Below are 57,671 nucleotides of genomic sequence, written 5' to 3'. Positions count from 1 at the left end.
GTTCTTTCGTAATGATGGTCATGACCATTGAGATATAGCTGAACTCCATAACGAGAAAATAAGGGCGTAAGCTGTTTGACTAAACTGAGATGAGTTCCATGTTCTCCTGATGAGTAAACAGGATGATGACCAAACACAATTTTCCAGGGTTTAGTAGATTTTGCTAAATTATTTTCTAACCAGGTCAACTGTTTTTGCCAAGATGCTTCTGGATTAGTATCAAGGGCAAAAAACTGGACGTTTTTTCTAGTGAAGGTGTAGTAACGTCCTTGCATATTGAAGTCTTGATAGTTAATCTCATCAACTCCATTGTTGGTCAAAATATCATGATTGCCGATCGCTGCATAAAATTTGACCTGTTGCTGGAGTAAATCCCGATAAGGTATTTCAAAAGTGTCATGGATTTTGGCGGTTTCACCATATTCGTAGATGTTGTCTCCTGTCAAAAGAACTAAAGGAAAAGGATTAAGATTGGAATAGCAACTGATGGTTTTGGCAACTGAATATTGATGATTGTCCCCCGTTCCCACATCGCCAACTGCCACAAAACGTAACTGGGGGGAGGACTTTGGGGCAGGAAAGGAAGAACAGGCTTGAAATTTTAACGGGTATTGATAAGCTCGGTAGCGATGACTGCCTAAAGCTAAACCCAAACTACCTAAAGCTGTAAGTCCTAAAAAATTACGTCGTTTCACTGATTTTGCTAAGATCTTCGGCGATTATGCTTGAGTAATCTAGCTTACAGGTCAAATGGGGTAAAAATTGGGGTAGGAGCAATTTTAATGAATATTAATTAATCGGTAATTTAACCTGAAAACAACTGCCTATATCAATTTGGCTAGTTACCGAGATTTCACCCTGATAACGTTTGGCGATCGCCCTAGCAATAGACAATCCCATACCCATTCCACCAGCTCTTCGAGTTCTGGCTTTATCTGCTCGCCAAAAGCGATCAAAGATTGAGGATAAATGTTCTGGTGCAATACCAAATCCTGTATCTGCGATTTTGACTAAGATATTCTGTCGCTCTTCCTTCATGGAGATGATAACTTTGCCGCCCCCAGGAGTATATTGCAGAGCATTTTCAATTATATTTCTAAATAGACGAGCTAATTCTGCACCATCTCCTTGAACCATGATATTTGGTAGCAAATGAGATTCTAAAGTGATCTCCTTGGCTTGAGCCGATGATTGAAATAGTTCGAGTAAATCCTCTAAAATTTCAGTTAAAGAAAGTTCGACCCAAGATACTGTTTCCTGAAGACTACCTGAATCGATTCTAGTTAATAATAGTAAATCTTCTACTAATTTAATCGTATGGTCGGTAGCTGAGGCGATCGCACCAATTTTTTTTAGGTCTTGAGGATGAAGTCGCTCTGGATAATATTCCATTACCTGAACTGAGGTTTTGATGGCTGCTAAAGGACTACGCAGCTCATGGGCAGCATCAGCAGTAAACTGTTTGAGTTGCTCAAAGCTTTGCTCGATTGGTTTGAGAGACTGTTTTGTCAACCAAATCCCCCCTAAGCCAGTCAAGCCAATCACACCAATCCCACCAATACCCAAACCCCAACGCAGACGGGTCAAAATTACTTCAATTTCGTCAGTAACCTGGTTGGCACGAATGTATCCCTCTAGCTGTTTTTGACTATCACTACCGCTATAAGCTGGTAAGGTTACAGTTCTGATTTTTTTCTGTCGTCCAAACTGCCATCCTGGTTGGGGCGGTAGATCGTTTAATAAGATACCTGCATTTCCAACCAGACGCTTTTGAGCGTCAAACCATTCCACTCCTTGATCTGGCTGACGTAAATGCTCCCAAGGAATATCTAAATCGCCATCGCCATCGAGGTAACGTCTTACTCTTGCAGGTGGAGGATTTCCTGCTAATCCTATTTCCTGGTGTCGGTCGTAGTTAGCTTTAATAGTTGAGAGATTATGAGAAGCAGCTTGGGCTAAAACTTCTAAACGCCGATCCATTTGTTCGTAAAGATTATGACGGGTATATTTGTAGATTGCTAAAGCGGAAAGACCCAAAATTGTCATCATTACACCCATGTAGGATAGCAACAGTCGCCATCGTAATGCTTGGGAACTAAGATTTTTAGACTTGTTTGAGACGATATCCAAAACCATAAACTGTCTCCACTAAATTGGCAGGCGCGCCCACCGCTTTTAATTTTCTGCGTAATGTCTTCAAATGCACTTTAACCGTTTCTTCCGAAGGAGGATCGTCAAATGTCCACAGGCGATCGATTATAGTACTGCGACTTACCAGCTTACCCTGTTGGCGTAACAGCAAATCCAGCAAGCCATATTCTTTGGGAGTTAAGTGTATTGGTTGTTCTTGATAGGTAACTTGGCAACTACTACAATCGAGTAATAAATCTCCCCATTCGAGTACTGGCAATAAATTAATGTTGCCCCGTCTTAGTAAGGCGCGAATTCTGGCTAATAACTCAGGTAAATCGAAAGGCTTAACTACATAATCATCTGCCCCTACGTCTAAACCCATGACGCGATCGCTGCTCATATCTCTAGCTGTTAGCATCAATACAGGAGTCATACTGCCTGTTTGCCGTAATCTTTGACATAAACTAATGCCATCTAGCTTAGGCAACATAATATCAAGGATAATTAGATCGTAGACAGCAACTTCCATAAATGCCCAACCCATCTCTCCGTCGGTTGCAGCATCTACGGCATAGTGTTGCTTGTCTACTAAAACTTCTACCAATGCTGCTGCTAATTGTTCGTCATCTTCGACCAATAGAATTTTCATGGCAGTTTTAATCGTAATCCCAATCGATAATTGGCTAAGTCGAGTTTACAACTAAGATTAATCTTGAAACGTAAAGAAATTAAGGTAGTAAAGTTTTATTTAAACAATTCAAATACCTGACGGCAAAATAACTTTAACTGTTTTTCTGCATCTTTTGTTGGTTGACATTGACCGACACACTGCCAATTATCTATGGTGGAAAACTTCCAAGCTTGACCAACGTGACTAAAGCCACAAGTTTCTACACCAATAAATTTCTCTTCTTCTTTTGCTGTCGGGTCTTTATAAAAGCGAATTTGGACTAAAATACTATTGCTTTGATAACGTCTACTCCACCCAGGAAAGTGAAATCCAATATCAATCGAATCTGGATCGACCAACTCTCGGGTATCGGGATCGTTTTGCCAGGGTTTTAGATCGGCTTTAGCATCGGGAAATTGTGCCTTGAATAAAGTGACAGTAGAAGCAATCTTAGTTGTGATGTTTAAACCTCTAGCTCTTTCCGACGCATTCATATTCGATCTCCTATAGTTAACACATATTTAAACATTTATTTATATAAGGATAAATTAGGTTTACCGTTACTATAGTCAAGTTTGTTTAATTCGCTACGATATTTTTTAAATTTTAAGAGAGTAAATAATTTCTAGAGTTATGAATAACCCAATTTTGATCGAGGAGAACAACATAAATGAAAGAGGTTTGAAGACCCCAGATTGCTCAAAAGAGGTCACCATTATACGAAGCATTACGACAGCATCAATTAGTGAAGATTGGTCAAATAAGTGATAATCCCTTGTAAACCCAAGCGATAGCTCTCTCCACCAAAACCGCTTATTTGACCGATAACTACGGGGGCAATATAGGAGTGATGCCGAAATTCTTCTCTCGTGTATATATTGCTCAGATGTACTTCTACTGTGGGAATGCGCACTGCTGCGAGCGCATCTCTGATAGCAACGCTCGTATGGGTATAAGCACCAGCATTTATAACAATTCCTTGGTGCTTTTCTCTGGCATCATGTATCGCATCTACCAGTACCCCTTCATGATTAGACTGCAAGCAGGTAATATTAGCTTGCAGTCTTTGAGCATCTATTTCTAAAGCTTTATTAATCTGCACTAAGGTGAGTGAACCATATATTTCAGGTTCTCTTAAACCTAACAAATTTAAGTTAGGACCATGCAAAACTAGTATGCTGACCTTAGACAAAATTCAACTAAAATAAATAAGCTTTAAACAAATGACTAACGATAGCGACGTTGGCGATCGTCAACTGGTACGGGAATAGCTTCCCTTTCAGCTTCGGCTTCGGGTCCCATCAAAACCTCGATTAGTTTTTGAGCTAAATCTCTTAGTTTATCTAGTAGTTGTTCTATATAGTCCATCGGATTAACGACTCCTTCAGGATAATTTTAATGTTAGTCTTCTTATTATGTCGGCTTTACACCCACCGAGCTTATAACTTTTTATATAAATTTGACAATTCTATATAAAAATATTACTTTTTAGCTCTATACTCCCATTCTACAAAATTTTCTACCTGGTTAGGTACATCAAAGTTCATAATTCTGGAGCTATTACTAAGGTTAGCACAAGCTGAGATGATGGGTATATATTACCAATAAATCCTGGTTATCTTAAGATTTTCCTCAAGATTGCCACTTAATACGGAGTTGAATTATGGTTTCTGTTACTCGATCCGCAATGAAGATACAAGGGTTTAATTTTTAATTATTGATGTTACCTGTTTCTTACCATCGCTAGTAACGACAATAATGTTATTTCCCAGAGTACCGCTCGCTTTTTCTCCTGTTAATCTAGCTTGAGGATCTGCTTGTTCGTAGATTACATCACCGATCGCTTCAACTTTTTCGCTTTCCATCGTCCAGGTTAATTGACGAGCATATAATTCGGATGCTTCTCGTCGGTTAATGCCTCGCACCCCATCTTTTAATACAGCTATTTGTTGCTGGAGATTAATTTCACCTTGATTACCCGTAAGACTAATTTGGCGATCGCGGTCTAAGATCTGAATTGGTTTATCTGTCTGACCAACACGCTGTTGATAGTTCCAAATGAAAGATTGACTCGCTGCTTGAATATTTGGCTCAAGAGAGACTAATTCAATATTGTCATTTAGAGTAGCGACATTGGCAGTCAAATCTACTTCACCTCTGTCGCTAACCAGCTTGTCTGTAACGTTTTCCTTTTCATCGTAGCGGACAATATCCACCGCACCAGGACTAGTAACTTTATTTTGAGGAATATTCCAAAGCAAGCGATCGCTTTTTAACTGCAAACCTGGCTCTTCGGTAGTAGCAACAACATCACCTTCTACTTCCAATTGTTCTGTATCGGTAAAGTATTTTCCTTTCTGAGCCGTAACCTTCAAATTATCCTGAATTCCGTTTAAATCTTCTTTAATCAATAATAAGTTTTCCTGGGGTCGCCATTCTACAAAATTGCTCTCGATCGCACTATCATTACGCGGATCGCTAGCCATTATATTTTCGTTAAAAATAATGACATTGCCATTATCTTTAACTTCTCCTTTATTGGCACTAATTTTGAGAATAATTTTGCCATCTTGTAAAAGATTGCCCACAACTCGATCTAAATTAGCAGTTTGTTTATCTTCGCTATAAACAATGCTATCTGCTTTAATTTTCCAAACAGTATTATCTTGTCTGTTCGATTGTTCTAAAACGGCATTATTGAGCAGTAATTGAGTATCTAGACGGCTTTCTCTCAAATTTTGAGGTGAAGGATCGGGAGGAGACATCTGACAGCCAGAAAAAGAGATCGCTAGGAGGAATAACAAGTTGTATTTGAAGAAATTTCTGATTTTAAAATTGGTAGTCTGCAAATTTTCTAGAAAAAAGAGAATTGTCTAAACTCTACTTTAACTTGGGAACAACAGTTAATAGAGTTAAAGCGATCGCTTTGAATGCCAAATTAAATCAATAATTCGCTCCTAATTGCGATCGCTATTATATTTCACGGAGTAATTGCCAAACTTAATTACTTATTACTTATTACTCATTACTCATTACTAGTGTTCGTCTAAAATACCAAATCCAGAAAAACTGCGATAAGGATCGCTATGCTTGGTAGTTTTTTGAATATCTTCTTTAATCTGATCGAGATCGATATAGCGATCTGCTACATTAATCAAACTATCGCTAGTCATAGAACGCAAGCTGACTACTTCGACTCTCGCACCACGATAACTTACCGCATCTACTGCATAAGCAAGATCTCCATCACCACTAACCAATACCGCCGTATCGTAAGCAGAAACTAACGCCATCATATCTACAGCAATTTCTACATCCAAATTCGCTTTTTTTGAGCCATCTGGTAGCTGTACCAAATCTTTAGCGATCACTCGATAACCATTACGGCGCATCCAGAGTAAGAATCCTTGTTGCTTTTCGTTAGTGCGATCTACTCCTGTATAAAAGAAAGATCTCAGCAGTCTAGAACCACCAGTAAGGCGATATAAAAGTTTGCTGTAGTCTATTTCTATCCCTAATTGCAGCGCAGCGTAAAACAAATTTGAGCCATCAATAAAAATAGCTACTCGCCCTCTATTTTCTAAAATTTGTTCTGGTGTAAATATAGGGTCACTTCCAAAATTATCCAACATTGTCTTAAGCCTCATTTTTATGAAAAAAGTATTCTATTTGGGTGGATTAGCCCCATGATTACTGACTACCAGGGCAGTCAAACCGAATATTCTAGTTTTATAAGGAATCTGGAATTTTTTATGATTTTTACCAACTATCAAAGTCTTTTTTAAAAAAAGTTTTGCTATTAGTAACCTTATATCAGTTAAAAAATATACTGAGTTAAATTACCAGTCATAATTTAAGCTTCTGAGGATAATTCCAATCTAGAAAAGACTGGACTTGCCTTGTCCAAGGTTTGTTTGATAGCTAATTTGCCCCATTGTGAATGAATTAAAAAATCATCGACTGTTTGAGGATAACGATCGGTATTAAAATTCCAATCAAACCCCAACTGTTGATAAATTTTGGTACTGATGTCGGGAATTATCGGAGATAATAAATAAGCAGATAAACGTACAGATTCGAGAACGGCATATAAAATTTGTTCTATTTCAGCTTGCTTCCCTTCTTTAAATAAAGTCCAAGGCGCACTGTCATCAATATATTTGTTGCAAGAACGTACTAAATTGAGAATTTCTTCGCAACCTTGACTGAATTGAAGATTGTTATTCATTTGAACAATGCGATCGCCCAAATCCATACCAATACTTTTTAAAGGATGATCCCCGCCATAGTCAGCACTGGTCAACTGCGGTGCATTACTTTGACAATATTTTTTCAACATTCCCAAAGTACGATTGAGGGAGTTTCCCAGAACGTTAGCCAGATCGTTATTAAGCACTTCAATAAAACGAGTTTCATTAAAATCGCCGTCTTTACCTAGTTCAATTTCTTTTATAAAGTAATAACGTACTGCATCAGCACCATAGCGATCGACTAAATCAAAAGGGTCAATGGTATTACCCAATGTTTTTCCCATTTTGAGTCCATCTTTGGTCAAAAAACCATGACCGAACACTTTGGTTGGTAAAGGCAAACCAGCAGAGGCTAACATAGCAGGCCAGTAAACCGCATGAAACCGTAAAATATCTTTACCAATTAAATGTAGATTAATGGGCCACCATTTAGATAAAGCATTATCTAAAGTTGGTTCGTCTTCAGGATCTAGTAAAGCTGTTACATAGCCCAAAAGAGCATCAAACCAGACATAGATGGTGTGTTTATCATCTACGGGAATAGGAAAACCCCACTCTAGATTGACGCGAGAAATGGAAAAGTCTTTTAATCCCTGTTTGACAAAGTTGAGTACTTCATTACGTCTACTAGCTGGCTGAATAAAGTCTGGGTTCGACTGATAAAGTTCTTCTAGCTCTTGTTGGTATTGAGAAAGACGAAAGAAATAATTTTCTTCGTCGCGCCATTCTGCTGGTTTATTGGTATGAATAGCGCAATGATGGTCTTCAATTAATTCTCTTTCTTCCTTGAACTCTTCACAAGATACGCAATACCATCCCTGTTGGCGATCTAGATAGATATCTCCTTTTTGCCAAACGCGATCAAAAAACTCATTAACGATCGCTTGATGTTTAGGCGCAGTTGTGCGACTAAAGCGGTCGTATTTGATGTTTAATTTGTCCCACAGAGATTTAAAACTATCAACAATGCGATCGCAATGAATCTGGGGTTCGACGTTTTCCTCGGTAGCAGTGCGCTGAATTTTTTGTCCGTGTTCGTCTGTCCCCGTAATAAACAGTACGGATTTACCCTGTAAACGCTGAAATCTGGCTACCGCATCGGCGGTAATGGTAGTATAGGCACTGCCAACATGAGGCACACCATTAACGTAATAAAGAGGGGTAGTTAAAGAAAATTTATGGTTATTAGCAGAATTGTTCATTTAAGTTAACGGGAACTTGCTCGACTTAAAAGGGTATAGATTGTATAGCCTCCTAGATTCGATAGCAATAGATAAACTGACAATTATAGATGTCATTACTTTTGGTTATATTTCTCTAAGACATTTGTTTTAATGAATTAGAGAATGATGTTTTTATTTGAGAGTTATTTATTCAACTCATAAACAAGTATCAATTATTACAGGGATTTAAGTTAACGTTAAGGAAAATACTTAATAAATTTTCGATTTCGTTAACAAAGTTAGTTTCGATTAGATATATTGGGGTGAAATTATTGATTTAAGCTTAAATATAGCTCTCTCAAGCTGAAAAAATATAAAGGTTTTGTTAATTATTCGATCTTGATATTCGTTAATAATCTACTTAATTTACCTATCCAATAAAGATTTAGGTCTCAATTATCTAAATAAGCTGATAATCTAATTTAATGCTATCTTTTACCCCCCGTTTAATTGCTCAATCTCTCACATCAGCGGTTAACCTTCAGTTAACTCATTCTTATATCGATCGCATTCCTCAAGATATTCCTACTATTGTTGTTAGCAATCATCGTAGTTTTCTGGACGCACCAATTTTAATTAAAACTATTCCCAATACTTTACGCATTGCATGTCATCATTACATGGGACAAACTCCCTTAGTACGAGAAATGGTTGATTCTTTGGGTTGTTTTCCTCTAGCATCCGCCGATCGACGACAACGCCAGTTTTTTCAACAAGCCAGTCAGCTTTTGACTTCTAGACAATGGGTTGGCTTATTTCCTGAAGGGACTAGACCAATGATTGAACCTACTGCACCCGATCGCATTGGCGAGTTTCATCGCGGTTTTGCTCATTTAGCCTGGAAAGTACCCATCGATCGTTTGGCAGTTTTACCAATCGCGATCATGTCTTTGTCTGAGACTAACTATCCTAGTATTCCCATTCGTTGGCTCAAGCAGTTCGACCGCGATGAACCTTTTTTTGAACGTCAAGGCCTACATCCAATGCTAGTCTACCATCGTGTCAATGTGGCGATCGGTCGTCCCTACTTGATTAGCAAATCCAAAAAACAAGAATATAAGGGCAGACAAGCGAAAATACTCGCCACAGAGTTAACTAACTATTGCCAGGATCGAATCACAGAGTTATTAAAGGAAGGGACGTATAAAGGATGAAGGCTGAATCTAAAGAAAAGGGTGTATAAATCCCGATCAAAGATTAAATGCTACAGAATGATTATTAAGTAAATTTAAGTTTTAATATATTTCTTTCATATATTATGAATTTTGATAAGAGCGTAGAATTTATTGAACCCAACAAAATCAATCGAGATGCTCCTTTGTTTGTGTATCTTCCTGGGATGGATGGTACTGGAGAGCTACTACAAACTCAAGCAGACAAGTTAGCATCTTGCTTTGATTTGCGCTGTCTATCAATTCGCACAGATAGCTACAGCACTTGGCAAACTTTAGCCAAAGATACAATCGAATTAATCCAGATAGAATTAACTCGCAAGACAAATAAAGAAGTGCATTTATGTGGCGAGTCTTTTGGTGGCTGTTTGGCTTTAAAAACTGCATTAGCTGCGCCATCTTTGTTCGATAGACTAATTTTGGTTAATCCGGCTTCTTCTTTTAATCAATTTCCCATTTTGGGATTGGGGGTAGGGATTACTCCCTGGCTACCAACTTGGTTACACCGCTATTCTGCTGCGGGTTTGTTACCCTTTTTAGCCAAGTTAAACAGAATCAACGATTGCGATCGCGTTAAACTAGTAGAGAGCATGAAATCTCTACCTCCCCAGGTAGTCAGTTGGCGTTTGTCCCTACTCAGAGATTTCAAAGTTGCAGACGAACAGCTACGTAGTTTAAATATTCCTACTCTAATTATTGCTGGTGCAGAAGATAGCCTTTTGCCTTCAGTAGAAGAAGCAGATAAATTGATCTCTCTTTTACCCACCGCTTGCAAGACAGTGCTACCTCAAAGCGGTCATGCATGCTTGCTAGAAACTGAGATCGACCTCTACGATATTTTAGTACAAGAAAATTTTATCCAACCCAATAGGATTGCAGTTAGTTAATTGCTTTGGGGTGTTTTTGCCTTAAAGCGTAACCTTGGCTTCCAAAGACTTGAGATATTCAGTATTAACTTTAGACTCTCTCACCAGAGCAATTTTACCCGTACGAGCAATTTCTCTAATACCAAACTTGTTCAACATTTGAATAATTGCGACAATCTTGCCAGGATCGCCAACAACTTCAATCGTGACGGCTTCTTCTGAAAGATCGACAATTCGAGCGCGAAAAATTTGAGTAATTTCAATCACTTCAGCGCGATTGGAAGCATTCGCGTTAACCTTAATCAGCATCAATTCCCTTTCTACACTAGGCTGTTGGGTAATATCTTGTACTTTCAATACGCTAATCAATTTATAAAGTTGCTTAATTAGCTGTTCGATTACTTGTTCGTCTCCAGGCACAACCATAGTAATGCGAGACACCCCAAGTTGTTCGGCAGATCCTACTGCCAAACTCTCGATATTAAAACCGCGACGGGCAAATAATCCTGCAATGCGCGTTAAAACTCCTGCTTCGTCTTCTACCAAGACAGAAATAGTGTGTTTCATCATAGCCGAAAGATAGTGAATTGTTATAAGGTTAGTCTCTCATCATAAAATGAATCTGCCAGATCGATAAGTAATTAATTCTATCCGTCCAAATCATGACTAATCTCAGCGTTAATTTGAACAAAGTAGCTCTTATTAGGAACACTCGCAATATTGGTATACCCAGCATTACCAAAATGGCACAAATCTGTATTGATGCTGGGGCAAAAGGGATTACAGTCCATCCTCGTCCCGACCAAAGGCATATTAGACCAGGAGATGTTTATGACCTAGTAGAAGTAGTTAAAGATGTGGAATTTAATATTGAAGGAAATCCTTTGGAAGTGTCTTTTATGGAAATTGTTCGTAGAGTTAAACCAACTCAATGTACTTTAGTCCCCGATACACCCGATACTTTTACTTCCGATAGCGGTTGGGATTTAACTAAAGATAAAGAGCGTTTGATCCCAATTATTCAAGAGTTACAAAGTCTTGGCAGTCGAGTCAGCTTGTTCATGGATGCTGATGTCGAGCAGGTTAGTCTTGTCCCTAACACTGGTGCAGAAAGAATTGAACTATATACCGAACCCTACGCTACTGCATTCCGCGAGAAACAAGATTTAGACTCTACTTGGCAAAAATTTGCCGACGCAGCTAAAAAAGCTCAAGAGTTAGGTTTGGGAGTTAATGCAGGACACGATCTTAATCTAGATAATTTAGCCAAATTTTGCACCATTCCCCATATTTTGGAAGTATCAATTGGTCATGCTCTAACAGCAGAAGCTTTGGAAATGGGTTTTTATGATACGGTTCGAGCCTATCTCAAAATTTTAGGCTAAAAATCAATCCTAAATTCTACATCTCGCTCTTGAAAGCCCGATCTTTTAGATAGTCGATCTACTTTCGAGCGAGACAAGCATCTTCCATCTTCCATAAATTTTTTTTTATTCTTTTTGCTGAAATAGTTTCAGTATTAATTATTATTTAAACTATTTTGAAACCTCTTGAAAAGGATTGATAAATAAAGGTTAATTCCTCTCTTAACGTCTATTCAAATTAAATGTAACATTTATTACTAGCAATAGTTAGAATTAATTTTGTAGCAAAATTAACTTTAAGTTTCTTTTTTTCTATGTTAAAACCTAGAAAGAAAGTTGGCAATTATTAATTATATCCCTTGATAGGTAGGTATTTTCAAAATACTAATTAATATAAAAGCCAAGTATTTTGTGAGGATAAAATTACTTATGGATAGACAAATGTGTTGGTTGTTGGATAGCCAAAATAGACAAATTATCGTACTGCATTTACGAGAACATGCTTACCAACCTTGGAAACCTTATAATACTTCTAAATATTCTGTACCAGACTATCGCATTCCAGGTGGTTCTAAAGGATGGGCTACTTATCAGCATTTACGCAAAGCTGGATGGAATTTAATTCCTACTGCCCAAGCAAATAGCTACGCTCCATCAGCAGAAATCATGGCAAAAAGAGCAGCATAAAGTATATTTTGAAACACCAGAATCTAAGTAGTTAGATATAATTACAAATTCACTAGTTGCTGAAAATATTTTAATGTATTTATATCTACCTACTTACAATTTAGTGGGGTTTCTATTGTAGATTAATTACTCTCCTACCCCCGCATAATCAACTAATAAAGATAGCTTTTGACGCAATGTTTCTAAGCCCAGGCGATCGCTGGCAGAAATGAACAAAGCTAAAGGAAATTCATCTTTTGCTTTAGCTAAAGTATCACTATCTACTCGATCTAGTTTATTGAATACTAGTAATATAGGACCAGGAGCGATCGCCATTTGTCCCAAAATTTCCATCACAGAACGAATTTGATTTTCCCAAGTAGGATGGGATAGATCTACCACATGAAGTAAGGCATCCGCTTCGGTAACTTCTTCTAATGTGGCGCGAAAAGCATTAACTAGGGGTGGTGGTAGCTGTTGAATAAATCCCACTGTATCGGTTAGGAGTATATTTTGAGGTGCTGCGGTATCTGCATCTGCTATGGACAAGCGACGAGTTGTGGGGTCGAGAGTGGCAAAAAGTTGATTCGCCACATATACTTCTGAGTTAGTCAAAGCATTGATTAAAGTTGATTTACCCGCATTGGTATAGCCGACGATCGCCACACTGGGAACATCTTGTTTTTGTCGTTGCTTGCGCATCCGCGAGCGGTGAGCTTGTAATTCATTTACCTGTCGTTGTAAATTGGCAATCCTCTTTTGAATACTCCGTCTTTCGGTTTCTAACTTGGTTTCTCCTGGGCCTCTAGTTCCAATCCCACCCCCCAAACGAGACATTGCCTGTCCTCTACCTACCAGGCGGGGCAGCATATATTCTAGTTGAGCAAGTTCTACCTGTAGCTTCCCCGCACGGGATTGGGCGCGTTGGGCAAAGATATCGAGGATGATTTCAGTGCGATCGACAACGCGCACTCCAAACTGGCTTTCTAGGTTACGAATTTGTGCGGGAGATAGAGAGCGATCGAATGCAACTAAATTTGCTCCCAAACTTTGCACTTTCAAGGCAATATCTTGTACTTTTCCTTCCCCCACTAGGGTTCGAGGATGGGGACGAGATCGCTTTTGATGAATAGTCTCTAAAACTTCTCCCCCCGCAGTATCGATCAACCCCTCAAGTTCGTTTAAACGATCTTCAAATTCTTGGTCGGAGATTTTGTCTGCTTGCAAACCTACCATGACAACGCGATCGTGGTCTGCATCCACCTGTTGGGCAACATATTCCCGTTCAAATTCCGCTTCTAAGCTTTCAACTAAATCTAAAAAGTCTTGCTCGCTCAAAGCCTTCAAACTCATAGACTCGGATACCGACCAGTACTCTTGTTCTCCTGCAATCGCTTCGGATCGGGGCAATAAATGAGCTAGATAAACATCCTGTATATAACCCGTCGCCCCACCACCACGCTTTAATTTACCCGTACCTGTAAGAGTCAAAATGGCTAGAGCATCGAGTCTTTGACAAACCATTGCTGTCAGGCTAGATTCCTTGGGAGGTTCGGCTTTTAATTTTGTAGCAATACAGCGAATCCCCGAAAGGCGTTTTTCACCATAGCGAGGCAACTCTAAAGGAGGAATTTGGGTCTGGCGAGCATTCCCCACCCCAACCCTAATTACTTGTCCTCTACGGTTCAAGTAAGTGCAAACTGGTTGATTAATATCAGTACTAATAGCAGCCAATCTTTGAGCAAATTCTGGAGTAACCAGCACATCTCCAGGTAGCTTCTGATGGTAAAGTTTTTTTAGTTGCTTAACCTGACTAGATTTTAATCCTTTATATTTACCGTATATAGTGTCGATTGGTGTTGCCCCAAACTCAATAAAAATATTCCAATATACTCTAATTTTAGCGATTTTAAGTTTTTTTTGTCCCTCTAGCTAGACAGTAATTTATAACTTGTAACTTATTATTCTTCATTCATAAATTTGCGATCGTGGTAAAAATTGTCCGCCGTCAATCTTTGGGAAAACAAAATGTATACGATATTGGTGTCGAGTACCATCATAATTTTTTGTTAGGGAATGGAATGGTGGCATCAAATTGTTTTAACAAGTCTCATTCCACCGCTTATGCCTATGTAAGCTATCAGACTGCTTATCTTAAGGCAAACTATCCTGTCGAGTATATGTCGGCTTTATTGACTGCTAGCAGTGGCAATCAAGAAAAAGTAGACAAGTATCGCGAAAATGCTCAAAAAATGGGAATTAGCATTCTTCCCCCCAATATAAATCGCTCCGAAGAAGATTTTGTTCCCCTCGATGATAATCATATTTTGTTTGGCTTTTCTGCCGTCAAAAATTTAGGACAAGGTGCAATTGAAAATATTCTCAATGCCAGAAATAGCGATGGCGAATTTAAGTCTTTAGCAGATTTTTGCGAGCGAGTAGAATTACGCACAGTTAATCGTAGAGCTTTAGAAACTTTAATTTATTGTGGTGCTTTTGATCCCGTACAATCTAATCGCAAACAATTAATTAATGATATTGATGTTCTCATTTCTTGGGCGCAACAGCGCAATAAGGAAAAGGCTAGCGGTCAAATGAATCTGTTTGACATGGGAATAAAGGATCGGAGTGAACCGATTTTTGAACAAGCACCAAGCACCTCAAAGGTAGAAGATTATCCCCTACAAGAAAAACTGCGTCTGGAAAAAGAATATATTGGCTTTTATATTAGCGAACATCCTCTTCAAGCAGTTAACCAAGCAGCCCAAATTTTATCTCCCATTAGCTTAAGTGCTTTATCCGAACAAAAAGCCAAGCAAAAAATAAGTGCGGTAGTAATGTTAAATTCGGTGAGAAAAATTATTACTAAAAAAGGCGATCCCATGGCATTCGTGCAAATGGAAGATATTACAGGAGAAGCAGAAGGAACGATTTTTCCCAGCACCTATGAAGCTCTAGAGCCATTATTAGAAGAAGGAAAGCAACTAATTGTCTGGGGTAAAGCACAAGAAAGAAATGATAAATATCAGCTAATTATTGATGATGCCGAGGCGATCGAGCAAGTCAAAATGATTATGCTGGAAATTACTCCCGAACAGGCATTAGATCCAGCTCAAAGTAATTATTTAAAAATAATATTGTCCCAACAATCTACCGAACCACATAAGTTTAAAATTCCTGTAATTGCTGCGATCGGAAAAGGAGAACAAAGACAGTTTATTCGCTTCGGACAAAAATTTTGGGTACAAGATGAAACTAAAATTGTAACATCTTTGCAAGAAGCAGGTTTTAGAGTACATTGTGAGCCATTGCTATCTCAGTAAGACTAACTAATAAATTCATAATTCCATGATTTTACTGATGACATTGAGTACAAAAATATAGTTTGCTAGTAACTAGTATCAGTCAGAATTGATAATTATTTTTTAGAGATAAATATACTTGGTCAAAAAGCAAATTATGAGATATAAACATGGATATAAGATAACTAATACAATATAATGCAATTGCCAAGTACAATAGCATTATAAAATTTATAATCATATTTATTCATTCCAAAATAATAAAATTAGATAATATTTTTACTGCCTTAGTCTAGTATCCATAATAGATATCTAAAAGTCTACAATCACATGGCTGATACCAAATCAAAACTAATTTTAGTCAAGTTAAATAAAGCCGATCTAGCGCAAGGAAGGCACGTACTAATTGTGGAGTCTCCAGAATCAAGAAGGGCAGTTTCTGTCAATTCTCATGTCTTTTCTATCGGCCGCCATCCTCATAACGATTTGGTGCTTAACGATCCTTTGGCATCTCGTCATCATGCGACTGTAGCTTGGATGAGATATACAGAAGATGGACAAAAAGCCGATTATTCTTACTGGATCATTGATGGCAAAGGAAAGACGAAAAGAAGTCGTAATGGGATTGTTATTAATGATAAGAAAAAATCTCTCCATCGTTTGAGTACGGGAGATATTATCCGTATTGGGAACGCCATCAAAATTTCTTATAATTATGTGACTTATACTACAGATAGCAGCCAATTTTTTAAATATTGCGATCAAGATAGAACAGAGTACAAATCTGATTCCTCTCAGCAAAAATCTTATAAAGAAACGGTAGTGATAGAAGATGCTTTTACACCAGAATAAGTATCGAAGACAGTAAAAAATCTTATATGTCCATACAGATATTTTTTTGTTCAGTAGTAGTGTTTTTACTTCTATGATCAGAAAATCGTTTGATAATTAATAAACAATTTCGATTTTGTTTGGTACGTTGATAGTCTAAACGATCTGCAATTTTATTGAGTAGAGGAATACCACGTCCGCTACTAAGCCAAGAATTATGTTTGCGAGCAGTTTTGACGATAAATTCTTGTAAGTTGAAAGCAGAACCATAATCCCAAATTCTAATTTCCAGATAATTTCGCCTCAGCAAGACTTCTATTTCAATAGTTATTTCTGGAGGAATATTTTTATGAGCGTGTCTGACTGCATTGGTGAATCCTTCTGCTAAAGCCAGCCGACACTCTAACCAATCTCGGCAGGGAATAAAGTCGCGATAAATTCGGTTAAATTCAAGTAATAATTTATCCAACTCTCGCAAGTCGCCCAGGACTTCAATATAAATTGTTTGTAAGACTTTCAAGTTATTTGTCACCTCAGAAAACTTGACAGGCAAAATGCTACCACACTATGTATTTTAGGGTTATATGTTTACTTTATTTTGGCAAAAAGCATCGAGATATTAGTTTATCTTGCTTTTGGTTCTGGCTTCTCGGAACTTGGACGTAATTTGGTTATATTGTATCTCAAGCTTTTGAGACAGCTTTTCGAGAGTCGGTGAATTGGTTGACTGTTCGCAGCCCTTACCGCACTTTCTTCTTTTTTTTAGTATCTTCAAAGAAGATGATGGTATTGAGCTATTTTTAATAATTTAGCCAGGAGATCGTTATATTTGATGAAAAAATTCGTTTTTGGTATCAAAACAAAAATTTTCTTGGATTTTGCTGTAAAAGTGATATCTGTTTGCTAGTTTATATAATATGTCCTACAGATGTTATTATCGTAGGCTATTGGGACACTCTTTTTAAGCAGTGATTGCCATAATCTTCGGTCATCAGATAAATAAATTATCAATTGTTTTATGGCTAAAATTCTGATTATTGACGATGATTTTACAACTCAACTGCTTTTAGAAAGAACTCTCAACATGAAGGGCTATGATATTATTTTGGCAAGTGATGGCGAAGAAGGATTGATCAAAGCCAAAGCAATTCGTCCAGCCTTAATTATTTGTGACTGGATTATGCCTCGCAAAGATGGCTTAGAGGTATGTTCGCAAATAAAGTCAATTCCAGAATTATCTACTACTTTTTTTATTCTTTTAACTTCTTTAGATTCTGTAGATGATCGCATTAAAGGTTTAGATGCTGGTGCTGATGACTTTTTGTGTAAACCCATTGAGATGAATGAGCTGACAGCTAGAGTTCGTGCTGGTTTGCGACTACATCAATTGAGTAGAGATTTACAAAATCAGAAACAGTTGTTGGAAACAGAATTAGCCGAAGCGGCCGAATATGTTAGTACTATTTTACCCGAACCCTTGCAACATCCATCGTTGAATATTGATGCTTGTTTTATTCCTTCGCGACAATTGGGGGGAGATAGCTTTGATTATTTTTGGCTAGACGATCGCCATTTGGTATTCTATTTGTTAGACGTTTCGGGACATGGTTTGAGAGCTTCTTTACCATCTCTTGCGGTAGTCAATTTACTACGTTCTCGTGGCTTGAGCAATGTAAACTATCATCGACCAGATACTGTATTAAGCGGGTTAAATAAGGCGTTTCAAATGAGCGATCGCAATGATAAGTATTTCACAATCTGGTATGGTGTTTATGATCGCCAAAATCGTAGTTTAACTTATTCGAGTGCGGGACACCCCCCTGCAATTCTGTTCACCTCAACCAATCGATCTTTAGAAAGACGCTTGAAAACACCAGGCGTACCTGTTGGTATGTTTCCTGATATTAAATATGTCAGCAATTCTTGTCAAATTGATTGTAATTCCAGTCTGTATGTTTTTAGCGATGGTTTATATGAAGTAGAGCAACAACCCAATTCTCCTTGGGGATTGGATCGGTTGATTAATTTGCTGAAAAAATATCAGCAAACCCCAGAAAGAGATTTACAACGATTATTGCAATACATTAGAACTTGGCATCCTAACTTTCAATTTGAAGATGATTTATCGATTTTGCAAATAGATTTTTTGTAGAGTATTTAAGATCGTAGCGATCGCAAAGTATTAGTCAAGTTATCATTCTATAAAAGAACAGTAGATAATTAATAAAATTATCTACTGTATTCAGATTGCCATTATAAAGTAATAATTACTCGCGATTGTTAGCTATTTTTGTAGCTGTTGATTAAATTCTGCGCGATTATCTAAAATAGTAAAGTATTCATCCATACTAGTAAGTTCAAATAGCATTTTTATTTGGTCGTTGATCGAACATAAGAATAAATCTACTTCAGCAGCCTTGAGTGATTTTAAAGCTTTAACTAAAGCTCCCAAACCAGAGCTATCCATAAAGGTAACGTTACTAAAATCAACCAAAATAGCCTGTACTCCACTATTTATGCTGCGATCGAGCTGATGTTGGAAATCATCAGTCTTAGTTCCATCTAAAATGCCTTCTGGTTCAATTATTTGAACGACGGAATTCATATAGTAAAATTGTTTTTAAGATTATAAAGTATTTGGTAAGTATAGCAAAATAAATGTCAGATAACGAATGAAAATTACTTTAGCATGGGACATTTATTTTCTACTCTATCTCTAAGTCCCTACCAATTAGTTGCTCAAGAAGTAGATTTAAAAAAAATCTAGTTGAGATATTTTTTGGTCAATATTAGAAACTAAGCAAAAAAATTGGTTTATTTATTAAAAGTTTTTCGTCAAACAAATTCACTCTATCAAATAGCACTATTTTTAGTATTAATAGAGTAGGATATTTCGGTGCATATGCACTGACAAATTATAGAGTAAGCTGCTGGTTTATTTTCCATTTCTCAAAATTCTGTATAAAGTCTAATGCCTCTAGGACAGCCTTTCAGTATCATAGATAGAGCATTATACAAATATCTATAAATAATGAAGGAAAGATCTGATTCTACTTCTACACCTAGTACTAATCCAGAAAGTATACCAGAACTAGCCAATGGGAAAGCTGAAATAGATGAAGAATCATCATTATCTTTAGCGAGATCGGAGTCTCCGGAATCAATCGAGATTAAGCGGACAAGTATAGTCAAAAAAAAAACTAGTCCCAATAAAATCAGCTTTTCTCAGTCCCAGCTAATTGTAATTACGGTCTTACTCATGGGTTTGGGTTTGTGGTTTCGTCTGCCTTGGCTGGGTATAACTGGTGCAGTCACGGCTTTATTGCTTTCTTTAGGAGTAGTATTTACCTCGGTTAAAGGCTGGATCGCCAAATTCCTCACTATTCAAGAAAGAAGGACTATTTTGGCGTTTTTGGGTTTTGTAGCTGCGATCGCAGGATTGTGTAACTATCTAGGAATATATCGCAATATTGGCGGTTGGCTGACTCAGTTTAAATACGATGAATTTGGCTCTTGGGCAGACTGGATCGGTGCTTTAGGGCAGATTTTAATTGCTATTTTAGCTGTATATGTTGCCTGGGCGCAGTATGTCATTTCTAAAGATTTAACCATTCAACAAAACCGCATTACCCAACAACAAACCATCGATACTTATTTTCAGGGAATTTCCGATCTGACTCTTAATGATGAAGGTTTATTAGAAGATTGGCCCCAAGAAAGAGCGATCGCTGAAGGACGGACTGCTTCTATTTTGTCTAGTATTGATGAGAATGGAAAAGCAAAAGTAATCCGTTTTCTATCTCAATCTCGTTTATTGACTCCCCTCAAGCGAGATAATCGCTTAGGCAGACCGATACTAGATGGTAGTGGTGGATACTCTGAAGATCGCCCCTATGGAACTAGAGTCGTTGATTTGGGGGTGATGTTAGCAGGGGCTTATTTAGTGTCACAAGATTTGCGCTGGACAGATCTCAGCGATGCCAACATGGTTAGGGCTAATCTGAGTTATTGCGATTTGGTTAAGGCTAATCTCGCTCGTACTGTACTATATGAGGCTAATCTTGCGGGTGCAGATATGAAAGGGACTCTTTTATTTTATGGATCGATCGAAACTGCTACTCCTCGCAGCATTACTATTCAACCTGATTATGTCACGGGAAAACATACGGGCGTGGTTGTCGAAAAAGCTAATTTTTCAGGGGTAAAACGTCTTAGTGAAGAACAACGTTTCTATATTTGTTCTTGGTGTGGCGAAAAATCACGATCTACCGTACCTGGAGGTTGTGAAGGTATTCCCAATCGATTGGGGAGGTAAAGAAATGGGTGAGTGAGTAATCAATAGTAATATAATGAGTTTATGTTAGAAACTATATTTGAACCGTTGCAATATGCCTTCATGCAACGATCCCTGATAGTGGCAATTATCGTCGGGATAATTTGCGCTGTGGTTGGTAGTTACTTGATGGTGCAAAGATTGGCATTGCTGGGAGATGCTATTAGTCATTCTGTATTGCCAGGATTGGCGATCGCTTATTTAGTCGGAGCGAATATTTTCCTGGGGGCTTTTATTGCAGGAATTATTAGTACTATTTTTATTAATATTATTAGTACGCGATCAAATATTAAAGAAGATACGGCGATGGGAATTGTCTTTTCGGCATTTTTTGCCCTGGGAATAACTTTAATTACCGTTGTGCAAAAAGATAATAAAATCGATCTCAATCACTTCTTATTCGGCAATATTTTAGCGGTAGATATTACTGAAGTTAGGGATACTTTAATTATTGCGGGTATTGTTTTAACAGTAGTTTTCTTACTCTACAAAGAACTATTATTTTACACTTTTGATAAATTGGGCGCGCAAGCTGTGGGTTTGCCTGTCGGTTTATTAGATTTGGGTTTGATGATGTTGATTGGTTTAACTATTGTTGCCAGTCTCAAAGCTGTGGGAGTAGTGTTAGTTTTATCATTATTAATTACCCCTGCTGCAACGGCATACTTATTAGTAAATCGTCTCCACCTAGTAATGCTATTAGGGGTAATAATTGGGGTGGCATCAAGCATTACGGGAATGTATCTTAGCTATTACTATAATCTACCTTCAGGCCCCGCGATTGTTTTAGTTGCTTCTGCCTTGTTTGTTTTAGCTTTCTTATTTAGTCCCAGTCAAGGATTGTTAACAAATCCTAGTTCTAGCATAGGGCGATCGACTTTAATTACAGAAATAAAAAGCTTGTTAGGCGATCAAAAAAGATAATAAATTAGTTATTAGTTATTATCAACTGCTAGAAAAACAAACTATTTCTGTACGGACGTTTCATGAAACACCTCTACTTTTTCTTGGGCAATCGCAGAGATTTACCTGAATTGATTGGACCGAGAATTTGATTCAAATTTCTCAATTGTTCTGCTGTCCCCATACAGATTAAAGCGTCTTGTTCTAATATTCTAGTTTCTCCCGTAGGCCCTGCAATCAAGTTACCATCAATGCGCCTTATCGCTAAAACTAACGCCCCCGATTGCGATCGCAATTTAGCTTCTCTCAAACTTTTTCCTACATAAGGACAAGCTTCAGGATCGATCAAAAATTCTTCCAAATAATAAGAACGATTCGACCCTGCAATGATACCATCCACAAAATCCATTACCTGAGGACGCAAGGCGGCTGCTGCCAGTCTTTTGCCTCCCGTAATATAGGGGGATACTACCGCGTCCGCCCCCGCACGTTGTAGCTTTTGTACTGCTTCTTCATTACTAGCACGAGCGATCGCTCTAATGCGGGGATTGAGTGTCTTGGCTGACAATACTGTATAAAGATTTTCGGCATCGGAAGGTAAGGCTGTTACTAGGCAAATAGCCCGATCTATCTTTGCCCGCACCAAAGATTCGTCTAAAGTAGCATCCCCCAGGATTACGGTATATCCCAGCTGTTTGATTTCTTCCACTTCTTCGATGTTGTCGTCAATAATAATAAAAGGAATACCTTCTGCAAAAAACTCACGGGCAACATGACGACCAGTACGTCCAAAACCACATACAATATAGTGTTGGTCTAGCGATTCAATCAAGTTTTTCTCCTGTCTTAATTTAATACCTTCTTGGAAATAACCTTGAATCAGGGCTTCGGTGAAACGATTGACGATGTAACCAATAGTCAATAAACCCATTAAAATTAGTGCTACCGTAAATAGCCTGCCGCGTTCTCCTAGAGGGCGTACTTCAGAAAACCCTACCGTAGATAGAGTAATCACTGTCATGTATGCCGATTCAGAAAAAGACCACTTCTCAACTAGCCAATACCAAAGAGTCCCAATTAGTACAATACTGGCTAATGCTACACCACCTCGAACTAACTCTTTACGTAAGCGACCATATTTTTCTTCAAAGGTGTAACTATACATTCAGAATTTGCTGACAGTTTTGCATAATAATTGATTACATTGAGATTAAGTCTGACTTAAAACAAAATAATCCCAGTAATGTGAGACAACAATTGTCATTTTAAATGCATTATCGGGCAAATATAAATTTTACTTAGGAGCAACTTGTGGTTCAATCCCCAACATTAGCAGATTCTATAAATACATCTAACTCGTATCCCTTCGATCGCGATCGCTTTGATAGCAGCGTAATGAAAACTTATGGTCGTTTTCCTATTGCCATCGAAAAAGGGTCGGGTTGTCGTCTCTGGGATACTGACGGTAAAGAGTATCTTGATTTTGTGGCGGGAATTGCAACCTGTACTTTAGGTCATGCTCATCCTGCTTTGATTGAGGCAGTCACCAAACAGATTAAAAAGCTACACCATGTTTCCAACCTTTACTATATCCCCGAACAAGGACAACTAGCAGAATGGTTGGTTAATAATTCCTGTGGAGATAAAGTATTTTTCTGCAATTCTGGTGCAGAAGCTAACGAAGCAGCGATTAAGCTAGTTAGAAAATACGCTCATACTTACCTAGATAAAGTAGAAGATCCCATTATTCTGACAGCTAAAGCCAGTTTCCACGGACGTACTCTAGCCACCATTACCGCTACAGGACAGGAAAAATATCAAAAAGGTTTTGGACCTCTACCTGCTGGATTTGCCTACGTACCCTATAACGATATTACTGCGATCGAAAATGCAGTTACCGACCTCGATGAAGGTACTCTCAGTCGTGTCGTCGGTATCATGATCGAACCCCTCCAAGGAGAAGGCGGAGTACGCCCAGGGGATTTAGAATATTTCCTCAAATTACGTAAGATTTGCGATGAGAATCAGATTCTGTTGGTCTTTGATGAAGTACAGGTAGGTGTCGGGCGGACTGGCAAACTTTGGGGTTATGAAAACTTGGGAGTAGAACCCGATATTTTTACTAGTGCTAAAGGGTTAGCAGGAGGTATACCCATTGGCGCAATGATTTGTAAAGACTCTTGCGCTGCTTTTGAACCAGGAAATCATGCTAGTACCTTTGGTGGCAATCCTTTTGCCTGTGCTTCTGCTATGGCAGTATTACAGACTTTGGAGAATGAGGGCATTTTACAAAATGTTCAAGCAAGAGGAGAACAATTACGGGTTAGACTTAGAGCGATCGTCAATAAGTATTCTTCTCTCTTTACCGAAGTAAGAGGTTGGGGACTAATTAACGGTATGGAATTAAATGCTGATATCGAATTAACTTCAATCGATTTGGTCAAAGCAGCTATGGAAGAAGGTTTATTACTTGCCCCCGCAGGTACTAAAGTTTTGCGTTTTGTTCCTCCTCTAATAGTTTCTCCCGAAGAAGTAGACCAAGCTGCCGATATCTTAGAAAAAGCGATCGAGCAAATCGCTAATCAATAGTTATTTTTTTCATAGCTTTTGGTCAATGGTAGATGTTGAATGTTCCATGATAAAAAGTGACAATTGGCAAACTGTTACATCTATAGCAATGTTTTGACCATAGATGAGCAAGAATACTAGGTGTGAGGAGTGAACCATTAAGGCTTGCTTTTGGGATCGAAACACGGACAGAACCCCAGAAGCAAGTCTTCTCATTTTTATACTAGTCTCTTCGGTTAAATATAAATCCAAGCTAAATTACTATTTTCTTCTCGATCGACAAATGCGATCGCTTTTTTTTGCGATCTCGATCCTTGTTTATTGAAGAATAAAAGAGAACCATTGTGTAATACATCAAACAATCGCTCTTTTTTAAGAGCCAAGGGAGATAAAATTATGCAAACTTCAAACAACAATTTAATCCGAACGGAATTTTCCGTAAAAACTGAATGGGAACAAGGATTTTCAGCAAGATTAGATATTTTCAACGAGGGAGAAATAGTTGAAGATTGGACGATAGAATTTCAATCTGAATTTGAAATCAAACCAGGGGAGATCTGGGGTGCAGAAATTGTTAGTCAAGAAGGCGATCTTTACATACTTAAGCCAGTAGACTACAACGAAACGATAGATTCACAACAAGGGACATCAATATTCTTTAATGCCAATAAAGTAAATGGAGAAATTTTAAGTCCTACAAGTATTGTATTAAATGACGATAGTAGTGCGATCAAACAAACTATTATCGAACCCGTAGAAGAAGAAGTTGTCGAACAAACTGTTATCGAACCTATAGAAGAAGAAGTTGTCGAACAAACTATCGATAGTTCAATTACCGAAACAACAACAGAAGAAGAGATAGAAGCAGACGTTAATTTTACCTTAGTCAAAAACTGGGATAGTGGCTTTGAGGGAAAAATATCTATTACTAATAATACTGGTGGTAATCTCGATAGCTGGAGTCTAGAATTCGATTTCCCCAATCAAATTAACAATATTTGGGATGCAGAGATAGAAGAAAATGCAGACGGCAGTTATGTGATTACCCATGCTGCTTGGAATCGAGAAATTGTAGCAGGAGAAACTCTAACCTTTGGTTTTACGGGCAACAATTCTGTCACTAGCGAACCACAAAACTTTGACTTAGATGGCTCGGTATTTAATAGTGCCAGTAGATCCGATAGTATCTATACATACTCCAATGACGATTTAGAATCAGAATTAGAACTAGGTCGAGAATATCAAGGAAGAGCAACATTCTACGATGCTGCCAACCCTGCTGGTGGTTTGGGTGCTTCTGGTTATGATGTACCGATGCAAAGCGAACTACACAAGGTTGTCGCGATCAATAATATACAGTGGAATGGCTCGGAAGCTAGTGGTGGTTTCTTTGAAGTATCTGGTCCCAAACAAAGAGATGGTGCAGCACCCATTACCGTTCAAGTAGTAGATTATCTATACGAAAGAGCCGATGGTTTTGACATGAGTGCAGAAGCTTTTGAAAAAGTAGCCGATCCTATTGATGGTGTCGTCAATATTGAATATAAATTAATCGCTCCTGGTGATGATTATGTGACAGCCTATGGTTATAGTATCGGTCAAGGTATTGTCGTCGAAGGTATCGACCAAACTAATCCCTATTATGCAGCAGTTAGATTAAATAATCATCGCTATCCCATTGAAAGTGTTGATTTAATTACCAATGGTGGTAATTTGGTACAGCTAGAAAGAGAATCGGATAATCGTTTTGTTCTCGAAGGTAACTATCCTCTATATGGGGGACAAGATTTAGTTGTCACTGATATCTTTGGTCAACAAGTCACTTTAGACGATATTGATATTACTAATGGTTCGAGTGCTGATATTGTTACGGGGGAACAATTTGAATTAGTTTAATTAAATTTGATTTAATCTTTTCAAAAAAGCGATCGCTCTTGCCGAATTTTAAAGCGATCGCTTTTCTTATTCAAGATAATTCTTCTTAGCGATCGCGTAGTATATTGAATTAGGTAATAAAATTAAGGCAACCAGAATCAAACAAGATGCTGCCAAAAACAAACTCAAGCCCACCTTATTTGTCATAAAATTACTCATGTCAGATTTACCACCATTAAACACCGACACTATTTGGGCAATTCTCAACGAAGAATTAAGCGATGAAACTGTCAATAAATTAACTTGGCACTATCTGGGCTATCGCTTCGATGAAGCTAGTAAGACTTGGAATAACAGCGCAACTATGGATGATTGGTCAGAGAAATATCCCGAACCCCCAGATTTTATCCAGAATCGCCCTCCTACGGTTAAGTTAACTCGTTCGATTCCCAAAGAAAATAAACAATTATTAAAAGAAAAGTTAGGTTTCAAAGGCTATAAGCTAGGTGAGTTTACTCCTCGACATACCCGTCGTGCAACTATGGCGAGTTGGTTATTGAGTTATCTGGAAAATGCTGAATGATATCGACCAGGGTGAAATAATTTTAACTGCTTATCGGACTAATAATTCAGGCGATCGCCTGACTGAAATTAAACGCAATTGTGGAGTTAAATAATCAATAAAACTTATTCATCTTCTATCAAACTTGGTATATATTTTAAAGATTTACGAATAAAGTTTTTCAAATATAAATAATAGCGAAAAATTGTGACTTTTTCTCATTTAAACTATGGTTTTAAGATGACAATATAACTTATCAGGAGTTGATTGATATTGAAATAATTCCTGTAGACTAAATCCCATAGGAGATTTGAATATGATTTTCACCCAAACAGTAAAGAATATCATTCAATATATCACCGAAGGTTTCATTGCCATTTTTAGTCCCGATCGCGATAGTTATCCTGCGGTGGGATTACAACCTTATGGTGGAACGATCAATGCTCGCGATTCTTATTATGGATGGTAATTCATAGCACCATCATTCCTCGATTAATACTTAACAAGCATAAATACCCTGACTAAATCTATAGTTGGGGTATTTTTAAACTAAATATTCAATTTAAAATCTATTAAAATAAGATTTATTGCTTTAATTCTCATCTGACCAATCGGGACAATTGTCATCTGACCATCCTTCGGGGTGCATTGCACAAACTAAAAGGTTTCCGTTATAACTTTGTCCGTGATAATTAGCACAATTAATACAGGCTGGATTATTTTCCAGAGAGGCAGTATGAAAATCTACATTCGTAAAATCATCATCGATAAAATCAGCTAAATTATCTCCTAAAGCAGTATTGATTTCATCGCTGGTAGTAACAATTACATCAACAAAATTTTGAATAAAACTGTCTACTTCTTCAACTATATCCAAGCCAAATTGCTCAAAAAATAGACCGATGCCTTCACCTACTTCTTCGACAATTGTTTCGGTAGCTTCTTCAACATCGACCAAAAATTCTTCCACGTCGGATGCAGTTTTTTCTACTTGTTTCCACAATTGCTCCTGCCAATCATCCATGATTAATCCTAATAGTAGATTTTATTTCCTCGCTTTCCCTAATTATCTTACATTTCTTCTTTGAGACGGCGTAATTCTTCTTTTAAAGACTCTACTTGTTGGCGTAAATCTTCTCCTTCAGAACTAGATTTATTAGGGGTTTTTGGTTCGGTTTTTACTTCCGATGGAGAAGATGCTTGGGGTTGTTCTTCCTCATCAACAATTTCAATTCTACGAGGCTCTCTCGATTCTGATTTATCGTTACCAGCAACAGCATCTTGTTGTGCTTGTTCGACGAGATCGTCGACAAATTTGCGAGCTTCTTCAGTACTTATTTTACCTCGTTGAACCATTTCATCAGCAAGGGTTTGGGCTTGACTTCTCAAATCTTTGAAGTTGTCGTTGGCTTTTTCTTGTGCATAGGAAGCAAAACCAACACCCATATAAAAAGCTTTCTTGGCAATATCTTCAAAACCTGGCATATTATTTGTCCTTATTTTCGATGTCTTAGCAATTTATTTTTAGTGTATATCAATCACTATCGGAATAAATTACGGTATGAGTTCGGAATTCCGTATTTATAGCCTTTATGCCCTCCCCGAGAGAGAAGTTAAACAAACTAGGAAAGTCTTGAGTAACGGTCCTGCTGCGGATGCTGATAGTAGAGTGGTGGAAGTGAAGCTATATCTCGATGAGGAAACTAGCGATCGCCTTTCTCGTCTGACTAATTCTAAGGCGATCGTCAAGATAATTGGTTCTAATTAATATTTTATTCTGCTTTTATCTTGCGATAATTCTCAAGATGTAATATGGTGTTTACTTTTGCTGCTGATTCAGCTAGTTTTGTTCGCTTAATATAAAAGTTTTATTTGCTAGATATGAGTCGATTATTTTGTGATGCAATATACATTATTTTTTTTAAAATAAAGTCTATTTGCAAAGTGGCAAGATACTTTTGTAAAATCTGTTTATCCTACAATCAACATTGAAATGTTTATCAGCAATTCAAATATATTTTTTATCAAAGATTTAGCGTTGTCCATTGCTTTTTCGTCAAATATTTTTGTCAAATAAATTAAAATATTATTGATTAATATCTATGGAATCTATCGCCTGTATTATCTAGTATTAGTAAAATAAAAAAGAATAATTATTAAATGAAAAATAATACGATCTACCAAAGCAATAAATTGACAATTAATTATTGGCAAAAACAATTAGAAGATATTGCTCCAATATTAAATTTTCCTACAGACAAATTAAGAGCGTTAAACTTTGGTAGTAAAGAAAAGAATCAAAGTGATTTTAAGCAATACTCGACGATAATTTCAGCAGAGTTAACTATTGCTGTGAAAGATTTTGCTCGACAGGAAAAAATTCCGCTGAAAACTATTTTTTTAGTTGCTTTCAAAGTTTTACTTTATCGTTATACTAGCCAGAATAATATTGTAGTTGGTTGTTTAGATTGGTATCGCGATCGCCAGTCAAACAAGCTAGCAATATTGCCTGTCAAAGTTGAAGTTGCAGGTAACGATAGTTTTTCAGAGTTATTAGCCTCTACTCAAGCTCAAATTTCTACGACTGAGGAGCATTTAGATCTCAACATTGATGCTTTAAGCCAAGCTTTGAAGCAAGAAAATCCCGAATTCTCCGTTGCTTCTATTTCACAAATGTTGTTTAGATTTTTCACCTCTAGTTCGACTACCAAAACCGAACTTGGTAAGACAGTATTTCCTAGGGAATTATGTCTAGAAATCATAGATGATTCCCTTGACATGAAGTATCAAATTGAATATGATTCCGATCTTTATCATCAAGAAACCATCGCCCGAATTAGTTGCAATTATCAGATCTTACTAGAGTCATTAATAGCTAATCCTCAAGCAGCAATTGCGTCCTTAGCTTTAATATCTAAATCAGAACAAGATAAAGTCTTATTTGAATGGAATCAAACTCAAATTGCTGAAGAAACAAACTGTATTCATCAATTATTTGAAGCCCGAGTAGTCAATAATCCAGAAGCACTAGCAATTGTCTGTCAGGGAAAAGAATTAACCTATCAAGAATTAAATCAAAAAGCCAATCAAGTAGCTCACTATTTAAAAAGTTTAGGAATTACTAAAGGCTCTTTAGTTGGTCTTTATTTAGAACGCTCTGTAACTATGGTAGTCGGTCTATTGGGGATTATTAAAACTGGGGCAGCTTATGTTCCATTAGATTTAGGAAACCCTCAACCCAGACAAGCTTTTATCTTAGAAGATGCAGGAGTTTCTGTCTTATTAACTCAGGCTAGTTTATTAGATAAAATACCAAGTCAAATCGAGCATAATATTTGTTTAGATCGAGATTGGAATGAGATCGCCCAATTTTCCCCAGATAATTGCGGGTGTGAGGTTACAGCCTCAGACTTAGCCCTGATTGTTTATACTTCAGGATCGACGGGCAAACCCAAAGGAGTGATGATTACTCATGGCAATTTAAGTCATTACGCTAATTCCATGCACAGATCTCTCAACGTTACTTCAGAAGACGTATATCTCCATCGAGGACAGGTTGCTCTAATTGCCTCCGCTAGACAGCTTTTGATGCCTTTAACTCAAGGTGCTGGGGTGGTAATTTTGACCGAACCAGAAAAACGCGATCCATTTTTGATGTTTGATACGATTAAACGTTATGGTGTAACCATAGTCGATCGCGTTCCTTCTTTTTGGTTGGGTTTTTCCGATATTTTCCGTCAGCTAGATCAAGAAACCAAACAAAGCATACAAGACAATCGAGTCCGTTTAGTAGCTACTAGTGGAGAACAAGTCGCTCTAGAAGTTTATGACTGTTGGAGGGAAACTTTTGGAGATCGCGTTAAATTAGTTAACCTTTACGGTCAAACTGAAGGTACGGGAGTGGTAACGGTTTATCATGTTCCCCAGCAACTAGATCGCTCCTTCAAATCCTTACCCGTAGGCTCTCCCATTGGCAATATGCGGGTTTATTTGCTCGATGAATATTTAAAACCCGTACCCATAGGAGTTGTGGCACAAATTCATATTAGTGGTGCTGGAGTAGCAAAAGGCTATCTAAATCGACCCGAATTGACTGCTGAGAAGTTTATCGCCAATCCTTTTGTGGAGGGAGAGCGGTTGTATAAAACAGGAGATTTAGGACGTTATTTAGCTGCCCTAAAGGATACCGCTTCGCATAATGGTTCGATTCAATTTCTAGGTCGTATAGATCGTCAAGTTAATATTCAGGGTTTACGCATCGAATTGGGTGAAATTGAAGCAATACTATCTCAAAACGAGCTAATTCAGGAAGCGGCAGTAGTGGTTCGACAAAATAAACTAGGAGAAACTCTGGCTGTTTATCTAGTACCGACTCAAACACCACCCCCATCAGTAGAAATATTAACTAACTATCTCCGACAAAAATTACCGACTTATATGATTCCTCAAGAATTCATCTTTGTCGATAAATTTCCCGTTACTACTAGTGGAAAGGTAGATCGTATTGCCTTATCTGCTGGCAGTCAAACTGAAATATCAACCTCGATTATTGCCCCTCGCGATCGCCTAGAATCAGAATTGGTGCAGCTATTACAAGATATTTTAGGCATTGATCGCATTAGCATCCGCGACAACTTTATTGAGTTGGGGGGAAATTCCTTGTTAGCAGCTAGGCTAGTGACAGAAATTGAAGCCAAATACGAGCAAAAAATTGCCGTGTCTACGGTGTTCCAAGCCCAAAATATTGAAAACTTAGCCACTCTTATCCGCCAAGAGGAAAGCCTTGCAACTCCCGAATGTTTAGTCCCCATTAAACAAGGTAATTCGACAATCAATCTCTTTGCTATTCATAATTTGGGATATGGTTTAGAATTTTATCTTCCTCTAGCTAAATATCTAGATTCAAATATCGCTATTCAAGGCTTATCATCATTTTTAAGTAACGAACTTGATAAACCCCATCCTAGAGATATTAGAGGTTTAGCAGCCTACTATACTCGTAATTTACAACAAGTTCAGCCTCAAGGCCCTTATTACTTATTGGGGGTATCTTTTGGTGGTGTAATTGCCTATGAAATTGCTCAACTATTAGTATCTCAAGGAGAAGAAGTTAAGTTTTTGGGTATGGTGGATAGTTTTTTCCCCAATCGCAATGAAGTGCGTAAATATCTTCCCATTAAAGAACGTTTTAAAGGACATATCAACAAGACTTCCTCTCAAGGAATAAATCACGTTTTAAATCGCTTGAAGTGGCGTATTGAGTATAATTTGAACACTATTCAAGCCAAACTCCATGAAATTGATTGGATACGAGATAATTTTATCGATCGCACTAGTCGCAATTTTGCCATTGTCGAAAATATACGCTGGACTAATGACCATGCCAAAGTAAATAAAGATTATGCGATCGAGCCATATCCAGGCAAAATATCAATGTTTCGCGCTGCTGATGATATGGATTCTAAATTAGATTGGCAGAAATTAGCCCAAGCAGGTTTAGCTATTTATGATGTCCCTGGAGAACACTTGTCAGTATTACAAGAACCTCACGTGCGAATATTAGCAGAAAAAATGCAGTCAGTCTTACAAGAGTACCTGTAAAATGCTGTAAGTAATGAGTAAAAAGTAATAAAAAAATAGTAGCTGTAAACGTTTGTTAATGGATAGTATTTTTAGTCCAGTTTGGATTTCTCTGAAAACGGCAGTTACCGCTACTACTATTACCTTTGGAATTGGAATTTTAACTGCTTGGTGGATGGCAAACTATCAAGGTACAGCTAAAGGTTTGATTGATGGAATATTGACTGCACCGTTGGTTTTACCTCCTACTGTAGTAGGCTTTTTATTACTATTAGCTTTAGGCAAAAATGGTTTGATTGGCAAACTACTAAATCTAGTAGGAATGAGAATAATTTTCACTTGGTATGCCACGGTAATTGCTGCTGTAGTTGTCTCCTTCCCATTAATGTATAAAGCTGCCCTAGCAGCATTTCAACAAAGCAAAAAAGGTAACTTAATTGCCTGTGCAAGAACGCTGGGGGCTTCAGAAACCACTATTTTTTGGCGAATTATCATACCCTTAGCTAAACCTGGATTGATTGCAGGTATATTATTAGCTTTTGCTCGTGCTTTGGGCGAATTTGGTGCGACTTTAATTTTAGCGGGAAGTATTCCCGATCGCACTCAAACCATACCCATAGCTATTTTCTTTGCAGCCGAAAGTGGTGCTATGGATCGGGCTTTAGGGCTAGTAATTATTCTCTTGAGTATTTCTCTGAGTGTGATGGTGGCAGTTAATTATTGGCAAAATAGAAGAGATTGGGGGATACGGGGACAAGGGGATACGGGGATACGGGGATACGGGGACAAGGGGATACGGGGATACGGGGATACGGGGACAAGGGGCTACGGAGAAATTTGTTTGGAGATTGATATTCAAAAGCAATTACCAGAGTTTTTATTAGATATTGCTTTTAAGATTGATTTTCAACAGACTCCGCTAGGAATACTCGGATCTTCAGGGGCGGGGAAAAGTAGTTTATTAAAATGTATTGCAGGTTTGGAAACTCCCGATTGCGGTAAAATTGTCTTGAATGGAAAAGTTTTATTTGATTCGGCAACAGGAATCAATTTAACTCCCCAAGAGCGTTATGTGGGCTTGTTGTTCCAAGATTATGCTTTGTTTCCTCATCTAAACGTAGCAGAAAATATTGCTTTTGGGATGTCTGCCAAAAAATTTCCCTTAGCAGTCAAACAAGAAATAAATAAACAATTACAACAAGTAAGTTTAGCTGGAATGGGCAAAGCAGCGATCCCTCGCTTATCGGGAGGAGAACTACAAAGAGTAGCCTTAGCCAGAGTATTAGCTAGCCAACCAGTTATAACCATGCTAGATGAGCCTTTTTCCGCATTAGATACTAATTTAACCGCAAAGTTAATTAAATTGTTGCAAAAACGGATAACTAGTTATGATGGTTTGACTCTCTACATTACTCATGATTTGTCACAAGCCTATCAACTTTGCCCTCAACTACTTATTATTGATTGCGGAAAAGCGATCGCTTTTGGCAAAAAACAGGAGATTATTTATAACCCTCCCAATCTTCTCGCAGCCCAGATAATAGGATGGAATAATTTTTCTGCTGCTAAACAAATTGCACCTCAAACTATCAAAGCCCTAGATTGGCAATGGGATCTAGAGATTGATGGAAGGATACCCGACAACTTAAATAAAATTGCTATTTCTTCTTATGAAATTACTTTTGTCGAAAGCGATCGCGGTACTAATACCTTTCCTGCTTGGCTGGCTGATTATACCGAACTTCCCGACAGCATTATCTTATATTTAAAGCTCGATCTCGATCCTAATAATTCCCCAGACGATCGTCTAGAAGTCAAAGTGAGTCTCAATCGATGGCAACAATTAAAAAGTCTAACTTGCCCTTATTATATTCAACTGCCAAGCGATCGTATAATCATGTTTAGTTCTTAAATTATAACTGTACAAAATAAAAATACTTATTAATTATTACTATGATTAGGGAGAAATATAAAAACCCAAATGGTTAGCAACTGGTCGTTCTTTCATGATAAATTACCAAATATTATTTTAGAGTATTTACCAGAATATAGTCCTGTATATATCTTTCTAGCAGCGATCGCTATTACACATTATTTATCAACAATCAAACAACGAAAATTTAACAGTAAGCATAAAAAATAACCAGAAGAGTAGCTAAAATCTACAGTGCGATCGCGATCCTAATCAGTAGTAATACTAACCTGCGTTCATAGAAGTAAAACCATTCTTAATCCCTTTGCGCCTTTGCGTCTTTGCGAGAAATCTAAAATTACACTTTAGAACGCAACTTGGTATAACTCGATCGATGACAACAATTAAAAATCAGATTAAATACAAGATTCGATTCTTCTAGAAGTACGAGAAACACTGTTTTTTGTAGGTTTAGCCGTGAGGTGAATTTGTCCGTCTTGGATCGCAACACCCCTAGCAGGATAGATTTTTCCGATCGCAGTTTTAATTGCTTGGGGATGTGGAGTTAGTTTATCGGCATTTACTGGACAAGTATTGAAAACGGGGGGTTTAATTGCACTATTAGTTATTCTTGGCAGGTGGGAAATTCCTAAATTGACATCGGGAGTATTGAGATCGAAGCGAATTAAAGCAAAGTTAATTTGTGAGTCAAAGATAATGATATTTGAGCTAGTATTATCGGCATTAGCAATAGCATTATCGCTGTTACTCATAGCTACAGAATCTAGATTATTGACCGCGTTTACCTCTGCACCTGCATTGATATCGTCAAAATTAATGCCATTATTAACCTCGAAGAATATTTCTCCTGGACGATCCGCGATCGCATTGAGGCTAATATTACTATTAGCAAAGGAATTAGCAGCAGCATCATTATCTGCGGTAGCTTCAGCAAAGACAATACTTTCGGAAGTTATCTTAATAGAAGAATCGATATTTCCTAGATTAGCGCGATCGCTTTTAATTTGGATTGTGCCACCGCGATCTAATTCGATATTGTCATAAAATATATCTATGCTCGAAAATGCCCTAGATGGTCTTTCTGTAGTAGCAACGGAAGGATCGTTTGCCAAGATAGTTGCAGTGTTGTTGGCATTATTAATCACCGCCACAGAAGAGTTGAGCGATCGAGTATTAATTGTATTTCCTGCTTGTAGTAATATATCTCCCCCCGATCCCAAATTGGCTTGAGGAATAGTAAGAGCGAGTTCGGAAACCGCCAGGGTAATATTAGGGGTAGTTTGGCTATTGCTAGCAAAGCGATCGCTTAAGAATAGATTGGAGTTAATATTTTGCGCTGTTAAATTATTCTTTGCGTTGAGGTTAATATTTCCTCCATCAGCAATATCTAATTCAAGCACCGCACCTATAATTGAAAAATTATCTAATGCTATAGAATCGCTATCAATTGTGACTGTAGAGCTAGAATTGAGATTCTCGACCTTAATATTATTCCCTTGTAGATTAATATCGCCCCCCCCAGCCACCCCAATATTAGCGTTGGGAAAGCGAAAATCAACGTTAGCTTCATCAATGGTATCGACTTCCGTAATCAGGTTCAAATTAACCCCAGAAGAGGTATTAAAATTCCCCGTGGTAATATCTTCTATAGCTAGTAAAGCGATCGCGCCACCTTTCCCCGATCTAATTTCAGTTTCAGCAACAGGTTCTAAAGTAGCTGTGGTAACTAATTGACGATCGGCGATCGCAGATGTATTGATACTATTGGCAATATTAATATCCCTGCGGGAATCAATGGTTACATCTCCACCATTCCCTAAAGTATTACTGGTATTAATTGCTGTAGCGGTAATATCTCCCTCAGTCAATGCTGTATTGGGTTGATATTGATTGGTTAAAAATACTCTTCCCCCAGGGTTATTAATCTCACCTGCGATCGTAATATTGCTACCCGTTGCTGCATTAGTTAGATCTGGATTAATACCGCTTCCCATAACTCCTGGCGGATCGACATTGTCAATTCCCCCACGAATATCTAGAGTAGGTTGGGCGTTACCATTAATATTAATGGAACTGCCATTAGAAAGGGTAAGGGTTTCCTTTAGAGCATTGACAGTAGTATCTGTCCCCGTAATCTCCACACTGCCATCAATAGTAACATTACCTCCCGCGAGGATATGCAAAGATGCACCAGAATAGCTAGCAAAACTCACATCCCCTCGCGATCGCACTATCGGATCTTGTTGGCTAATCAAACTACCCAGATTATGATCCAAACGTTCGATCCTAAAATTACCGCCACTATAGTAGTGAGCGTCGCCATTAATTGGGCGATCGCTGCGTAAGGTTAAATCTCCCCCAGAAAATAAACCACTCTGGGAATTATTCAAAATAAACAGATCGATATTGCTACCCTGGAAAGATAAGCGATCGCCCGCCCGAGCAATAAAAGCATTATTAATACTATCCCTAACTGTCATAGTATCTAATGCAGTCAGAGTTAAATTATCTACTGCGATTAATTCTCCTTGTAAATCCAAATTATTAGCAGATAAAGTAAGATCGCCACTGCTGCTTAAATTACCCCGACTGCTAATATTCCCTATTCCTTCCCTGAGATTCAAACCAATAGGTGCATTAATAGTCAATAATGGCGCAATAGTATTGGTGGCGTTAAATTCTGTTCCATCATCAAACAACAACCCCGTCGCCGTACTACCCAAAAAAGAACCACCAACATCCAACCTCGCGTTATCCCCAAAGACAATTCCCGCAGGATTAATTAAAAATAGATTAGCATCGCCATTACTTTGAATTAAACCATCAATAGCTGAAATATTTCCTCCCGTTACCCTAGAGAGAATATTATCTATATCCAATCCGTTATTAAAAAAAGCCGTATTATTTGTTGGTAGAGAAAAATCTTGGAAACTATGAAATAAATTCCCTCCTGCTTGTTTTCCCCCTGTTATTTCCGCTATATCTCCCTTTTGCTGCACTTGAGTCGATAAACTGCTGTCTGGAGTAATTTGCGCGTTAACAGAAATCGCGATCGCAGCCAAACCAAGAGAAGATAAACCAGTTAGAGATATTTTCATGCTTCTAATATATTATTACCCAGACAGCGATCGCAATTACCGCATTTAAACTCTCGCTTTTCTTCAAAGCCAAAAGCTTGCAATAAAAATTTCCAGCGACATTGCTTGGTTTTAAGATACTGCTGCATCTGTTTTTGGTAATATTTCTGACTATTAAATAAATCATGGGAAGTTAGTCGAGCAGAATGTTTGCGATAATGAAACGGATCTTGCCAAGACAATAAGCCCAAACTATGCAAAATAGCCAAAGTTATTTCTCCTTGAGGAAATTGTTGTTTAATTGTGGCAATATCACCTCGATTGGGTAACTCCTTGATTAGTCGTTGTGCAGCGCGATATTGTTCCTCTAATTGACGTTTAAAAAACTGGCTGCGTTGCTTATCTTCAGGATCGAACCAGCCAGTCGGTTCGCTAATCAAAGTTAGAGTATGGGCGGGTTTGCTGTCTCTTCCCGCCCTTCCTACCTCTTGGATATATTCAGCAATTAATTCGGGTGGGTGATAGTGAATGATAAATCTGACATTTCCTTTATCAATACCCATACCAAAAGCAGAGGTACAGATCGCAAACTGGATTTTACCCGAAATCCATTCTTGCTCGATTTTTCTTCTTTGACTGCTAACTAATCCTGCATGATAAGCTGCAACAGAATAATTAAGAGATCTAAACCATTGAGCTAAAACTTGACTATCTCGGCGCGATCGCACGTATACTAAACCCGAACTATTTTTGTTAGCTCGAATAAACTTTAATGCTGCTTCTTTTCTCCCTCTGGGAGTCCAAACGGTTTTAATCTTCAAGTTGAGATTGGGGCGATAGGGACTAACTAAAAAGATTTCAGGCTGTTTTAATTCTAAGACTTGAATAATTTCTGTTTGAGTTTGAGGATCGGCTGTCGCGGTAAAGGCAGCGATCGCAATTTTTGTTCCCCCAGGTTTATGCTTCAATAAACTACGGCGCACCGCCCCCAACCGACGATAACCAGGGCGAAAAGTATTTCCCCACTGAGTCAGACAATGTACCTCATCTAAGATGATTCCCGTTATTTTTATCTGGGGTTGAGAGATAATTTCCCAAAGAGGAACACTCAATAGGGTTTCGGGAGATAAATACAATAAGCTCAATCGTTGTCGAAGGATGGCTTGCAAGGTGTATTGGCGATCGCGTTTCGACAATTCGCCGTGTAACAACGCCCCTGATAAACCAAGTTGCTTTAATTGACTTACTTGATTTTCCATCAATGCAACCAGGGGAGAAACCACAATAGTCAATCCTGTTTGCACCAGGGCGGGTAATTGAAAACAAATGGATTTTCCCCCACCTGTAGGCAAAACCACCAAAGCATCTTTACCATCAAGCAGAGTGCGAATTATTTCTCCTTGAGGCGATTTAAAATCTTGATAACCCCATATTGTCTTAAACTTTTCTCGAACCTCATGCCAAGCAATATCCATCTACCAATCAATAAGCAATAACCAATAAGCACTAACTAGCTTGCCCGATCTTAAGCCATAAATCTCGATATTGCTGCTGGGTTTCTGGCGTTTGAGGTAGCAAAAATTCGCTTTTTTCGGATTTAATAATTTCCGAATTGAGTAATCTATTATCTTGTAAATCCTTGGGCAACTCTTCCCGCTTGATTGATAGCAAAATAGGTGAAATTCCATCGGTAAAAAGAGATATTTGCTTTGCAGATTTAGTCTCCCAGCAAAAGTCAATCCATTGCCCAATTACACTAGCAAGATTTCGCTCTTTAGTCGCGACAGCTTCATTTAAAAAAGGAACGATCCACAAATCTGCCCACAAAGATACTCCCGAAGTAGGAATAACAAACTCAATTTCAGGATAGCGTTTTACGATGGGTAAAACATCTGTCGACCAACCAACAGCAGCCCAAGTATCGCCCAGTATAAGTGGTTCTAAATAGTGATCGGAACTATACAATTTTACCTGTTGGTGTAAATCCGATAATTCCCTCTCCAAATTGCCGACAGAATTCAAATTATCTGTGTTGTAAGAATATCCCAACTTTTTCAAAGTTAGACCAATAGTTTCTCTAGGAGAATCTAATACAGAAATGCGATCGCGTAGCTGGGGATGCCAGAGATCTTGCCAATCTGAAATGGTTAAATCTAATTTATCTAACTTATCACTTCTATAAGCAATTACTGTACTTCCCCAACGATAGGGCGCGCCATAAATTTGACCGTCTGTTGTTACATTCCCTCGATCATCACGGCGAACCAATTTTTGCCAAGGAAGAGGTAATTTTTCCCAATTAGCCAAACTATCTATATCTAAAGGTTTTAGCAAGTTTTGTTCGATTGCTAAAGATAGCCAAGAGTCTCCCAGGCTAATTACATCAGGAGTGTTTTTAGATTTATTAAAGATTTTGTCAAATAAATTCTTTGTCTCAGAATTTGTTGCTTTTTTGGCGGATAAACTTAATAATGAATCAAATATTTCTGACCATTGAGTTTGAGGCTGAAAATCAACTTTTTTAACTGACTCAACTGTCTTGCGAAAGTCTCCAATTAACTGAATCGGGATAGAATTTGCCAAAAACAATATTTGTAAAATATCATCAGAATTACTACAACTCATCAATAGTTGAGATAACGCCGTAGTGCTTGCTAGTTGAATAAAAGAGCGACGAGATAATTGATAATTCATTACTATTGCGGGCTAAAAAAATAAGGTATATTGACCTATTTGATTGATTACGATCTTTCCTCGATCGCGAGGCATATTTCAGAGAGAGGTTTTAGGGGTTTTTGCTTTGAAATCCAGCTTGATGACTAGTTTGAATTTATTGGCAAAAAGAAGCAGACCAATTGTTAAATCAATCAGGAATACTAGGGATTTTCTTTAATAATGCTTTTAGCATGAGTAGAGAGAAAAAAATTAAATTGATATCAGTGAATTTATGGATACATTACAAGTACAAATTAGTGAATTAAGAGAAAAAATAGATAAGCTTCACGAGTTAATCGAACAAATAAGCCAACAGGTTAAAACATTAAGCTCTCAAGAGCCAAAAAACAGATCTGGAGAGTCTTATTCTCTACCCAACTTTGCCTCTGGATCGGCTAATAAAATTAGCCAGAATGGAGAGTCAGAATATCAACTAACTCACAAAGACATTTTGGTAGATGACAATAGTAGCACCAGCACTGCTAGTTCTGGTAGCGACAATTTTTCCCCAGATACTCAAATTCGTCGTTTGACAGCTCAACTTACTGCTGCTTATAACCGTATTGCTGCTTTAGAAGAACAGTTATTGACCTATAGAATTCACTCTTAAGTGCCGATAGCGAGCAAACAAAGTTTCAATGACGACCGACAACTCAAACGGAGTCCAATTTTGCATGAGGTGAGTTGCGATCGCGCAGCCTCCAGCACCTACACCTTCTTTGACATATCCTTGAGCATAAGCTCGAAAACTGGGATAGGGAGAAGTAGCAAAATTCAACCCAGTACCTAACAGGGGGACTCCACCGATAGTTTGGGCTAAACCTACTGTATTACCTGAGGGATCTTCTGCTACCCAGCGAGTCGTTCCCACAACAAGTTGAGATAATTGAACCGAAATCTGATGGTAGTTAGCGATCGCTTCAATTAAAGCATATACTGCCAACATTTGCGTCCCACCAGCTAACATTACTCCTCTACTTCGACTAGCAGCAATGGCCATCCCCGCTACTACAATTTGCATCGGATCGCCTATGGCAGCTACTATCTCTAGAGGATCGATCAATCCAGAGGCAAAACCAGCTTTTAATAAGCCAGTCCGAACAATCGACCATTTTTGAGCGTGATTGCATTGAGGATGACTGCTATTTACCATTCCTCTAGCTTCGATTCCCAAGCCCGTTAAAAGAGCTAGGGCAGTAGTCGTTCCTCCAACCACACATTCTCCAATAATTAAATAATCAACCGTCTTTGCCAGCTTTTCGCCCCATTTCAGACCTTGTTGGAATAGATGTCGCACCATTTCCAAGTCCATTGCCGATCCAGAAGAAAGACAATTAGCAGGAATTCCTCCCAAATCGATAGTATCTACAGTGGGTTGATGGGGTAAACCTGCATTGAAAATATAAGTCGGGATGTTTAACGCCTCGATCGCGCCACGAGTAATAAATGTGGGGGAAACTCCCGCTGTTAATATAGGTAGGGGATGATGATATTTTTCCTGTATGCCCTTGGCTAAAAATTCGGCATCGGCGATCGCCGTATATTCTCGATCTTCTGGGGTTGCTCCTGCTGCGGAAATTCTAGGAATTAGCCCCGTAGCAGTAAAACCCAGGACACAGGCAAAATGTGGTTTTGCACCGCTGTATCGCCTCAACCAACTCATTCCCGACTTTAACTGACTGTAAACGTAAATCATTATAGAAGATCGCCTATTTTCGATCTCAGTCTGATAAGTATCGTAAATTTTTTCTCTATTAACAAAATTTGCTCGGCGATCGATAAGACTTGTATCTCTATACTAATTCCATCGCAGTTGCGCGTTAGAATTTAAAGTATTAAGAAATATTTATTTTTTAAAATCTAAATTAAAATCTGAGTCGAAGGCAAACACAGTTCGGGTTTTAATAATGCAGCTTGTATTCAACCTATCTTCTAAACAGCTAGTCAAGCCTGGAAACATCAACAGCACCGAAAATACAGCCTTATATATCAAGCTCTCCATGATGAGCAGGCACACTTGTCCTTGCTGCTCCCACAAATTACTTCGTCACCTACGTACGGGAGATATTTACTGGCGTTGTAGCCGTTGTTATCAAGAAATGCCAGCTTTATAACCAATCAATAAAAGTTCAAAAAGACTGATTGGGGCGAGCTTAACTTAACTTTTCACCCTTTTCATTTTCAATATTAGGAAAAATAATTTCCATGGTAATCGCCAAAAAAACAGCCGTAGTCTATTGTGAAAAACAATTTGGCTTAATGGACGGCAAAACCGCAGCAGGTTTAGTTCGACATTCTAAAACCTATAACATTGTTGGCGTAATTGATAGTTCCTTAGCAGGAAAAGATGCAGGAGAAGAATTAGATAATGCCAAAAACTATATACCCATTTTTGCTAGTTTAGAATCAGCCTTAGATATTCTCCAAGATCTGCCCGACTGCTATATTTATGGCAAAGCTCCCTTAGAGGCTGTGATACCTGTTGCAGAAAGGACTTTAATTCTACAAGCCATGACCGAGGGAATGGACATAATTAATGGTCTTCACCAGTTCTTTTCCGAAGACGACGAATTTGCCGAGATGGCTGAAAAGTGTGGAGTTGAAATTCAAGATATCAGAAAACCGCCCGAATTAAAAGACCTCCATGTATTTACTGGTAAAATATCTCAGGTGAATGTTCCCGTAATTGCTGTTTTAGGTACTGATTGCGCCTGTGGAAAAATGACGACAGCCGTAAAGTTGAATCAAGCCTTAAACAAGATAGGAATTAAGTCGGTGCTGGTGGCTACGGGACAAACAGCAATCATGCAGGGGGCAACCTATGGTGTATCTATTGATGCTTTGGTATCTCAGTTCGTCATTGGAGAAATAGAAAATGCCGTAGTTCGAGCTTTTGAAGAAGAGCGTCCCGATATCATCTTAGTAGAAGGACAAAGTGCCGTTTCTCATCCTGCTTTCATGAGTTCGGTGGGTATCTTAAAAGGATGTATGCCCGATGGCGTAATCTTACAGCATCCCCCTGGGAGAAAATTTCGCTGTGATTTTCCCCATCTACCGATGCCAAGTATTGTGAGCGAAATTATGTTGATTAAAGCAATTTGCCAAACCCAGGTAATTGCGATCGCTTTAAGCCACGAAGATTTAACCGAGACAGAAATTCTAAAAACCATTAAAAGCTATGAAAACCGTCTTTTGTTACCCACAACAGATGTTTTGACTTATGGCTGTTCAAAATTAATTCATGCTTTAAGCAATCTTTTTCCCAGTCTCGATCGCCAGAAAGTCAGACCAAAATCTCCCACAATTCCCTTATTTACTATCGGGTAGACGCTCAACGTTGCCATAAAATCATGAAAGCGTTTATGCCCAGAATAGAGATTATCCTCTCCCAAATACAGCATAATACCCGAATGTTATGCGAGCTTTACGGACAACAGGGTATTTCTCTCATGGGAGTCTCCAAAGCAGTTTTGGGAGAACCCTTAATTGCCTCCGCCATGATTCGAGGGGGTGTCAAGTTCATGGCTGATTCTCGTCTAGAAAATATTCAGAGAATGAAAAATGCCAAAATCGCAGCTCAATTTGTATTACTCCGCACTACCCCAAGTCAAGCAGAATCTACGGTTGAAGATGTAGATATTAGTCTCAATACAGAGATCGAAACCCTGGAAAAACTTAACTACTACGCATCCGTGCAAAATAAAATTCACCAAGTAATCTTAATGGTGGAAATGGGGGACTTACGAGAAGGAATACTCCCTGACGATCTTTTTCTGTTCGTTCAAAAAGTTCTATCCTTACCCCATCTCAAAATTATGGGACTCGGTTGTAATTTGGCTTGCTATGGAGGCATTAAACCCGATAATCAAAAAATGTGGCAATTGTCGGAATTATCTGAGGCTATAGAACAAAAATTTCAAATTGACTTGTCTATAATTTCTGGGGGAAATTCGGCTAATCACCAATGGTACAAATCGGCGAAAAATGTGGGACGGATCAATAATCTGCGGGTGGGAGAATCAATTCTTTTGGGATGCGAAACCCTTACTCGCCAAGCCATACCTCAATTACATACCAGTGCTTTCAAATTGATTGCCGAAGTTATTGAATCAAAAATAAAGCCTTCTCTTCCTTTTGGAGAAGTCTGTCAAGATGCTTTTGGTAATATGCCCGTATTTCGCGATCGCGGTATGCACCCCAGGGCAATTATTGCTTTAGGAAAACAGGATACTCTCATATCTGGTTTAAGTTTGGATCAAGATCTAGAAATATTAGGTTCTAGTAGCGATCATTTAGTTCTTGAATCTAAAAACCCCGATCTAAAAGTTGGAATGGGAGTAAATTTTAATCTCGATTATGGGAGTCTTTTGACTGCAATGACTTCGCCTTTTGTTCAGAAACAATTTATTCATTAAAACTTAAAACAGCAAAAATCATGGAGCGACAACGTAAGAATCCCGCACTTCAACAAGAACCCGTAGGAGAACCCGCATCAATTATTGCTCCCAGAGAAAACGAATCTCTATTTATGTGGATTAAGAGTACTGGTCGATTTATGCCCTATCAATCAGATCGATTTGTCGATGATAAAACCATAGACGAACTAGACGATATTTTAAATGACGACGAAGAAACCGAAACGGATACAGAAGAATAAATAATTTTTGTCTAGATCTTCGACCTTTAAACATAGGTCTCAACATAGGTCGCACTAATAATCCAACAATACTCTCACCCACTCAGGAGGACGGGAAATCGGATTATCAAGGCGATCGAGCAGCATCAACGCGGTTAAATGCACTGCAAATAGATAAACCAAATTATTAACCACAATCAAACCACAAGCCAAAGTTTGAATCAGCACAAAATTAGGCTGTGCCAAAATACCGAGCTGGAAAAAGAGCCAGTCTGCTAACTGCGTAATCTGATTAATTACATATACCCAAAGATTTTCTCCTACCAAAATAGAAGTCAACCAAAAACGAAAAAACATCCCTAACGAGCCAAGGATGGCACCAAAAACAATTGAGAATAGCCAACTGACTTTACGTCGCCAACAAGCTCCCAAAAGCACTCCCATCAAGCCGTAGGGCATCAAAAATATAATGCTGCGAGTAGGACCCATTAAAACTAAAAGTAATAATCCAGAGACAACTGCTGCCATCCAAGAAGCACGATTACCTCGTCGCAAATAAATGAGAGCAATCGGAATGGGAAAAAAAATCTTTAAAACAGGCCCGAGCGGAAAATAAAAATTGATTAACCAAACCAAACTAGCAGCACTAGCTAAAAATGCTGTTTCTACCATTACTACCGTATCGGTAGAGGCTTTGGTTTGTTTTTGGGGTTTTCGGGAAGAAGATAGCTCATTAAGTTTAATTTGGTCAAAATCTTCGCGATCTACCCAGTTAATCTCATCATCATTAACCTGTTTAGCAGGATCGGATGCAGAGGGTTGATGGTCTTCTCTAGACATAAAAGTTATTTAATTGGTCGCACCAATAAAAATATTTGGGACGCTTGATTTCATCAGCATATAGTATCTTCTAGGGCAGGTACATCAGGAATGTGCATGAAATCAGCATTTCTTTGGATCAAACCTTTTTTTTCTAGTTTGGTTAAGACTCTGGTGACAGTTTCTCTGGCTAATCCACTAAGACTACTAATCTCTCGGTGGGGTAAATTGGGAATTTCTGTACCTTGTTCTCCTTCCGTACCTTGTCCTTCTACCAAAAATAGTATGGCATCGGCAACCCTAGAGACACTACTGGCTTCTCTCAACTGCAACCTACGGTTTACTTGACGCAAACGTTTTGCCATGAGTTGAACCAAATGAACTCCCGCTGTAGGTTCGGTATTAATTAGGTTAACAAAATCCTCTGCTGGTATTCTACCAATTAAAGTTTTGGTTAGAGTGATAGCATCAGTAGAACGGGGTAGTTTGTCCATTGCTGCCATTTCACCAAAGATTTCTCCTCTACCTATAATGTTGAGGGTAACTTCTTTGCCATCTAGGTTGTAGGTACGAATTTTGACCCATCCTTCCAAAATAAAATAAACCGATCCGCCCCAATCGTTTTCAAGTAACAGTACTTGATTGGCAGGATGAGATATGGTCACAAAATGAGCTGCAATTTTGTGAATACTTTCTTCTGGTAGACCAGACATGAAGGGGACTAGTTTAATTAGTTCTTCGCGATCGATATTAGATTCTAGATAACGAGATTGATCTTCCATAGAGGATTTAATTTTAGTTTTAGTTCGCTATAAATATCTCCTTTGTATCATTTAAAAAAGCGAAATTAATGAATTTTAAGCAAGTTCAAAATAAATTCAGTTTAAAAAAGAATTTAATTAAGAATTTTTATGCCACTTTTGAAGATTAAGAAATAATATCTAATTATTACTTTTTGGCTGTATTTTAGCCAAAGTATGGTCTTAGTAGTTGCATATTGTCGAAAAATATATCTTAATACAATTTATATTTTATTTTTTTAAAATTATTTTTGTATTACAAAAAAAATGTATTTTTTAAAACACAATCGAAGATTTAAGCAATAAAAAGTATACAAAAGCTTTAAACTTGCTAATTATTGTTTAAAGATTTGGTAAAGAGCCTCCTAATTCATAGCATGAGAGACTATCGAGCCAATATGATTGCATAAAGAGAATAATAAAATTGTATTTAAACTTAATCGCATAGTCCAAATTTATAAACTTACTATAAACTTTTTTATGACTTCACAATTTAACCTTGGTCTAAGGGGTATGAAAGTTATACCATCATCCATTGAACATCCCGTTCATCCTTCAGTAACCAGTATAAAAAAAAGAATATTAGATATACTAGGCGCAATTATTGGTTTGGCTATTACGGGGATAGTAGCAATTCCGATCGCGATCGCTATGTGGTTAGACGATCGTGGTAACATTTTTTACAGTCAAACTCGTTGTGGTTTGGATGGCAAGCTGTTTAAAATGTGGAAGTTTCGCTCGATGATTGAAGATGCAGATCGACAGAAGCATTTAGTAGAAAATCAAGCTAAAGGATATATTTTTAAAAACGAAAACGACCCTCGGATTACTAAAGTAGGAGGTTTTCTCCGTCGCACTAGTTTAGACGAGTTTCCTCAATTTTGGAATGTCCTTAAAGGTGAAATGAGTTTGGTTGGGACTCGTCCTCCTACTACGGATGAGGTTTCAATGTACGACAAGCATCATTTTAAGCGTTTAAGAGTAAAACCAGGAATCACTGGAGAATGGCAAGTTAGAGGTAGATCTCAGGTTTTGGATTTTGAAGCTATCGTCAGAATGGATCTTGAATATCAAAAACGGTGGTCTGTCTTTTATGACATCAACTTAATTCTACAAACTGTGGCTGTTGTTTTAGCCCGCAAAGGAGCATGTTGACATAAAGAAGGAGGAACGAGGAAATTAAGGAGGTTTAATATAAGAGTTACTATATTGATTCTATATTCTATGAATATCCCAACTTGGATAACCCTGTCTCGTCTTTTAGGACTACCTTTTATTCTCTATTTATTAAATTACCCCACAACAGACAATCGTTGGCTCTGTGTGGGGATTTTTGTAGTTGCAGCAGGGACAGATTGGGTCGATGGTTATTTGGCTCGTAAGTTGGACATGGTAACGGAATTGGGAAAATTCCTCGATCCGTTGGTAGATAAATTATTAGTCCTAGGCTCAATGCTTGCTCTGATTGAATTACAGCTAGTCCCTGCTTGGGGCGTATTTTTAATTATGGCACGGGAAATAGCGATCGCAGGATGGCGAGTCAACCCCAAACTAACGGGCAATAGTAGTATTTTAGGGGCAAATATTTGGGGAAAACTAAAAACCGTCGTGCAAATTATTGCGATCGCCTTTTTGATTGCCCCTTTAGATTCTCAATGGGATAGTCCTACTATGGTTTTATTTTGGCTAGCAGTAGGATTGAGTTTAATCTCTGGGGGAATTTATATTTTGCCTAATATCTCTTCGTCTAAAGCAAAATCGATCTCAGACTGATTTCTCCCCGATGGGACATAATCCTTGGCAAACGAGTCTGTTAACCCCGACACGAGGTCGTATTGGGGTTGCCAATCAAGTTCGGTTTTGGCAAGATGAATATCGGTAAAAAAGTGCTGTTGACGGATGGGGAAAGCTTTGCGTTTGCCAAAGTCAAAATTAGCAGGGTCGTAATGTACCAGTTTAATTTGATCTGGAGACTTACCCGCTGCTTGGGCGCAAGCATAAGCCAAGCCGTCAAAAGTAACATAGCGATCGCCTGAGATATTATAGATCTTAGCAATAGCAGCCTCGTTATCCAAAACCTGAGCCATTGCTAAAGCCAAATCTCCAACGTGACCGAATTGGGTAATGAATCTACCCTTACCAGGAATAGGTAAAGGACGATCTCTGACAATGCGATCGAAAAACCAAGCTTCTAAATCATTGTAGTTTTGAGGGCCATAAATATATACTGGACGAATCGAAGTCCAAGGAATACCAGAATCTTGGAGATAGGCTTCGGTGTGATGTTTGCCTTTGTGACGGCTGTTAGGATCTACGGGATCTTCTTCCATATGAGGCATTTGAGTTGATTTTAGATATACTCCCGCCGAGCTTACATAGACAAAATGTTTAACTTTGCCATTAAACAATTCTACGAGGGGTTGAGTATCGCTGAGTTCGCGACCATTATTATCAAAAATCGCGTCAAAGCTTTCTCCTGAGAGCTTTGCTTTAAGCTGGGCTGCATCCTTGCGATCGCCTTGTATTTGAGTAACCCCCTCTACTGGTGCGGGATGATTACCCCGATTAAACAAAACAACTTCGTGTCCGCGGTCAACTAAAACTTTTGTTAGATAGACTCCAATAAAACGAGTCCCACCCATGATTAAAATTCGCATGATCTAACCTTTTATCTTTTTTTTTACCAATTCTCAACTTAGCAGTAATTAATGGACATTCAACAACGAACAACTATTTCCCTTGCTACTTGAGGAAAGTGAGATTAAAGTGTTGCTGTAATTATAAGAAAGAAAGCTGATGGTCCAGGTAAAGATATTCGGTCTAAAAGAAAACATCGAACCGAAGCGTTTTGCTTTGTCTTATGTAATTCAATCTACCCTGAAAGAAGCCATTGGTACTCCTGAAAAGAAAAGATTCCAACGATTTATTACTTTAGAGTCAGAAAACTTTATTTATCCGAGCGATCGCACTACAAACTACACGATTATTGAAATTATCATGTTTGAGGGACGTTCGACAGAAGTTAAAAAAAATCTGATTCGCCTTCTATTTCAAAAGATAGAAGAGACTGTTGATATTACACCTCAAGATCTAGAAATCGTCCTAGTGGAGACACCCAAATCCAATTGGGGAATTCGCGGTGTCCCTGGAGACGAACTAGACCTTGATTATAAAGTCGATATTTAAGTCGATCTTGTTATTTGATAGTGGGAAATAAAACTAGAGTTATCTAACTAGAGTTATCTCCAAATTGGCTTTAAACTTTCTCTTGAACTGGTTTGAATTTCTTACCCATATTCAATAAATTGCCGTCGAATAAAATTCTGTCCAAACGTTTGACTAAGCCTTTAATATCTTTTTCGCGATAGCGTCTGATAATCTGTTCGATACCTTCAACCAGATCGTGACGACCTAAATTAGATAGAGGCTCGATTAATTCTCGGTAACAATTCTCTTCATAAGAATCGCTTAGATAGCAAGTATTGACTAGCTTTTCTTTGGAGACATCTTTTTCCTTAAAGGTAGAAATCTGCTCTAGCAAACCCAAAGATAAAAATGCCGTCATTGTTCTGACACACTTTTCACATTTGCCACAATTATAGTTACCTTGGCTATAACTTTCCTTTTCATTGCATACTCGTAGGTGTTTGAGAGCAACATCCCACTCCCCTACTAGCTGGGTTTTTTCTAATCTAGATAGGGCTGCATTTTCATGGCGAATTGTTAAATTAGTTGTACTATATAGAGGATCTAAAAGTGGGTGGGAACCCCAAGGCTCTAAGTTAGCAAAGTCATAAGTAGAAGCAATAGAAGCATAGCTCAAGCGAGGAGCAAAGGCATGAGCGATCGCAGCCAGAAAAGAGCCATGATATTCAAATCGCCAAAAGCTAAAATCGGGGTCTAAATCGCGGAAGTGAGAGTAAGCATTAGTATGTACCTCGATTAATTTAATCCCTGCATCTTCTGCCATCGCCGTTACAGCATCAACCACATTTTGAAAACTAGGGTCGTATTCATTTTCCCCCTGCAATACGCCATAGACCAAAATGCCGTCTTGGATATGGCGGGGATGATCTTTCGCAAAATTGAGGTGATTGTCTCTGACCATTGCCAAAGCATCTATTCCCCCAGAGAACAATGCCCCTGCTCTTTTTGGCTTGTCGTAAAGTAGAACTTCTGTTTCCACAGGAGCTTCAATAGAAATCACTTTGCGATCGCCTCCATGCCAATCAATCAGACATCTCATGGAATTAATCAAACCATCTTTGATTTCAGGAGAAATAGGAGCATCGATCGCAATTCTTGATTCTCCATAGCGCATTGCTGGTAAAGCACAAGCGAGCAACCAGGCGTTAGGATTAATGGTCAAATCATCGCCGAATTCAGTACTGGTTTCAAAAAAAACTGATTCAGGTGCGCGAAGACGATTTTCCCAGATCAAGGTTGCGGAAACCCTAGTGTTTGTACCGTTTGTTTCTTTAACAAAGTTCTCTATTTTCATGATTTTACCTTTGAGATAGGGCAAATTTTCTGGTTATTTAACCAATACGAGGGAGTAGCTCAAATTATGCTGTTATGTAAAGTATCTAATATTCAGCGCAATCTTCTCATCAGTGAAACTACGGATTGAGTTTGGCGTAATATTGTTTATAGATTGTAGTCTGGTTCTGATTATAGAAATAAGTAAATGATATTTTACAAGGTATTGAATTTACTCTATACTTAGCTTTAACCTCAATACCTCGTTATTAGTTTGCACCTTATACTTCATATTCACTTACACATTATCTTTCAAGAACATAGTCAATTATTATGATTGGGATATTTAGCGACAGTATCTGGCTAGTTCCTTGTTACGCACTAGTCGGAGCGACATTAGCATTATTTTGGTCGCCAGGAATCATCAAAAAAACTGGTTCTAGACCAGCAGGATATATCAATTTAACTATTACCTGCGTGGCTTTTATTCACAGCATCTTTGCTTTACAAGAGGTATGGCAACAGCCAGTCCAGGAAATAAGATTTCCTTGGCTAACCGCAGCAGGTTTATACATTTCCTTCGATATTAAAATCTCTGCCATAACTGTCGGTGCATTAGCTTTGATCACGGGATTGAATATCCTGGCACAGTTTTATGCTTTTGGTTACATGGAAATGGACTGGGGTTGGGGGCGTTTTTACGCTTTGATGGGCTTTTTTGAAGCGGGTTTGTGCGGTTTGGCTTTATGTAATTCGTTATTCTTTAGCTATGTATTCCTAGAATTACTGACTCTGGCTACCTACTTAATTGTGGGCTTTTGGTTTGCCCAACCCTTAGTAGTCACGGGGGCGAGGGATGCTTTTTGGACAAAGCGAGTCGGGGATTTATTATTATTAATTGGCATCATTGCTCTGTGGTCTTTTACGGGGACATGGAATTATGACGACCTAGCAGAATGGGCACAAGTAGCTAATTTAAGCCCACTGTCTGCTAATTTACTTTGTTTGGCGTTAATTTCAGGTCCTTTAGCTAAATGCGCCCAATTTCCTTTGCAATTATGGCTAGATGAAGCAATGGAAGGCCCAATTCCCGCATCGATGTTGCGTAATTCGATTGTGGTAGCAACGGGAGCTTATGTTTTGATTCAACTCCAACCAGTGTTGGCACAGTCAGCTATTTCTAACTTAGTGATGATTGTAGTCGGCTCTTTTACAGCTATTAGCGCGTCTTTAATTGCGATCGCTCAAGTAGATATTAAACGAACTTTGTCCTATTCTGTCAGTGCCTATATGGGCTTTGTGTTTATTGCTGTAGCAGTGGGAGCAAACCATTCCGCGTTATTGTTGATTTTGACTCATGCTGTAGCCATGACCTTGCTCTATATGAGTGCGGGAACAGTTATTATTAGCAACATTAGCCAAGATATTACCCTGCTGGGAGGGATCTTTAGTCGTCGTCCCATTAGCGGTATAGCATTCTTGGTCGGTGCAGCCAGCTTGATTGCCGTTCCTCCTTTAGGCGGTTTTTGGGCTTTATTAGAATTAGGAAATTATCTACTAGCCGTGCAACCGATCTTACTAGGCGTATTGGTAATAGTAGATGGCTTGACAGCCTTTAGCTTGATGCGAGTATTTGGTTTGGTATTTGGTGGTAAAACCCAAACCATGACCAAACGCAGTCCCGAAGTTTTGTGGACGATGATTTTACCCATGACTATTTTGGTTGGGGTAACGCTGCACTTTCCCTTCATTTTGCAACAGTTCGACTTGTTGCCAACCTGGGCGAATTTAGATAAAACCGTAGCCTTGATGTTAATTGGTTCGAGTCTTACTGGTCTGAGTTTGGGAGGGGGGTTATATCTAAGAGAAAGAGAGAATAAACCCGTACAATTAGTACCATCGTCTCTGCAACAATTATTAGCTAACGATCTTTATATTCAGGATATCTATCGCCTAACCATTGTGAGTTTAATTGGCGTAACTTCGAGAGTTTTTTCTTGGTGCGATCGCTATATTGTTGATGGGGCGGTAAACCTAGTGGGAGTTGGTACTTTATTTAGCGGACAAGCATTAAGATACAGCAATTCTGGTCAGTCCCAATTCTATTTTCTCTCGATCGTTCTCGGTACGATACTTCTAGGCTTAGTACTGGCATTAACTTTTTAAAGACCTAATTTTAATAAACCATGTTAAGTATTCTCATTTGGCTGCCTTTAGTTGCAGCAATAATTCTCTTTTTAATACCAGCAAAAATTGATAACGCCAGAATTAGACTCGTGGCATTTGCTTTTAGTCTTGCCAGTCTTTTGGTTTCCCTCTTCGCAATTACCCGCTATGATTTGCAGTCTCAGGGTTTACAGTTAACCGAATTTTTTCCTTGGCTGGAGATTTTGGGCATAAATTACAATTTAGGTATTGATGGCTTATCTCTACCCCTAATAATCCTCAGCAACTTAATAATTTGCCTGGCTATCTATAGTGGCGACTTAGGTCAAAAAGATGAAAATACATTTTCTAGACCGAGATTATTTTACGGTTTAGTTTTAATCTTAGCAGGATGTATTAATGGAGCATTATTAGCGCAAAACCTACTTTTATTCTTTATTTTCTACGAAATAAAGCTGATTCCTACCTATCTCTTAATTAATATCTGGGGTGGAGAAAATCGCGGTTATGCAGGAACAAAATATCTGCTTTATACAGCCTTTTCCGGTATTTTCGTCCTCGCTGCCTTTTTAGGAATTGCTTTTCTCTCCAACAGTGGTTTTGATTACCAAGGAATTCAAACTCAAATATTGCCCTACAGCAAACAGTTAGTTCTGTTAATTACCATAATTATCGGTTTTGCGATCAAAACTCCCCTCGTCCCCTTACACACTTGGTTGCCCGATGCTTATACGGAATCATCTACTCCAATATCAATGATTTTAGGGGGAATACTCAGTAAGTTAGGTACTTATGGCTTAATTCGCTTTGGTTTGGGCCTATTTCCTCAACTATGGAATGATGTGGCATTTTGGTTAGCTGCGATCGCATCTATTAGTGCTTTATATGCTTCTTTTGTCGCTATTTCCCAAACTGATATCAAGAAAATGGTAGCCTATAGTTCCATCGCCCACATTGCCTTTGTCGTGTTAGCAACCGCAGCGGGTACTTCCATAGCAATATCTGGGGCAATTTGTCAAATGTTTGCTCACGGCTTAATTGTAGCCTTGTTATTTTATTTAGTCGGTATCGTAGAAACCAAAACTGGCAGCCGAGATCTTAATACTCTCAAGGGCTTAATGAATCCCCAACGGGGTTTACCCGTCATTGGCGGACAAATGATCTTAGCAGTTATGGCAAGTGCTGGTATACCTGGAATGGTCGGCTTTGTGGGAGAATATATTTCTTTTCAGGGAAGCTTTACCGTATTCCCAACTCTAACCATCTTGTGTTTAGTTGCTACTGGTTTGACTTCGGTATACTTTGTCATTCTGCTTAATAAAGTATTTTTTGGCAAAATTGATTGTCGCCAAACTTCCAACGTCTACCCGAAAGTCAGATTAGCCGAACGCATCCCCGCATTTGTTTTAACTGTAATTATAGTCATCCTGGGAATACAACCAGTCTGGCTAACTAATATTACTAACTACAGTATCATTGCTAGCCATCCCATGGATACAACGATTGTCGCAACAAGTAATAAGTAATAAGTAACAAGTAACAAGTAACAAGTAACAAGTAACAAGTTATGAATCAAACCAAAACCAAACTACCACCCATAAATCATCCCTTTGCTGATGTGATCCATCGTTTAGAGGCAGGGGGCTCGATGTTACCCGACACGCCCGAAAACCTGATGCAGATTATCGGGATTTATAAAGCCTACGCTATCCCCATGGACTTCTATTGGCGCGATCTGCTTTATATCGCGGAACGAGTTTTCTTAAATCCTCTACCGTTTTTCAAATATTTTTTACCTCAGTCATATCTAGATTTACCAAATAAATATGCAGGGAAGGATGCCGATCTTCAAGTCTGGCGGGGGGAAGCATCCGCACATCCAGAACTTTTAGAATTTATTGCTAAAGGCGAAACGGGTAAAATGCCGAAGCTAATCCATCACCTCAACCACGATCGCATTAACATGGAGTTTGCGGAAGCCTGTATGCGGGCGATGTTTTGGCATGAGAATATTAATCCTAAGTTTAATGCTTATTTGGATAGTGAAGAATATAAAGCTAATGCGGATCGGGCAATTAAAGCTTACTTTAAATCCAATCCTGTAATGTTGGGGATGTATAAACTATTTCCCGATATGTTCCTCGAACAGGTCAGGCAACTTTCTTACTATTCCAACTTGGGACTGTTTTGGGAAGTAATGTGTCCCGTATTTTTAGAAATGTCCGATCTCTACGACGAAGGAAAAATGACCACCGTTAAGGAGGCAATGGACTTTTTAGTTAACGGTATTTTTGCCGTAGCGGGCAGACCGATCTACCATCATCTATATATTGGGGATGAATGCTATGAAATCATTCCTAAATCCCAGGGTTTTACCTGGCTATACGAGGCTGCATTGCCCTATGTAGAAGCAGTTTTTTATCGTACTTCCCCTTTCCGCGGTACTAAATCCTATAACGCCCAAGCCAAACAAGTACCCGACGAACAACCAGACTTCCATTACGGCATTCTTTACGCGGATGTTTTACCTGTAGGTATGGCAGGTATTCCCCCTACCCTATTAATGGATGATATGTGGCATTTTCTTCCCGATTATTTAGTGGAATACTATCAAAAACACTGTCGCGGAGAAGACGATACTTTAGTTCAATTGGGAATTACTTTCCAGCGATCGATGTACAACGTTACCTCCGCAGTAATTCAAGCCCTGCGCCAGGCTTTGCTATATCCTATTGACGATAATAATCCTGAACACTTAGAGAAAAATCGCGCATTTTTCAAGACACAAATAGATCGTTTCTTGCGGACTGAAGCTCGTTTAGGAGATATTCAATCTTCTGAGTATCGTTAAACTAGTTATAGGGTTTTGGCTTAAAACCCTATTAAAACTAGCCCATTAAAATAACATTATCAATTACGTGAATAATGCCATTGTCCGCTTCAATATCGGCTGCGATCGCATTAGCATTTTTAACCTCAAAAGTGTCACCATGACAATTAATCGCAATGGGCGAACCTTCAACAGAATCAACGGAATCAACCTTGCTTAGATCGGCTTTAGTTAATTTACCTGCTACTACGTGATAAGTCAGTATCCTAGCTAACTGAGGGGGGTTGCCAACCAATGTTTGCACTGTACCTGGGGGAAGTTTGGCAAATGCAGCATCGTTGGGAGCGAAGACAGTAAAAGGACCAGGGGTTTTTAATGTTTCTACTAGATTAGCTGCTTTTACCGCAGCGACCAATGTACTAAAACCTTCTGTGTTAACTGCAATATCTACAATATCTGCCATACTATCTCCGATCTCATTAATCAAAAGTAAAACCAATTATAATATATTGACTATCCCTCGAATTGATTCATAAACTGGCGGTCTATATAATCTTTGACCCGCCATAAAAGAGCAGAATGCCAACCAAATTTACTCCAAGATGCGATCGCTTTGCCATCTCCCGTACCGATGAGGGCTAAATATTTATCTTGAGGAGTATAAACTTGTAGGGGTTGATTTTGCAATATTTGTTGCCAATTATGAAGTAAAGGTCTTCCCTGACGCACGGCAAAAACCCCCGCCTTGGGGCGTTGATAATTAGTCATGGTGGCAATATCTCCCGCAGCAAAAACCTCGGGATGGGATACGGACTGGAGGGTATCTCTAACCAAGATAAATCCTTGGCGATCGCAAGTTAGACTAGATTCCTCGATCCAAGGGGGTGCAACGGCTTGAGTTACCCAAAAAACCCTATTACAGGAAATATCTAAACCTGATTTACATCTAACTCGATCTGGAAATACTGCTGCTACTTCTTCTTGTAGATGCAATTTAATACCCTTGTTGAGGATAATTTTTTTGAGCTTATGACTCACCCAATCATTATGACCCGATAATAAGCGATCGCCACGATGAATGAGATGTATTTGCAATCTATCTTGGGGCTTATCGATAATTTCCGATAAACAGGCTTGCATATTTAAAGCCAATTCTACCCCTCCCGCGCCACCACCAACGATAACTATGGATAAAGCTTGTTTGGGACGATCTGCTGCGGTTTTTTGCAAACTGTACCAAGCATCGAGAAATTTGGGTACGGGTTTGGCAGCAATAGCGTATTGAGCTGCACCAGGGACGGTTATAGTTTGGGGAGTACTACCAATATCCAGAGAGAGATAATCAAATGTAATTTGTTTGCCAGACTCGCAGACAATTTGATGATTATCTAGATCTAAATTGATGGCGCGATCGATAATTAACTCAGCACCAGCAAATTGAGCCAGTTTGTTTAAGTCAATATGAGTTTCGGCGTAGCTATAAAAACCCGCTACATGACCTGGTAACATTCCAGAATAGGGAGTTTGCCCTACATCGCTAATCAGAATAAGATCTATGTCAGGCATTGGATCGAGTCCCCACAATCTTAATGCGATCGCGTGGGAATGTCCCCCACCTACCAGGACTAGTTTTTGTTTGAGGTTCTTACTCATTATTGTATAGGTCTAGTATCGCCTCTAACTGATTACTTCCCAAGGAGAATAACGTTGGGCATAATAATCTAAGATCTCTGTGACTCGTGCTTTCTCCTTATCCGTTATTGCTTCTCCATACTGTATTTGGAGTGCTGCAACTTGGCTTTGATAATAGTCAAATTTTGCTTGAGGATCGTGTTGGGTAGGGCGAACTATCAGACTGGCTTCAACCTCCGTAACCTGTCTGAGATGAGCGGATACTTCTCGATATACTGCAAGGGGT

The 57,671-nt window shown here is 38.5% G+C and carries 55 protein-coding genes (2 of these 55 cut by a window edge); 27 read left to right on the top strand and 28 right to left on the bottom strand.

Annotation, left to right across the window (positions count from 1 at the left end; translation table 11 throughout):
• The 9 genes from I4641_RS00690 to metG all read right to left on the bottom strand — a co-directional run.
• Positions 1-695, bottom strand: the 5' portion of a protein-coding gene (locus I4641_RS00690) for a metallophosphoesterase (protein WP_229638495.1). 208 nt of this gene lie to the left of the window's left edge; only the first 695 of its 903 coding nucleotides appear in the window; it begins with the start codon at positions 693-695; its stop codon lies off the left edge, out of view.
• 94 nt (positions 696-789) lie between these two features.
• Positions 790-2,136: a sensor histidine kinase gene (locus I4641_RS00685; RefSeq protein ID WP_229638494.1), complete on the bottom strand. Its 1,347-nt coding sequence runs from the start codon at positions 2,134-2,136 to the stop codon at positions 790-792.
• Positions 2,105-2,782 (bottom strand): response regulator transcription factor, encoded by a 678-nt coding sequence (locus tag I4641_RS00680; RefSeq protein ID WP_229638493.1) that lies wholly within the window; start codon positions 2,780-2,782, stop codon positions 2,105-2,107. The genes I4641_RS00685 and I4641_RS00680 overlap by 32 nt, the downstream gene beginning before the upstream one ends.
• 95 nt (positions 2,783-2,877) lie before the next feature.
• Positions 2,878-3,297, bottom strand: coding sequence for a Tery_1686 family protein (locus I4641_RS00675; RefSeq protein ID WP_229638492.1), 420 nt, complete (start codon positions 3,295-3,297; stop codon positions 2,878-2,880).
• Between the two features lie 248 nt (positions 3,298-3,545).
• Positions 3,546-3,995 carry a type II 3-dehydroquinate dehydratase gene (aroQ, locus tag I4641_RS00670; RefSeq protein ID WP_229638491.1) on the bottom strand — a complete coding sequence of 150 codons (450 nt, stop codon included), beginning with the start codon at positions 3,993-3,995 and terminating at the stop codon, positions 3,546-3,548.
• 35 nt (positions 3,996-4,030) lie between these two features.
• Positions 4,031-4,171, bottom strand: a complete 141-nt coding sequence (locus I4641_RS00665; RefSeq protein ID WP_229638490.1) for a hypothetical protein — start codon at positions 4,169-4,171, stop codon at positions 4,031-4,033.
• A gap of 335 nt (positions 4,172-4,506) precedes the next feature.
• Positions 4,507-5,607 (bottom strand): LPS export ABC transporter periplasmic protein LptC, encoded by a 1,101-nt coding sequence (lptC, locus tag I4641_RS00660; protein WP_229638489.1) that lies wholly within the window; start codon positions 5,605-5,607, stop codon positions 4,507-4,509.
• A gap of 231 nt (positions 5,608-5,838) precedes the next feature.
• Positions 5,839-6,435 carry a LabA-like NYN domain-containing protein gene (locus I4641_RS00655; RefSeq protein ID WP_229638488.1) on the bottom strand — a complete coding sequence of 199 codons (597 nt, stop codon included), beginning with the start codon at positions 6,433-6,435 and terminating at the stop codon, positions 5,839-5,841.
• Positions 6,436-6,656: 221 nt separating this feature from the next.
• Positions 6,657-8,255 carry a methionine--tRNA ligase gene (gene metG, locus I4641_RS00650; RefSeq protein WP_229638487.1) on the bottom strand — a complete coding sequence of 533 codons (1,599 nt, stop codon included), beginning with the start codon at positions 8,253-8,255 and terminating at the stop codon, positions 6,657-6,659.
• Positions 8,256-8,701: 446 nt separating this feature from the next.
• Between metG and I4641_RS00645 the strand changes: the two genes are divergently transcribed.
• Together I4641_RS00645 and I4641_RS00640 are read left to right on the top strand one after the other, a co-directional pair.
• Complete coding sequence (locus I4641_RS00645) at positions 8,702-9,430, top strand: lysophospholipid acyltransferase family protein (protein WP_229638486.1); 729 nt, start codon at positions 8,702-8,704, stop codon at positions 9,428-9,430.
• Positions 9,431-9,534: 104 nt separating this feature from the next.
• A complete protein-coding gene (locus I4641_RS00640; protein ID WP_229638485.1) occupies positions 9,535-10,335 on the top strand; it encodes an alpha/beta fold hydrolase in 801 nt (266 codons plus the stop codon).
• A 21-nt stretch (positions 10,336-10,356) separates the two neighbouring features.
• Here the strand turns inward: I4641_RS00640 and ilvN are convergent, their stop codons facing one another.
• The gene (gene ilvN / locus I4641_RS00635; RefSeq protein WP_229638512.1) at positions 10,357-10,881 is read right to left on the bottom strand and encodes an acetolactate synthase small subunit; all 525 of its coding nucleotides are present in this window, start codon (positions 10,879-10,881) and stop codon (positions 10,357-10,359) included.
• A gap of 95 nt (positions 10,882-10,976) precedes the next feature.
• On the opposite strand from ilvN, the gene I4641_RS00630 reads away from it, so the two are divergent.
• Positions 10,977-11,699 (top strand): pyridoxine 5'-phosphate synthase, encoded by a 723-nt coding sequence (locus I4641_RS00630; RefSeq protein WP_229638484.1) that lies wholly within the window; start codon positions 10,977-10,979, stop codon positions 11,697-11,699.
• A gap of 408 nt (positions 11,700-12,107) precedes the next feature.
• On the top strand, positions 12,108-12,365 hold the full coding sequence (locus I4641_RS00625) for a hypothetical protein (protein WP_229638483.1): 258 nt from the start codon (positions 12,108-12,110) through the stop codon (positions 12,363-12,365).
• A gap of 126 nt (positions 12,366-12,491) precedes the next feature.
• On the opposite strand, the gene hflX is transcribed toward I4641_RS00625, so the two are convergent.
• A complete protein-coding gene (gene hflX / locus I4641_RS00620) occupies positions 12,492-14,198 on the bottom strand; it encodes a GTPase HflX (RefSeq protein ID WP_369426698.1) in 1,707 nt (568 codons plus the stop codon).
• A gap of 134 nt (positions 14,199-14,332) precedes the next feature.
• On the opposite strand from hflX, the gene I4641_RS00615 reads away from it, so the two are divergent.
• The gene (locus tag I4641_RS00615) at positions 14,333-15,667 is read left to right on the top strand and encodes a helix-hairpin-helix domain-containing protein (RefSeq protein ID WP_229638481.1); all 1,335 of its coding nucleotides are present in this window, start codon (positions 14,333-14,335) and stop codon (positions 15,665-15,667) included.
• A 309-nt stretch (positions 15,668-15,976) separates the two neighbouring features.
• Positions 15,977-16,498 carry an FHA domain-containing protein gene (locus I4641_RS00610; protein WP_229638480.1) on the top strand — a complete coding sequence of 174 codons (522 nt, stop codon included), beginning with the start codon at positions 15,977-15,979 and terminating at the stop codon, positions 16,496-16,498.
• Between the two features lie 22 nt (positions 16,499-16,520).
• On the opposite strand, the gene I4641_RS00605 is transcribed toward I4641_RS00610, so the two are convergent.
• On the bottom strand, positions 16,521-17,009 hold the full coding sequence (locus tag I4641_RS00605) for an ATP-binding protein (RefSeq protein WP_229638479.1): 489 nt from the start codon (positions 17,007-17,009) through the stop codon (positions 16,521-16,523).
• Between the two features lie 486 nt (positions 17,010-17,495).
• Between I4641_RS00605 and I4641_RS00600 the strand changes: the two genes are divergently transcribed.
• Positions 17,496-18,629 (top strand): PP2C family protein-serine/threonine phosphatase, encoded by a 1,134-nt coding sequence (locus I4641_RS00600; RefSeq protein WP_229638478.1) that lies wholly within the window; start codon positions 17,496-17,498, stop codon positions 18,627-18,629.
• 132 nt (positions 18,630-18,761) lie between these two features.
• Here I4641_RS00600 and I4641_RS00595 read toward each other — a convergent pair whose 3' ends face one another.
• Positions 18,762-19,082: an STAS domain-containing protein gene (locus tag I4641_RS00595; RefSeq protein ID WP_229638477.1), complete on the bottom strand. Its 321-nt coding sequence runs from the start codon at positions 19,080-19,082 to the stop codon at positions 18,762-18,764.
• 426 nt (positions 19,083-19,508) lie between these two features.
• On the opposite strand from I4641_RS00595, the gene I4641_RS00590 reads away from it, so the two are divergent.
• Both I4641_RS00590 and I4641_RS00585 read left to right on the top strand, forming a co-directional pair.
• Positions 19,509-20,792, top strand: a complete 1,284-nt coding sequence (locus tag I4641_RS00590) for a pentapeptide repeat-containing protein (RefSeq protein WP_229638476.1) — start codon at positions 19,509-19,511, stop codon at positions 20,790-20,792.
• A 42-nt stretch (positions 20,793-20,834) separates the two neighbouring features.
• The gene (locus I4641_RS00585) at positions 20,835-21,734 is read left to right on the top strand and encodes a metal ABC transporter permease (protein ID WP_229638475.1); all 900 of its coding nucleotides are present in this window, start codon (positions 20,835-20,837) and stop codon (positions 21,732-21,734) included.
• A gap of 73 nt (positions 21,735-21,807) precedes the next feature.
• Here I4641_RS00585 and I4641_RS00580 read toward each other — a convergent pair whose 3' ends face one another.
• Positions 21,808-22,878, bottom strand: coding sequence for a potassium channel family protein (locus I4641_RS00580; protein WP_229638474.1), 1,071 nt, complete (start codon positions 22,876-22,878; stop codon positions 21,808-21,810).
• Between the two features lie 146 nt (positions 22,879-23,024).
• Between I4641_RS00580 and I4641_RS00575 the strand changes: the two genes are divergently transcribed.
• Positions 23,025-24,302: an aspartate aminotransferase family protein gene (locus I4641_RS00575; RefSeq protein ID WP_229638473.1), complete on the top strand. Its 1,278-nt coding sequence runs from the start codon at positions 23,025-23,027 to the stop codon at positions 24,300-24,302.
• 215 nt (positions 24,303-24,517) lie between these two features.
• Here I4641_RS00575 and I4641_RS00570 read toward each other — a convergent pair whose 3' ends face one another.
• Positions 24,518-24,664, bottom strand: coding sequence for a hypothetical protein (locus I4641_RS00570; protein WP_229638472.1), 147 nt, complete (start codon positions 24,662-24,664; stop codon positions 24,518-24,520).
• A 13-nt stretch (positions 24,665-24,677) separates the two neighbouring features.
• On the opposite strand from I4641_RS00570, the gene I4641_RS00565 reads away from it, so the two are divergent.
• From I4641_RS00565 to I4641_RS00555, 3 genes are all read left to right on the top strand, one after another.
• A complete protein-coding gene (locus I4641_RS00565) occupies positions 24,678-26,177 on the top strand; it encodes an expansin EXLX1 family cellulose-binding protein (RefSeq protein ID WP_229638471.1) in 1,500 nt (499 codons plus the stop codon).
• A gap of 196 nt (positions 26,178-26,373) precedes the next feature.
• Positions 26,374-26,739 carry a DUF1823 family protein gene (locus I4641_RS00560; protein ID WP_229638470.1) on the top strand — a complete coding sequence of 122 codons (366 nt, stop codon included), beginning with the start codon at positions 26,374-26,376 and terminating at the stop codon, positions 26,737-26,739.
• 295 nt (positions 26,740-27,034) lie between these two features.
• Positions 27,035-27,187 carry a hypothetical protein gene (locus tag I4641_RS00555; RefSeq protein ID WP_229638469.1) on the top strand — a complete coding sequence of 51 codons (153 nt, stop codon included), beginning with the start codon at positions 27,035-27,037 and terminating at the stop codon, positions 27,185-27,187.
• Positions 27,188-27,310: 123 nt separating this feature from the next.
• On the opposite strand, the gene I4641_RS00550 is transcribed toward I4641_RS00555, so the two are convergent.
• Positions 27,311-27,742, bottom strand: a complete 432-nt coding sequence (locus I4641_RS00550) for a hypothetical protein (RefSeq protein ID WP_229638468.1) — start codon at positions 27,740-27,742, stop codon at positions 27,311-27,313.
• Between the two features lie 47 nt (positions 27,743-27,789).
• Complete coding sequence (locus I4641_RS00545) at positions 27,790-28,203, bottom strand: phasin family protein (protein WP_229638467.1); 414 nt, start codon at positions 28,201-28,203, stop codon at positions 27,790-27,792.
• Positions 28,204-28,279: 76 nt separating this feature from the next.
• Here I4641_RS00545 and I4641_RS00540 point away from each other — a divergent pair, with 76 nt between their 5' ends.
• The 3 genes from I4641_RS00540 (at position 28,280) to modB (ending at position 34,210) form a co-directional block, all read left to right on the top strand.
• Positions 28,280-28,486 carry a hypothetical protein gene (locus I4641_RS00540; protein WP_229638466.1) on the top strand — a complete coding sequence of 69 codons (207 nt, stop codon included), beginning with the start codon at positions 28,280-28,282 and terminating at the stop codon, positions 28,484-28,486.
• 392 nt (positions 28,487-28,878) lie between these two features.
• A complete protein-coding gene (locus tag I4641_RS00535; RefSeq protein ID WP_229638465.1) occupies positions 28,879-32,319 on the top strand; it encodes a non-ribosomal peptide synthetase in 3,441 nt (1,146 codons plus the stop codon).
• Between the two features lie 58 nt (positions 32,320-32,377).
• Positions 32,378-34,210, top strand: coding sequence for a molybdate ABC transporter permease subunit (gene modB / locus I4641_RS00530; RefSeq protein WP_229638464.1), 1,833 nt, complete (start codon positions 32,378-32,380; stop codon positions 34,208-34,210).
• Positions 34,211-34,626: 416 nt separating this feature from the next.
• Here modB and I4641_RS00525 read toward each other — a convergent pair whose 3' ends face one another.
• From I4641_RS00525 to I4641_RS00515, 3 genes are read right to left on the bottom strand one after another with little or no spacing between them, the layout of a single operon-like run.
• Positions 34,627-37,329 carry a two-partner secretion domain-containing protein gene (locus tag I4641_RS00525; RefSeq protein ID WP_229638463.1) on the bottom strand — a complete coding sequence of 901 codons (2,703 nt, stop codon included), beginning with the start codon at positions 37,327-37,329 and terminating at the stop codon, positions 34,627-34,629.
• Entirely contained in the window at positions 37,326-38,783 is a 1,458-nt protein-coding gene (locus I4641_RS00520) for a RecQ family ATP-dependent DNA helicase (RefSeq protein WP_229638462.1), read from the bottom strand. The genes I4641_RS00525 and I4641_RS00520 overlap by 4 nt, the downstream gene beginning before the upstream one ends.
• A 31-nt stretch (positions 38,784-38,814) precedes the next feature.
• A complete protein-coding gene (locus I4641_RS00515) occupies positions 38,815-40,002 on the bottom strand; it encodes an extracellular solute-binding protein (RefSeq protein WP_229638461.1) in 1,188 nt (395 codons plus the stop codon).
• 253 nt (positions 40,003-40,255) lie between these two features.
• On the opposite strand from I4641_RS00515, the gene I4641_RS00510 reads away from it, so the two are divergent.
• The gene (locus tag I4641_RS00510; protein WP_229638460.1) at positions 40,256-40,633 is read left to right on the top strand and encodes a hypothetical protein; all 378 of its coding nucleotides are present in this window, start codon (positions 40,256-40,258) and stop codon (positions 40,631-40,633) included.
• Here I4641_RS00510 and cobT read toward each other — a convergent pair.
• Positions 40,607-41,719, bottom strand: a complete 1,113-nt coding sequence (gene cobT, locus I4641_RS00505) for a nicotinate mononucleotide-dependent phosphoribosyltransferase CobT (RefSeq protein WP_229638459.1) — start codon at positions 41,717-41,719, stop codon at positions 40,607-40,609. The genes I4641_RS00510 and cobT overlap by 27 nt on opposite strands.
• A gap of 211 nt (positions 41,720-41,930) precedes the next feature.
• Between cobT and I4641_RS00500 the strand changes: the two genes are divergently transcribed.
• From I4641_RS00500 to I4641_RS00485, 4 genes are all read left to right on the top strand, one after another.
• Positions 41,931-42,137, top strand: coding sequence for an eL43 family ribosomal protein (locus I4641_RS00500; RefSeq protein WP_229638458.1), 207 nt, complete (start codon positions 41,931-41,933; stop codon positions 42,135-42,137).
• A 91-nt stretch (positions 42,138-42,228) separates the two neighbouring features.
• Positions 42,229-43,350: an N-acetyltransferase DgcN family protein gene (locus I4641_RS00495; protein ID WP_229638457.1), complete on the top strand. Its 1,122-nt coding sequence runs from the start codon at positions 42,229-42,231 to the stop codon at positions 43,348-43,350.
• A gap of 23 nt (positions 43,351-43,373) precedes the next feature.
• Positions 43,374-44,438: an alanine/ornithine racemase family PLP-dependent enzyme gene (locus I4641_RS00490; protein ID WP_229638456.1), complete on the top strand. Its 1,065-nt coding sequence runs from the start codon at positions 43,374-43,376 to the stop codon at positions 44,436-44,438.
• Between the two features lie 20 nt (positions 44,439-44,458).
• Positions 44,459-44,680 (top strand): DUF3134 family protein, encoded by a 222-nt coding sequence (locus tag I4641_RS00485; RefSeq protein WP_229638455.1) that lies wholly within the window; start codon positions 44,459-44,461, stop codon positions 44,678-44,680.
• A 54-nt stretch (positions 44,681-44,734) separates the two neighbouring features.
• On the opposite strand, the gene I4641_RS00480 is transcribed toward I4641_RS00485, so the two are convergent.
• Both I4641_RS00480 and I4641_RS00475 read right to left on the bottom strand, forming a co-directional pair.
• Entirely contained in the window at positions 44,735-45,499 is a 765-nt protein-coding gene (locus I4641_RS00480) for a DUF2232 domain-containing protein (RefSeq protein ID WP_229638454.1), read from the bottom strand.
• A gap of 53 nt (positions 45,500-45,552) precedes the next feature.
• Positions 45,553-46,260: a Crp/Fnr family transcriptional regulator gene (locus tag I4641_RS00475; RefSeq protein ID WP_229638453.1), complete on the bottom strand. Its 708-nt coding sequence runs from the start codon at positions 46,258-46,260 to the stop codon at positions 45,553-45,555.
• Between the two features lie 531 nt (positions 46,261-46,791).
• Between I4641_RS00475 and I4641_RS00470 the strand changes: the two genes are divergently transcribed.
• Together I4641_RS00470 and pgsA are read left to right on the top strand one after the other, a co-directional pair.
• Positions 46,792-47,433, top strand: coding sequence for a sugar transferase (locus I4641_RS00470; RefSeq protein WP_369426697.1), 642 nt, complete (start codon positions 46,792-46,794; stop codon positions 47,431-47,433).
• A 69-nt stretch (positions 47,434-47,502) separates the two neighbouring features.
• The gene (gene pgsA, locus I4641_RS00465; protein WP_229638451.1) at positions 47,503-48,051 is read left to right on the top strand and encodes a CDP-diacylglycerol--glycerol-3-phosphate 3-phosphatidyltransferase; all 549 of its coding nucleotides are present in this window, start codon (positions 47,503-47,505) and stop codon (positions 48,049-48,051) included.
• Here the strand turns inward: pgsA and I4641_RS00460 are convergent.
• Positions 48,000-48,935, bottom strand: a complete 936-nt coding sequence (locus I4641_RS00460) for an NAD-dependent epimerase/dehydratase family protein (RefSeq protein ID WP_229638450.1) — start codon at positions 48,933-48,935, stop codon at positions 48,000-48,002. The two genes, pgsA and I4641_RS00460, sit on opposite strands and share 52 nt — an antisense overlap.
• Before the next feature lie 139 nt (positions 48,936-49,074).
• On the opposite strand from I4641_RS00460, the gene I4641_RS00455 reads away from it, so the two are divergent.
• On the top strand, positions 49,075-49,464 hold the full coding sequence (locus I4641_RS00455; RefSeq protein ID WP_229638449.1) for a tautomerase family protein: 390 nt from the start codon (positions 49,075-49,077) through the stop codon (positions 49,462-49,464).
• A 70-nt stretch (positions 49,465-49,534) separates the two neighbouring features.
• On the opposite strand, the gene I4641_RS00450 is transcribed toward I4641_RS00455, so the two are convergent.
• Complete coding sequence (locus tag I4641_RS00450; RefSeq protein ID WP_229638448.1) at positions 49,535-50,779, bottom strand: hypothetical protein; 1,245 nt, start codon at positions 50,777-50,779, stop codon at positions 49,535-49,537.
• Between the two features lie 311 nt (positions 50,780-51,090).
• On the opposite strand from I4641_RS00450, the gene I4641_RS00445 reads away from it, so the two are divergent.
• From I4641_RS00445 to I4641_RS00435, 3 genes are read left to right on the top strand one after another with little or no spacing between them, the layout of a single operon-like run.
• Positions 51,091-52,923 (top strand): NAD(P)H-quinone oxidoreductase subunit F, encoded by a 1,833-nt coding sequence (locus I4641_RS00445; protein ID WP_229638447.1) that lies wholly within the window; start codon positions 51,091-51,093, stop codon positions 52,921-52,923.
• A 20-nt stretch (positions 52,924-52,943) separates the two neighbouring features.
• Positions 52,944-54,449 carry an NADH-quinone oxidoreductase subunit M gene (locus I4641_RS00440; protein WP_229638446.1) on the top strand — a complete coding sequence of 502 codons (1,506 nt, stop codon included), beginning with the start codon at positions 52,944-52,946 and terminating at the stop codon, positions 54,447-54,449.
• Positions 54,450-54,490: 41 nt separating this feature from the next.
• Entirely contained in the window at positions 54,491-55,774 is a 1,284-nt protein-coding gene (locus I4641_RS00435) for a CO2 hydration protein (RefSeq protein ID WP_229638445.1), read from the top strand.
• A 37-nt stretch (positions 55,775-55,811) separates the two neighbouring features.
• Here I4641_RS00435 and I4641_RS00430 read toward each other — a convergent pair whose 3' ends face one another.
• The 3 genes in view from I4641_RS00430 to I4641_RS00420 are tightly spaced (at most 50 nt apart) and all read right to left on the bottom strand, a layout consistent with a single transcriptional unit that may run on beyond the window.
• A complete protein-coding gene (locus I4641_RS00430) occupies positions 55,812-56,216 on the bottom strand; it encodes a fasciclin domain-containing protein (protein WP_229638511.1) in 405 nt (134 codons plus the stop codon).
• Positions 56,217-56,266: 50 nt separating this feature from the next.
• Positions 56,267-57,406, bottom strand: a complete 1,140-nt coding sequence (locus tag I4641_RS00425; RefSeq protein WP_229638444.1) for an FAD-dependent oxidoreductase — start codon at positions 57,404-57,406, stop codon at positions 56,267-56,269.
• Between the two features lie 24 nt (positions 57,407-57,430).
• Positions 57,431-57,671 carry the 3' portion of a hypothetical protein gene (locus I4641_RS00420; RefSeq protein ID WP_229638443.1) on the bottom strand. It continues 53 nt past the right edge of the window, so the window shows 241 of its 294 coding nt (coding positions 54-294); the start codon falls outside the window, past its right edge; its stop codon occupies positions 57,431-57,433.

Source organism: Waterburya agarophytonicola KI4 (genome assembly GCF_020640915.1).
Taxonomy (GTDB): Bacteria; Cyanobacteriota; Cyanobacteriia; order Cyanobacteriales; family Xenococcaceae; genus Waterburya; species Waterburya agarophytonicola.
The sequence above is the reverse complement of the archived record's forward strand: the minus strand, read 5'-3'. Positions and strand labels throughout refer to the sequence as shown.

Excerpts from the sequence above, each read along its gene's own strand:
- I4641_RS00580 (WP_229638474.1), bottom strand. The coding sequence starts at position 22,878 with ATGTATAGTTACACCTTTGAAGAAAAATATGGTCGCTTACGTAAAGAG.
- I4641_RS00655 (WP_229638488.1), bottom strand. The coding sequence starts at position 6,435 with ATGTTGGATAATTTTGGAAGTGACCCTATATTTACACCAGAACAAATT.
- metG (WP_229638487.1), bottom strand. The coding sequence starts at position 8,255 with ATGAACAATTCTGCTAATAACCATAAATTTTCTTTAACTACCCCTCTT.
- I4641_RS00515 (WP_229638461.1), bottom strand. The coding sequence starts at position 40,002 with ATGAATTATCAATTATCTCGTCGCTCTTTTATTCAACTAGCAAGCACT.
- I4641_RS00565 (WP_229638471.1), top strand. The coding sequence starts at position 24,678 with ATGCAAACTTCAAACAACAATTTAATCCGAACGGAATTTTCCGTAAAA.
- I4641_RS00550 (WP_229638468.1), bottom strand. The coding sequence starts at position 27,742 with ATGGATGATTGGCAGGAGCAATTGTGGAAACAAGTAGAAAAAACTGCA.
- I4641_RS00480 (WP_229638454.1), bottom strand. The coding sequence starts at position 45,499 with ATGTCTAGAGAAGACCATCAACCCTCTGCATCCGATCCTGCTAAACAG.
- I4641_RS00610 (WP_229638480.1), top strand. The coding sequence starts at position 15,977 with ATGGCTGATACCAAATCAAAACTAATTTTAGTCAAGTTAAATAAAGCC.
- I4641_RS00520 (WP_229638462.1), bottom strand. The coding sequence starts at position 38,783 with ATGGATATTGCTTGGCATGAGGTTCGAGAAAAGTTTAAGACAATATGG.
- I4641_RS00460 (WP_229638450.1), bottom strand. The coding sequence starts at position 48,935 with ATGCGAATTTTAATCATGGGTGGGACTCGTTTTATTGGAGTCTATCTA.
- ilvN (WP_229638512.1), bottom strand. The coding sequence starts at position 10,881 with ATGAAACACACTATTTCTGTCTTGGTAGAAGACGAAGCAGGAGTTTTA.
- I4641_RS00685 (WP_229638494.1), bottom strand. The coding sequence starts at position 2,136 with ATGGTTTTGGATATCGTCTCAAACAAGTCTAAAAATCTTAGTTCCCAA.
- I4641_RS00470 (WP_369426697.1), top strand. The coding sequence starts at position 46,792 with ATGAAAGTTATACCATCATCCATTGAACATCCCGTTCATCCTTCAGTA.
- I4641_RS00540 (WP_229638466.1), top strand. The coding sequence starts at position 28,280 with ATGAGTTCGGAATTCCGTATTTATAGCCTTTATGCCCTCCCCGAGAGA.
- pgsA (WP_229638451.1), top strand. The coding sequence starts at position 47,503 with ATGAATATCCCAACTTGGATAACCCTGTCTCGTCTTTTAGGACTACCT.
- I4641_RS00525 (WP_229638463.1), bottom strand. The coding sequence starts at position 37,329 with ATGAAAATATCTCTAACTGGTTTATCTTCTCTTGGTTTGGCTGCGATC.
- I4641_RS00600 (WP_229638478.1), top strand. The coding sequence starts at position 17,496 with ATGGCTAAAATTCTGATTATTGACGATGATTTTACAACTCAACTGCTT.
- I4641_RS00665 (WP_229638490.1), bottom strand. The coding sequence starts at position 4,171 with ATGGACTATATAGAACAACTACTAGATAAACTAAGAGATTTAGCTCAA.
- cobT (WP_229638459.1), bottom strand. The coding sequence starts at position 41,719 with ATGATTTACGTTTACAGTCAGTTAAAGTCGGGAATGAGTTGGTTGAGG.
- I4641_RS00645 (WP_229638486.1), top strand. The coding sequence starts at position 8,702 with ATGCTATCTTTTACCCCCCGTTTAATTGCTCAATCTCTCACATCAGCG.
- I4641_RS00500 (WP_229638458.1), top strand. The coding sequence starts at position 41,931 with ATGCAGCTTGTATTCAACCTATCTTCTAAACAGCTAGTCAAGCCTGGA.
- I4641_RS00490 (WP_229638456.1), top strand. The coding sequence starts at position 43,374 with ATGAAAGCGTTTATGCCCAGAATAGAGATTATCCTCTCCCAAATACAG.
- I4641_RS00510 (WP_229638460.1), top strand. The coding sequence starts at position 40,256 with ATGGATACATTACAAGTACAAATTAGTGAATTAAGAGAAAAAATAGAT.
- I4641_RS00535 (WP_229638465.1), top strand. The coding sequence starts at position 28,879 with ATGAAAAATAATACGATCTACCAAAGCAATAAATTGACAATTAATTAT.
- I4641_RS00560 (WP_229638470.1), top strand. The coding sequence starts at position 26,374 with ATGTCAGATTTACCACCATTAAACACCGACACTATTTGGGCAATTCTC.
- modB (WP_229638464.1), top strand. The coding sequence starts at position 32,378 with ATGGATAGTATTTTTAGTCCAGTTTGGATTTCTCTGAAAACGGCAGTT.
- I4641_RS00485 (WP_229638455.1), top strand. The coding sequence starts at position 44,459 with ATGGAGCGACAACGTAAGAATCCCGCACTTCAACAAGAACCCGTAGGA.
- I4641_RS00585 (WP_229638475.1), top strand. The coding sequence starts at position 20,835 with ATGTTAGAAACTATATTTGAACCGTTGCAATATGCCTTCATGCAACGA.
- I4641_RS00440 (WP_229638446.1), top strand. The coding sequence starts at position 52,944 with ATGTTAAGTATTCTCATTTGGCTGCCTTTAGTTGCAGCAATAATTCTC.
- I4641_RS00675 (WP_229638492.1), bottom strand. The coding sequence starts at position 3,297 with ATGAATGCGTCGGAAAGAGCTAGAGGTTTAAACATCACAACTAAGATT.
- I4641_RS00630 (WP_229638484.1), top strand. The coding sequence starts at position 10,977 with ATGACTAATCTCAGCGTTAATTTGAACAAAGTAGCTCTTATTAGGAAC.
- I4641_RS00545 (WP_229638467.1), bottom strand. The coding sequence starts at position 28,203 with ATGCCAGGTTTTGAAGATATTGCCAAGAAAGCTTTTTATATGGGTGTT.
- I4641_RS00450 (WP_229638448.1), bottom strand. The coding sequence starts at position 50,779 with ATGAAAATAGAGAACTTTGTTAAAGAAACAAACGGTACAAACACTAGG.
- I4641_RS00625 (WP_229638483.1), top strand. The coding sequence starts at position 12,108 with ATGGATAGACAAATGTGTTGGTTGTTGGATAGCCAAAATAGACAAATT.
- I4641_RS00475 (WP_229638453.1), bottom strand. The coding sequence starts at position 46,260 with ATGGAAGATCAATCTCGTTATCTAGAATCTAATATCGATCGCGAAGAA.
- I4641_RS00640 (WP_229638485.1), top strand. The coding sequence starts at position 9,535 with ATGAATTTTGATAAGAGCGTAGAATTTATTGAACCCAACAAAATCAAT.
- I4641_RS00455 (WP_229638449.1), top strand. The coding sequence starts at position 49,075 with ATGGTCCAGGTAAAGATATTCGGTCTAAAAGAAAACATCGAACCGAAG.
- I4641_RS00425 (WP_229638444.1), bottom strand. The coding sequence starts at position 57,406 with ATGAGTAAGAACCTCAAACAAAAACTAGTCCTGGTAGGTGGGGGACAT.
- I4641_RS00595 (WP_229638477.1), bottom strand. The coding sequence starts at position 19,082 with ATGAATTCCGTCGTTCAAATAATTGAACCAGAAGGCATTTTAGATGGA.
- I4641_RS00495 (WP_229638457.1), top strand. The coding sequence starts at position 42,229 with ATGGTAATCGCCAAAAAAACAGCCGTAGTCTATTGTGAAAAACAATTT.
- I4641_RS00445 (WP_229638447.1), top strand. The coding sequence starts at position 51,091 with ATGATTGGGATATTTAGCGACAGTATCTGGCTAGTTCCTTGTTACGCA.
- I4641_RS00430 (WP_229638511.1), bottom strand. The coding sequence starts at position 56,216 with ATGGCAGATATTGTAGATATTGCAGTTAACACAGAAGGTTTTAGTACA.
- I4641_RS00590 (WP_229638476.1), top strand. The coding sequence starts at position 19,509 with ATGAAGGAAAGATCTGATTCTACTTCTACACCTAGTACTAATCCAGAA.
- I4641_RS00435 (WP_229638445.1), top strand. The coding sequence starts at position 54,491 with ATGAATCAAACCAAAACCAAACTACCACCCATAAATCATCCCTTTGCT.
- I4641_RS00555 (WP_229638469.1), top strand. The coding sequence starts at position 27,035 with ATGATTTTCACCCAAACAGTAAAGAATATCATTCAATATATCACCGAA.
- I4641_RS00680 (WP_229638493.1), bottom strand. The coding sequence starts at position 2,782 with ATGAAAATTCTATTGGTCGAAGATGACGAACAATTAGCAGCAGCATTG.